Genomic DNA, 57671 nt, shown 5'->3' on the forward strand with positions numbered 1-57671 from the left:
CTGGACCTACTGGACCTACTGGACCTACCGGCCCTTCTGGACTTACAACATCTGGTTTATCCCAGTATGCTTATGTTTTCAATACAGCAGCTCAAGTTGTTGCCTTGGAAGCACCTATCCTTTTTAATTCACACGGTAGAATCACATCCGGTTTTACTCATACTCTTGGAACTTCTCAGATGACAGTTATTAATGCTGGAGATTATAAAATTTCTTTTTCTGTATCAGGAGTTGAACCTAATCAATTTGCCCTCTTTTTAAATGGGGCTCCCGTTACCAACTCCATTTATGGAGCAGGTGCAGGTACTCAACAAAACAATGGGCAAACAATTCTCACTTTAGCAGCAGGTGATATTCTTACCCTTAATAATCATACTTCCGCCGCTGCGGTTACTTTGCAGACTTTGGCAGGTGGAACACAAACAAATGTAAATGCTTCAATTACAATTGAAAAGTTAAATTAATTTAATCATTTATTTCTTGAAACTCTGGCAGTAAATAATCTGGATTGGATTCTTTTTTCAACAAGCAGTTAGCTTTTGCTAACTGCTCTTTTAATTAAAATAACGATTTTGTTGAAAATTTTATTTGTCTCTGTTCTTTAATGACAGGCTCCATAATTCCATGTAAGGCATACAATATTAAAAATTTACTCGTGAAAATCTGATTACGATTTTTTAGATTTTCTATATCTCATGAAACATTCACCTACCTTACTAAGGGTGCATATAAAAATGCACTCTTTTTATTTGTTGTTAAATAAGGATTTTGTTAATATTGAATAAAATTCAAGATTCTAGTAATACTAATTCACAATACAATTTGCTTCTTACCCAGATTGTATCTACTTGCTACTTGAGCAGTTAGTTTCGCTAGCTGCTCTTTTGTATTGGGATAATAATAAATCATTGTTCTTTTTTCTTTTTTACAACATATAATTCTAATCCAGACGTTTCGTTCACTGAGTTACCTCCTTTTCTAAAGAGCACTTGTGCATGGTGCTCTTTTTTAATTATTTTGATTTACAAAATAAAATTTTTATCAGGCTTTTCCCGCATAACATTTTCAATTTTGTTCATACTATAACTGTAACTTTTAAGTTACAAAACATTGTGGTAATGTTTTTGTTGGACAAGGAAGCAGTTAGCTTTTGCTAGCTGCTTTTCTGTGTACATACACTTTTTGTTAGTTAACACATATATTTAATTTGAGATCCTACTTAGTTCATAACCCGTTGAAAAAATTCAGAATTTATTAATGAACGCTCATTAAACTCAATAGGTTGTTCACTCCTCTAAAGGGCACTTGCGAAAGTGCTCTTTTTATGTGGAATAGCATTTTTTTAATATTAATCACATAAATTATTGAAGAACCCTATGATTCCAAGTGCTTAGGGTACTCCCATCAAATTCATTGTGCTAATTGACACCGTTAAAACGGTGTCTTTTTTCAAACACTTTTTAAAAATAAAGCTACAATGCATTTCTTCACCTAGAAATACAGCAGACATATATTATCGTGTAATTCACGCAATATTCTCAAGAGCTGCCACTTAAGTGCGCTTATAAAGCACTCTTTTTGTGTATATTTTCGTTTCAAATAACTATTTTGTTTAAATTTCTTTTACTTCTACTTCGCAATCATCATCTTCACTTATCACCTCGATATTAATAGCATCAAATATTCTCCAATCATCCTTAGAAACACCAATTGGAGGTTTTCCGCTTTCTAAAGGGATGCCATAACCTTCAATGCACTCATGGCCGAACCTAGCTCTATACTGTGCAATCATATCTGCGTGATCTTTAAAATCTTCAATACTGTAAAAGTTATTTTTAAAGTTTTCTAACCAACTTGCATTCATTTTATTTTCATCTAATTCAATAACAAATTTATCTACACGAGTTACTGTACACTCGAATTTTTTCATCACTCATTCCCCTTTACGAATAATCTTTTTTACATTACACATACTATCTACAAGTCACTTCCCATGACTACACTCTTTCAAAACGGAGCTTGTTCCTCCGGATTGTTTAGGCACTCGGCAGGTAACTTAGTCAACTACCTGCTATTTTCTATTCAAATAACGCTTTTGTTTAGTTTTCTGTTGAAGCAATGATACATGGATTTGTAATATTATCTCGCTTTATTACCCATTCGAATGACCTTAAAACACACGTTTCTCCACCTCTATGAATTACTGGTTCGATTGTAGCTACTCGTTGCTCTTCGTCCGGCAATTCATCAATGCTGATATGCATTTTGTCTTGCAAACTAACTTCTCCAACAAAATCTTCTTCAATTTCCTCCCGATCTATGAATTCCTCATAAAAGTTTTTCGCTTCTTCTTCGTTCTTTGCAGCTACCCAATCGTAATCATTCATTTTAAAAACTTTCATCATATCTATTCCCCTCCGTTTTTTATACAAAATTCAAATTTGATTTTTATCAAAATCTTCAATACCATGTAAAGTTTACGTAAAGATTGCTACGACTCGGCCTGTCCACCCCAGAAACGTTATATAATGAATTTGCAAACACCTGGTTTGCGCACAAGTACCTTTCTGTACGACATAACTCTTTTGCTAGGAGAAATCCTAGCCTTTTTTATTTGAGATCTAAAACACAGGATTCTCAGGCTTTATCACCATTTTCGCTCTAAATCGATAACCCTTACTTTTTAAGTAACCAACAAGTGTTAATGCGCTTTTCCCAAACCTTTCTGCAATTGCATCTACCGTGTACCCTTTTTCGAATAGATCTAAACTAATCCGTATTTCATCTTCAGTATAAGATGCCTGACTTTCTACAGGTCTCTCGAAGATCCCAAGCTCTTCCAGTTTTTTCTTTATTGCACTTTCTGTTCGCTGGAGACGTTTCGCGATATACAAATACGTATAACAATTCGCTTTGACCATACTTTTTAGTAATAATTCATCTTGTTTAGTCCAAGGCTCTCTCTCTTTTTTCCTTCTATACACATCCGCGTCACGTTTCTCTTTCATCCATTCTGGTTCAGGTCCTAAAATCCCATATTCAACCTTTGAAAAATCAACTACCTGCTTATGTCGTTTTAACCAACCCCAAAAGTCCTTATAGTAAACTACCTTTATTTTTTGAGTTTTTGCAAATAACTTTAGTCTTATAGGAAATGCGAATCTTTCATACCACGATTCGATTGTTTTATAACTTACTTGTAATACATCTGCTAGTTGGAGCACTGTAAGCCCATTGAAATGTAACCGTGGATCGCTTAACCCTATACGATTTGCTTTTAGTTTTATGGCATTTACAGTGCGATCTAACTTCTTCGCAATACTTTTAATGCTGTATGTCCCCCAGGAATCCTCCAGATACGCTATTTCTTCTTTTGTCCAAAGAATAACTTTCCCCACTATTTCGCCTCCTTTTAATATCCGGATGCCTGACGATCATGATTGATTTTATTTTTTTCGATATATGCGTTGTAAATTTCAATAGCCGAAAATCCAAGCGCTGCACCTAAGTAAGCCAAGTCATTCATCAAGGTCATGTAATGTGCTGCAGTCCATAATTTGTTTTCATATAAATCGTTAAACACATCGATAATTTCTGTTTTTGTATTTCCTTTGTTATTACGCACTACAAAGGCATCGATATATTTATTCCATTCACGTTCTAATCCAATCGATAAAGCAAAGTGAAGTGCATCAACAAATTCGTCTAATAACGGATTGTAGTACACCTTATCTTCTTCCATCATTTGACCCTTGTTACGTACGCCTTTTGTAATCGGCTTGTTATTTTCGCTCCAAAACTTATGACCACGCCACACATGAAGTAACTCACTTAGTTCATCACGAAATGATAATTTCTTTTCTTGAAACAATGGAACGTTTTGTAAACTACGTTTTTCCACAATCTTGTTATCAAGGTCTTTTTGAAGCTGAAATAAATGAGTGATGTTCATTGTTTTGCACGCTCCCCTTTTTTAAACAAATCTATAAAACTTCTCACCATTCTTTCTACACTGGCACCAGTTAAGTAATTAACAAAGGGTGCAGTTTCTGCGAATTTTAAAGAGTCCTTTTCAGGTATTCCTGCACAAATCAACTTTTCTTTTACGGCTTCAATAATTTTTACTCTTTTCTCGTTCTTACTATTGAACTGAGCCTCCACGACCTTTACAGCCTCATCCTTATAGCAATCATGCTTTTCCATGTAGTAATACACTTCTTTCCAGAACTTATTATCATCTTTTAAATTCTTAGTATCGTTTAATTGACGCACTATAACTCCTCCTTTACCCAATCGATATAACAGTTCGGCCTTTCTTCTCTTATAATTTTCATCGCTTGCATTTTGTTATCTGCGGTGACTAAATCTACATATGCTTTGTTACCCACAACAAATTTCACAGCATACAAGATATTCATCCTAGTACTACTAAACTTACGATTGTCGCTGCGATCATATAGGAAACTACGAATGCAATGAATTTCTTTCGTAAACTTTTATTCTTCTCACGTAATTCGTTATTTTCTTTCAATACACGCTTTGCGTAATTATCTTTCACTTTCACTTGTGATTTGTATAAATCAACTGCTAACTGCAAATCACGATTTTCTTGCATCACATCTTTTAACTGTTGCTCCGAATTGTCCAAATACATTACCGCCTTTCGTGGCTCCCCTTTTGCTACTTTCCTTTTTTGCTTAACCATTTCACGTTTTAATCTTTCCATCTTCCTATCACTTTTCCGATTTTCGTACCCCTTTCCTTGCTGTCTACCACCCACAATCGCACATCCTTCCTACAGCTTTTTATTTTCTTAAATGCTCTAAAAATAGTTCATTGAAATTCTCGTTTTCTAGTTCTTCTAATCGCTTTTGTACACGTTCTAAACGTACCGGACCCAAACCTAACACTTCTTTTACTGCACGTAATGCTAATGTTCGGCCATCTTTATACGATAAAAGGGATACTTGCTGCACTTCACCCCTGTGAAAACTTTGCTGCTCCCTTGTTTTCTTTCTCTCACGTTCACTCGCCCGGCGTTGTTGACGGTTCAAGGCGTTCATCGTCTTCCCTCCATTTTTTAAAGCAACTGCTGAATAGTAATTCTGCGTATGGATCTTGTGGTACTGGGTCTAGCACACCAGTCTTTTTATCTTTTCTTAATGAACTTACTACCCAAACCATGTTGTACGGTTCTCCAGCAATGCTTCCTACAATTCTTGCTGGCTTTACACGTGGTAATGCTGTTGCATGACGCTTTGTAAATAACGATTTACGCGGTCCCTCTCCTCTTCCCACATGCTATTCCTCCCTTTGTTTAAGCCAGGACTCAACACTCATTTTCTCGCCCCATCGATAACCTACACTTCCTTCTGCCTCAATTGGAACTGGAAATCCTGGTACTGGAGGTTGCTCCATAACTTGTTTAATTTGTTTTTCTGCTGCCACTACAATCTCCGGATCATCATCTATTTCAAAAATAATTTCATCGTGAATTTGTGCAATCATATCGGCACTGCCATGAGCAAGTACACCTTCTTGTTTACCGATAGATTCATAAATTTCATTTTGCACTTTCTTCATAATGTCAGCTGCACTACCTTGCACTGGCGTATTCGCTGCTTGTCTCTCAGCTGATCCACGATCTCTTCTATTCGCGCTGTTAATACTAGGCAGTAACCTCATATATCCATAAATCGTTTGCACATAACCTTGCTCCCGTGCTTCTAAAACAATCTTGCGCTGATACTCTGGTATGCGTTTGTACGCTGTTTTAACGGCATTCACAATCTGCGCACATTCATCTAATGTTTTACGAATCATGTACTTCGTTTTAAATGTGAACTGAAGAGCGTGTTCCGTTCCACCATAAGAGATTCCAAAGTTTCCTGCCTTTGCATCCGTACGTTCTTTCTTTACAATTTCATCTTCAGGTTTTCCAGTCATTACAGACGCTGTTCTACGATGCATATCCCCGCCTGTATTAAATAGCTCCGTCATGACCTCATCGCCTGATTTCCATGCCATTAAGCGAAGTTCGAACCCTGAGAAGTCAATGAAGAATAATATCTTTCCTGGTTTAGGTACAAAGAAGTTTCTTATCTTAAACTCATCATTATCTGGTCTCGGTACGTTTTGTCCGTTCGGATTAAAGCTGTTTAAGCGTCCTGTTTCTGTGAATGGACTGTACCCTGCATGGATCCGTCCACTCATAAAGTTCAAGTACTTTTCACGCCCTACGATGTGCGAAGAAAGTAATGTCGTGTATTTTTGGATTTTCTTCAGCTGATCGATAACCTCTAACGCTTGTTCCTTATAAGGATGTGGTTCGCGTTTTGCGATACGAATTGCTCCACGCTCTAACTTATCTAAGGTAGGGTCCTTGTCAGGATTGATATTTCCCCAATTTTCAGGTAATGGAATGCTGAGGTACTTTTCCTCATCGATATCGTTTAGCTTATTCTCAAGCATAAATGCCATATCGATAAGTGCCTCTTGATCAAGACTCGCACCTGTTTTTCCGTACTTAGCCACCGGTATTTTTAAGTAATCAAACATTAAGCTTTTCACTTCGTTCGTTTTACCTGATTTACCGGTATTTATATCAACATTGAACGTTTCTTTCGCGATTTGTTTAATACGTTCAGCAGCTTGTTCCTGCATAATTTCAGCCTCTTGTTTCTTTTGCGTTGCAAGGTTTGGATCCCAATTCATTCCCCAATACTCCATAAGACCGATAACACGTGTGAACGGCATTTCAATCTTGTGGAGCCATTCCTCATATTGCGGAATTTGCGAAGCGATTTGAGACCAATATTCATAATGCTGCAGTGCGTAATCCGCATCTTCAGCTGAGTAAAGTAGTCCTTCACCTTTACTCGCATCAATTTCATCAAAGAAATTCACCTTGTATTTCTTTAAAAGAGCTGAAAAGTCGTTCATTGTTACACCAAAAATCTCTTTCGTAGCAGGCTTTAATCCCCATCCGCTTGTAGGCTTTTTCGGATTGTTAATCTTTTGCGGTGCTACAATTTGTAAACACCGTACCCACATAATCAATGGATCTGCTACTTTTCCTAAAATGTATTTACCGTACTTCGCTGCGTATTTCGTTTCAAAAGATAAGTTAACCGCAATCTTTAGTACATTTTCATTTTTGAATAAGTACTCATCGAGTAAATCTAGCACAACTTTTCTAGCTTCACCTCTTTCCATACTTGGCTCAAATACTTGGCCAACTTTATGTGAGATTGGAACAACTCTTGACTCGTGTGCTGCCGCTGACAGCGATACCGTACAAATTTCACCTTTCCACGGATCCAATGGTGTCTTTAAATACGCTTTTTCTAAGCTCTCACTTCGGCTTTCCGCTTCTTTATCATCGATAATCCCTGTAGTACGTGCTTCTTCTATATCTTCAAACGCCTTTTTATAATGCACTCTAATTTCTTTACTTGCTGCAGTCTCCCAGTCGAATCCTACTTTACCTGTTTGTATACAACGTTCTAAGTATTTCTTTAACTCTGAGACTGTAAGAATCGCTTTATAATCTTTCACTTGCTGCGGTTCCACTTTTGGCCAAACAATATTGAATTGTCCCGGCTTTTTCTTTTTTTCCATCTCTACCGCTAACTTTGATTCTTTTACCGGTACCTGTTTTTTACTACTTGCTAATGTTTTAGGTCTTCCAAATAAACTTCCGAGTTTCATATTTTCACTTCCAGTCATATTTGTAGTGCTTGTCCATATAATTAGTAGTACTCATCTTGTATATGGTCAAAGAGTCCTTTCTTCATGCAATACGCAATGTATGCATTAAAGCGTGGCGTTTTTCGATAGCCACCACTTGTTAAAAGGATCATCCTCATTTTCGCTAATTGATTTACGATTGCTTTCGCTTCTTCTTTATCGATAGACAGCATTGCCTCAACATCACCAAGTCGTAAATACTTCTGCTGAGCGAACAGTTTGATAAACTCGTAGAATTTCATTTCGCCTGTTAACGTATCGATTTTCTTAAGATCTGCCGTAAACTTCTGGTATCTTTCTTCTGTCATTTCTTCCTCTTTTATTGCTAAACGAGCATAGTAATTTAAGCCGCAACCTGGAGCATTGTATAAAGCTTTTAAATACTCCCCTATAAACTCAACGTGTCCCGGCCAAACTTGAATTCTTTCACCTGATTCATCAACTGAATGTGTAAGTGCTGCAAGCGCTACTGCTAAACGAGCTACTTTATTCCGCTGATCTGAAGGAGAAACAAGTGGTATGTCATTCGCATTTCCATATACTTTCGCAAGGTCTGTCGCAACTTCCAGTACTTTATCAATCGTACCGTCTGTAAATAGCACGTCCTCTGGCTTACGTGACCAAGCATATAAGATGTTATTTTTCAAAGTATCCTTCTGTATAATCGATGGATACGTAGCAAGCGTTTGGTTGTACAACTCAGGATCCACATCACTCGCTCTCATAAAAACTGCAAAGTCAAAACGACGTATATCCTCGTTATTGAAAATATCTTTTAAACTTTCTGCGCCTTGAGAGTAATCAGCAAGTCGTTTCCCTTTCGGTACGTTCCCTGACATGATGGCACGTACTCTACAAGGTGTTTCAGCTGTTACAGCTCGTTTTACTTCCAGCTTCCCGTCAGAACGAGCAAGCGTCATTTCACCATAATCATCTTTCGTAATACCTGTATCTTCATCGATCCAAATCATTTCTTTATCAGCTAACGGCCACGCACCCCAAACGATGTACCATGCACCTTGAGCACCTGACTGTTCCATCTTGTACGTTAGACCTGTACGAGACGTACTTTCTGCATTCACTCGTGTTCCAAGTCCTGCATATTTCATTACTTTTTCAATGAGGGCGGACTTACCAGTACCTGTATCACCTACTATTTTTAATTCCACCCAACCACGTAACGGATTTAAATCCCACGGTACCTTAAAGCGAAGGACACTATGAAGTGTTAACAATACTGCAAGTAGCGTTTCATCGCGTTCTACGATGTGTGTTACGTTGTACGTTAAATCGTTACAAATAGCTTCTAACTTTTGTTCAATCGATTCTGCTGTATAATCTGCCGGCTGAAATGTTGCTAAATCTTCTTTCACTTGTTCATTTAGCTCAAAACTTTCAACCACATCCTGAAGCGGTACCGCACTCTTTACAAGTAGTGTTGACTCCTGATTCTTTGGATGTGGGTATACATAACCTGTTAATTCGTAGTACTTATTCTCACTTACGTTTAGTCCATTTACGGCGTACACTTTTCGTAGTACATAATTCCCTTTATGCTGCTCTTGCTTTTCGTCATCTTCTTCAGCCATCGGGATTACAAGCAATTCTTCAACGTTCATGTTTTCTAAAATATCGGTATTGTATTTCGGACAATTTGGTATGCCTGATATTTCTCGTAAAATACCTTTTATATTATCGTCACCTACACCTGTCATTTGGATAACTTCCCGATCACTTACGCCCAGGTCTTTGTATCCTGTATGCGTATGGATGTCGTATAGAGGGCAATGTACTTTTTTACAACTTTCCCTGCCCCAGCAATGGTACTCAATGTTTTTTGGAATGATGTAAGGCGTATGCTTTTTCCCTGCAACCATGACACGTGTTTTTACAAGCTTTCCAGTAAGATCCGCATTGCCTGTCTCTGCTAGATGAAGTAACTTTGCAGTTTCTTCTTCCTCAGCGTTCTTCTTAATGCAGTGACACATATCACCGGCACATGCTACTCGTTCATAATCTTTGCTGCCTGGCTTCTTTTCACCATGTAGTGAACGAATAAACGCACAACCAAATTTGTATGTATTATCACCGCTGTATACTGCGTCAACAACACTTCTCGTATTTGCTACACGTTGTTGCTTACCATACTCATTATCCTCAGAAGTGAACTTAAGTACCCACTCCTCTAGTTCTTTCAACGTTTCTTCTCTCGTGTAGCCAGCGTCTTTGAAGTAACATGCAAGCTGTACTGTTGCTTGGTTTCGGTCACCGTCTTTTTTCCAGCCACCATTTAAAATATCGACGACACATGCCGGTGGTTTGTCTTTCTTAAATTGGAATTCTTCTTTCGTATACTTACGAGCACTCGTTGCCGCTGCTTGTTCGTATTCTTCTGTCTTATTTATTAGTAAATACCCCGTACGAGGTCTGTATTTCATTGCCTTTTTACGTTCTTCTGCCGTATAAGGTAGATCGTCAGCGTGTCTTGGCGATTTCGCTAAATCTTTAATTTCTTCCAACTTTAATTTGTTTAATTCATTTACACTAATTTCTGTTTTAAATAGGTTCGTTTTTTGATGCATACTGTTCGGTAAACGAATCATCCGCTTTTCTGTATACACCACAAGGTCTAGTGACGTGAGTCCTAGTCTATGTACTAAGTACCCAGCCATATGTTTGAAGATTTTATGAAGGTCGTTTCTCGGTTCAATACCGAGCGCATCGGAGCTTATTAAGATGTGGAATCCTTTTGATCCAGAAAAGTAAATCCACATGTCCGATTCACGAATGTCCATCTCTTTCGTAAAAAATTCCACCAGCTTTATTGCATCTTTTTGGCTGACTGATGGGTCTTCCGCATGGTCAAGGTCAAAATATAGGGGAGCAATAAATGCCTCCCCCTTTACTTTTGTGTCGTTCGCAAATCGTTGAACTGTAGCAAAGCAATTGAAATTGAATGCCTCTCCCGTTTGGAATTGCTTCACTTCAGAGGAAGGGATTCGTTTCCACGGAATGCTTCTACCGTTCTGATTGCTGTACCATGCGTCTACATATTGATATTCACTTGTTTTATCTTTCTTTTTTGCCATTTGTAGACGCCCTCCTTAATTATTCTGAAGCTTTTTCTGCTTGTTCTGTTTCTTCTACGTTAATTCCGTAATCTTCTGGTTTAAATACACCAACAGGTTGGAAGTCGATACCGATCCATTGGTTACTAGCATTTGTACGACTCTTTCTTTCAGCTGTTACAAGACGTGTAACAATTCTGTTTACCCCAAGTTTTGACGGGATTTCTAAAGCTTTATATTTCCCTGTATACACATTCATCGCAAAACGACCGAAAATAATTGTGTCTGTTGGGCTAAAGCTCATTAAGTAGATACGAGGGAAGTCGTCCGGGCTTAATGTTGATACTGGTACCACTGATGCCATATAACGAAGCTGAATAGCGTCTAACTCGTATCTTTCTTGTGCTTGTGGGTTCTCAGCTAGCCACTGATTTAACACTATCTCTGCTTCTTCTTTTGTTCTCTCAGCTACAATTAATTGTCCAGCCTCCGGTGATTCTTCTAATCCCCATACAGACCAACGTTGCTCACCGTATCCGATTACTACATCAATATTGTCACCATACGATACGTTCTCATCGTCTTTCTCAACAAAATTACCTTTCTTAGTAACTGTTAACCACTCGCCCATACGGACGAAATCCATATCGAGACCGTTATTCGCTTCAACAAACCCCTGCTTTGTTTCTTCTAAAATTGCTGTAATATAATTGCTTCCATCATTTCTTTTCGCCACCGCGTTATTTTGTACCACTACTTCATTTTGATTTGTCTCTTGTGTCATTATTTTTTCCTCCTGCGCCCTTGTAGGCCATGTTTTTTCCAAGCTTTTCGTTTTGCTTGGCTTTTCTTTTTTCGATAGGTTACTTGTCTTCTACGCTTCGCGCGTTTCGTTTCAAGTCGTTGAACCTCTTCTAAAAATGGCTGTGCTTCCCTTGCTGTCGCTATTAACCCCTCACCAATACCTTGAACTACAGTCTTCATAGCATTCCAAACTTTACTAGCCGTATCTACAATTACCTGAAATGCTTTCTCTGCCCGTTCTTTATCTACCGGATCCACTTACTTCACCTCTTTCGCTGAAGCAATCAATTCTGTGATTTCATAAAGCGCACCCACATATTCGTACTTTTCCATCGTTATCACCCCTTTCACCAAGGCATATCATTTAAGAAATCAGCCACTGTATCGCGTTCTGTTTTCGGCTTTCTTGGTACTGTTAACCCGATTCTGCTGTATACTTTCCTACGGCTGTGGTACTGGTCCTTAAATACTCCAACATTGTAGTCAACGTAATCGAACCAGTATGCTTCTTTATCCGGATTGTTTCGATCAGGACGCATAATACGTCCAATTTCTTGCTCTACCGATGAGCCGCTATTGCTCTCCCGTGAATCACCACGTTTCGGCATTACCATGTGACCAACTGCTAAATGCTGCATGTCCAGTCCTTCACGAGCTAACTGAGTAGCAAATAAAATGTCTACTTCTTTTCGGTCGCACGCTTCTAAAATGTCTTTACGTTTTTGCTTTGTTACTTGCCAATCACGGATTTCCTTTTCTGAATACTGTGCAACCTTTACCTGCCAACCGTACTTACCTTGCTTTTTATCTACCGCATGACCACTATCGATAAGCTGCTGTGCATGTTTTTCATTTTTTGCTTTTCTCCAGGTGTAGCGACTAATACCTCCGTGTACTACAGCGGTATTAATCTGTTTCCCGTAATACGTATCTCCGTAACGTTCTTTCAATAATTTTTGTACGAGTTGTTGTAAGACAAAACAGTACCGGACAGATTCCGTAATAACTATCGCAGGTCCTAATGGATAATGTTCTACGATACTTTCAGCAACTAATTTGGCACGCTTCTTATCTGAAATAAGGTGACGAATTAGGTCTGTATAATCGAGATCTTCTCCACCAGCATCTACACTATCAATCTCGTTACGGTTACTTGCCGTCTCGTAATTGAACTCGGTATATACGAATTTCACTGCCGGTTTTATCAGTCTCCCAGCTTCATACATTCCGTTTCTGCTAATCTCGTACACTTTCGGACCTACACCGTTGTACATATAGATTTCCAATCCATCTTTTCGAGAAGGTGTTGCAGTTAGTCCAATCATATTTTCAGCTGTTAACTTCCCAGCCGTTTCAATGAATTGTATTGCCGGAAAATGATGGGCTTCATCCACTACTACCGTCCCAATAAAATCGTTTAGTGCATCAATTAAACGTGGATTTCGCTGCAAAGTTTGCACTGTAGCAACAATTAGTTTACCGTCTCCCCAATCATGTACACCGTCACCGAAAAAGCCGATACGACCGATACCAGACATTGTAGCCTTAGCTCGCTTTGCGGATTGATACATTAAGTCTTTTGTATGCGTAAGCCATAATGCTGCTTTACCCTTTTCGTAAATGTAGCGCATGCCCATTACGGTTTTACCTGAACCAGCCGGTGCTACACCTATTCCGTTTTCTTGCATAAGTGCTTCAACCATCGGTGTCTGGTCCTCTTTTAATACAAACCCGTCATCCCATTCCCCGAAACTAACATCTCGGCCATATGAAATCTGTGAGGTAATAACTTTACTTGGGTCGTAACCTAAGTTTTTCAGTACCTCTTCTAGCTTTGACAAGAAACCTCGAGGCGTAACAATATCGCCTCTGTCATGTACAAACAATTCAAGTTTTGCTTGTACGCCCCATGTAGGTCTACGTTGTTTTTTTGCTTTCAAATACGCTGGATTATCAAATGTTAGCGCCTTAGTAATTGCTGCCTTAAGAGGTGTACTAGCACCTCTTATTCGGATGTTGTGTTTTACAAAGATTTGTAGCAAGTGAGCACCTCCGATAGATCGTAAGAAGGTTCATGGTATGTAAGTCTTGGAAGTGGTAAACAGGGAACCGTCTGACTTTGAAATTCTTCAAGTTTTATATGGTTCACGTTTCTTTTTTTCATATGAATAAGAGCTGTAATAAGTCTGAACGCATAAGCCTCATCAAGCCCTTTGCTATCATTTAGAAAACTGATAAACACTAAACCTAAATTTCTATCAATAATTTGATCAAAATCTCGTAGCCCGAGAATCTGATTCGGTCTCATATAATCTAGTGAAAATCTACGACTCTCTGTACGTTTCATTTCAGCTAATATATTTACTTCAGGTGTTATTACAATCTCGTCACCTGGACGAGTTGCACCTGCACCATCTGCAATTCTCATACGCCATACATTCGGAATTTCTCTCCAGCTTCTTCTGATTTCCGCTTGGAAATCATCCCCACGTTGCTGACGTTCACGCTGTTTATTTCTCATTGCTGTTTGTTTTGGATCCATAGCAACCTCCTATGCCAAAAACTTCAGTAGATTCGCTTGTACATAAGCTTTTGCTTTTACAAGATCCGCTGATTCTTTAGCTGTTTCCCAAGCGTCTTTTGCTGCAGATAGACCAATATCTATCGCATTTAATTCCGCCTCAACCGTAGACAGTTCTTCTCTTTCACTCTTTGAATATTGACGGCGATAAGCATCACGCATTTTATCATTTCCTAAAATAACTTTCTGATTATCAATAATTACATATTGGCTTTTACCTTCATGCTGTATTGCCATAAAAGCTTCAGCTTCTTTTAACTTGACCTGTGTATCAAGTTTAGTTTTTTGTTTTAGTAACTTAATTTTTTCACCATAAGCTTCTTCACGTGCCTTACCTTTTTCAAGAACATCCTGTACTGCAGCATCAATTTGTTGTAAGGATGCTTGTAATTCAAGTGGATTTAAAACTCGAACATAGTCAGTCGGTACTTTCTTACCTAAAATTTTTGTTGCCGCTGCAAGTAGCTTTTCTTTCCCATGCTCCTCTTGTAAACTACGAATTTGATTATTTAATTCAGTCATTTTCTGGTCCCACCTCACATTGAATTTTTGGTAGTTCTACTACTAACTTTTTAAGCGTCACGTGCTCTTTAACAATTGAGTCAATTGTTATGTTCATCGTTTCTACTCGATCATGTTCCTCTTTGTTGTAACCAGCTACGCTTATCATCAGCGGTGAAAACTCTACTACCACAGCATTCCAATCATGTTTATTATTGCTATAGTTAGGGCGTCCAAATGGGTTACCACTTGTGACCTGTACCGCCGTACCTTCGCCTAGTTCGTTCTCATCAAACTGCGGTTTGTTTACAATCATGCTCGTAATCCCTCCTTTGCTTCCGCTATTTTCGTTAACGCTATTTCTACTACATCAGGATTAATACAATCTGTCTTGGCAATGCTTTCAACAATCGTATTAATATCAACTAGCACATCTTCTCCCGTTTCTGTTTGAATTAATGAAGCAAACTCCTCCATTGCGTAGGCACGCTTCTTCTCCGCTTCAATCCGGCTACGATCCAGTACTTCTTCACCAGGTTTTGCACTTTGAAGTGGGATCCGTTCTAAGTCAAAAACTCCTGGTGATTTTACATCAATAAGAAGTACTTGTATCGGTCTATTAATCTCAGCTTCCGAAGCCGATAAACGTGTGATACTACCGATATTCGCAAACACTTTTCCATCCGAACGATTATAAATACCGAAACCTGTATGGTCATGTCCACACAAAACCAAATCCGCATCTGTTTTTACATCTTGTACTTTTGTGTACCGATCAAAAGGTGGATCATGATCAAGTAACATACCGTGAGCTACATGTATTTTAGTTGACTCATAATCTTCAGTAACTTCTGGTGAATAACCATAACCAGCTTTATCAATTTGATCACTGTACGGTGTAAATGTTAACTGGACGTGATTACCGTCTTGGTGAAACATATGAGCTTGCCCAGGATCATTAATGACTGTAAGATGCGGGACGATTAACTCCAGTACTCTAAGGCTTGTTCGTTCATACGTTGCAAGATTGTAGCCGTAAATATCGTGATTACCAGCTGTTGTATAAATTGGAACTGGACTCTCTTTCAATACCTTTGCGAATTCTAGTAACACGCTTGTCGTAACCTCAGGCCTATCAAACGTATCTCCAGGTTGTATAATTGCTGTCACACCTTTGTATTTAGCTAGTGCGAAAATCTCACGGAACTTCGCAATTAAAGCCTCTTTGTAGTTATCCTTACGATTACGAGGGTTTGTACCTCGTATATGTGGATCACCGAAATATAGAAACTTCATACTCTCACCTCTGCTTTTTCGTGCTTCGCGTAACGTTGTATCTAAAGTAATTCCACCTTCAACAATGTGGTGCATCAGTGAAGGTTACTTGATTCTTTTTTCTTGATAACTTGTTTTGTGATTTCACCTGTCTCAGCATCTAACGTCAAATCATCTTTACCGTTAACACCCAATTCAGAATGAATGTCAGCCCATACTGCATCGTGCCATTCCTCTAATCCTTTTGTTGCATTTTCTAATTTCTTTTTATATTTTTCTTTAATTGGTTCAAGTTCAGCCTTTAATTCCTTAGCTACAACTTCCTTAGTAGCTTCCGTTTCTTTACGAATTCTACGTAACTCGCGTACTTGTTCTTCAGTTGCTTTACCTACAACTTCCTCTGTCACTTCTACACCTGCTACCGTTGCAGCTAATTCTTTTACTAAGCACTTAATACACATATCCAAATCTCCCTTTCTATAAAGCAGTTACTATGCTTTTTCCTTGTTTTTGAGTCACACCAAGTGCTACGTCACCTATCTCAGCTAAATGAGTACTGTGCGTAATTAAAATGATTTGACGTTTAAATTTCGTACTATACTCCTTCAAGAAATACGCCACATTTGGTGCGTATTCTTGACTCACGTGCTTTCCAACCTCATCTAAGAATAACGGTCCTCTTACACCACTAATCTCCCCTACGGCCAATCTGAGCGCTAAACTAACTACGTCCGCTACACCACCGCCGCGATCATAATCAGGCGGCTTTAATTGCGTTCTTACATCTTCAGACTGTAACCAGTACTCTGCTACTGGTTGATTACCTTTTACGGCAATTTCAATTTCGAATCTGTAGTCTTTATCGAAAACAACTGTAAGAGCTGACGTAACAATTTCTTCTATACGACGTTTTGCTTGCTGCCTTGCATAATCACTTGTCTTTTGAAGAAGAATCTGTACTAAATCAAACTCCCCAAGTTGCTCCTCAGCTTTTGCTTTTCTTGCTTCTGCGCTTTTTTGTTGCTTAACTAACAAATCTCGTTGACCAATTTTCATTTTCAATTTATCGCTTACCTGACGAATATCCGCTCTCGCTTTTAGAAGCTCGTACATAAAAGCAGCCTCCTTATACCTGTGGGATGAGTCGTTCTACATGCTCCAGGTTTTCTTTAACTGATGTATCAAGCTTATTGATTTCTTCCTGGATCGTTTCAGGCGATACCCCGTACTGCGCCATTTGTTCAGCGATTTCCGTTAATTGCTTTTCAGCTGAAGACTTTTCCGCCTCTGCTTGGATTTTTGCTGTTTCTGCTTTCTTTAAATTTGCTTTTGCAATTTCAATACGTTGTTTTAATTCCATTACTCATTTCCCCCTTCAAGTTGTTTTGATAGTAAATTTTGTAGCTCTGATTCAAGGAACTTTTCTTTATCTTTTAAGTGCCCAATTATGACATAGCGAATAACTGTATCCAGTTCTTTACGATTTACCATATTTAATTTGTGAATACTGTGATAAACATGATGCCTACGAAGATCTATTTCAAATTGACCTTCCCCACTTTCTAGCGCAGCTAACGTTGACCGCACTTCAGAAAGTGCTGTATTTAAACGTCCAACGGTATTAACGTACTCATCAATTTCTTTTGTATTTACCAACACTAATCACTCCTCAATGAGAATGTTCAAAAGACATCGGCGATTCACATAGCGGACAAACTCCACCAGCCTCGTTCCATGTCTCTTCCAATTCCTTTGTGTAATTTTCAATGTGCTTTTCATATAGTTCCAACGTGCTTGTACTATGACGTACTCTTTGATGCCAGATCATATAGTTTCGTAACAACTCTTTTAATTCAGCTAAATGAGTAACATTGTTCTCAGCATTTGCAATCTGTATTACCACTTCTCTCGGAACATTTAAATGTTCCGCACGACTTTTCCAGCTCATATAATAATTTTGTATATTCTGGTATTTTTGTAAGAGCACACTCATTTGACTTAGTTGTGTAATACTTGTTTCGCATTCTTGTAGTTGATCTGACGCATTACCAGGTACAGATAATCTTTCTACATCCTTACTAGTTTTTTCGTAGCGTTGTTTAACCACGCTATGTTGTACATAGAGTTTCTTTAACTCATCCATTTTCTTTACTTCCTCTTCAATCACAGCTACATTAATGTTTTCAATTACAGTTAACCTCTCGACCTGTAATTGAGCTTCTTGTAATACTTGACTATACTTCTTATAGTTTTGTGATAAGATAGAAAGCAAAGAATATATTTCTTCAGATTTAGTAGAATCTTGTAACAAGTTACTTACTTCTACCAATCCATCAAATTGTTTTAATGTTTCAGTCAATGTCTTCTTGGCGGTGGACAGTGACTCGTATCTTTTTTGTAAGTCCAGTAGTGTTTGCAGACGCTGCTGGTCTTTTTCTGTTTCTTCAAGTATTTGAATAAGAACCGGCACTTTTGAAAGTCTCTCATCCTCAACAAACGCTACATGGAATTTTTCAAATGCTATCTGTTGTTGAGTTTGTAGTTGCTGCAGTACATCTTTCTTTTTATGCAATTCCTCCACGTGCTCCATCAGACTTTCAGCTGTTTTTAACTGCTGTACTTTATCATCCACATCCAAGTACTCGAGTAAGTTACCTGCTAATCTCTCAATTTCTTTTTCAGCTAGTAACCTCTCTTGTCTTGCTGCGTATGTATCTTTTGAAACACTTTTTACCGCGAGATCGACAGCTTCAGTTCCTGCTAACTTACCTAGAACTTTCGCACCCGATGATGGTGTTTCACTTATTAAGAACGGCGCTTCAAGCTGGAATGCAAAGTTTAAAGCAGTAACAAAATCCCCAAATGTTTGCTTTGTGATACCGAGTAATTGTTTTACTTCTTCCGGTACCTCTGACTTCTCAAATACACTTCCTGCATCGCCTGAATCCGTTTGGATTCTGTACGATGTTTTTCCTTTTCTACGGTGCTTTGAAATAATAATGCCGTTATCCATGTGAATCGCTACAGTAGCCTGTCCCACTGATTCGTTTACGAAAGCCTCACCTTGAGGTTCGTTAAATGCTACCCAGCGAACTGCTCGTATAATGGATGTTTTACCACTATCTGATGGTCCAGTAATTACATTCAGTCCGTTTCCTAAATTAAAATGGCTATTTGTATGTGACTGGAAACCTTCTACGAAAATCTCGTTAATGTTGGCCAACACGTTCACTCCTTTCCGTTAGCTTTAACATGGTGTTTACCGCTTGTTCTTCTGAGCCATTCTTGAAGTAATTTTTACTTTCGCAACATACAGCTTTTACGTCTTTTGCTTTTACTAATCGAGTCGCATAAGTCACGTACCGTTGCATGTGTATCACCTCCTTTCAATTTTTTAACTTGCCTTTACTTCTGTTTTTTTCTTTCTTGTGACCGTTACTTTAACACCTAAATATTTTTCGTATACTTCTTGAAATAGAACTTCCTTTTTCTCTGTACCGTAGTACTCGTTACCAAGACGTAAGTTTAACTTTTTCACCACACTGCTCAGCCCCCTACAGTTTTATCTACGTATTGAGGATAGTGTTCTAAAAATTTTTCTTTGGAAGGAAACCCCATCTCAAATGATTGTCTAACCTCTTTTTTACTGGCGTTTTGCAAGTAAGTGGGTAAATAAAAATGTTCCATAGGGAACCCAAGTACAATTGCGATTTGCAAGGCTAATTTTCCTCCCGGATCGCGTCTACCAGTCTCTAAATCTGCAATATGTCCAGGAGTCACACCAACCTTATCTGCTAGAGCCACCTGTGACATACGTTTTTTACCACGTAAATCTGCTAGCCAAGTCCTTTTCACATGTCCACCTCCAGACAACTTTTGATGTTTTTTATTATACTGGCGTTTTGCAAGTGAGTAAAGTGGTATTTCAACTTTTTTATAAACCTCCATCCTCTTCTACTTGCAATATGCACGTATTTACCATTGTGTAATTGTGCAATAAAGTGGTATCTTATAAGTATCAAAACACATAAAACAAAAAACGTTTTATATATTTTTATAAAATTTATAAAAATAAAACTAAGAATAAATAAAAAACAAGAATTTAACGGGGGTAAAAAGTATGGATATAGGAACTCAATTAAAATTCTTACGAAATAGACGCGGTTGGACAATGCAAGAAGTAGCAGATCGTATTGGTAAAAATGATTCTACGTATAGTGGATATGAGACAAATAAAAGAAAACCAAACGCTCAGGTTCTTGTACAGTTAGCAGACATATTTGATACTACTACAGACTTCATCTTAGGAAGAACAGAAAATCCAAACGGTCTTAACTTTAATGTAAAAGACTTTTTAGATCAAGGCAGACTTCATTCTGATGGGGTAGAAATTACGGATGAGCAAGCTGAAATCGCTAATGTTCTATTAAGACAACTCCTACAAAGAAAGCAGCAATAAGTAAAAAAGGATTAGCCAGATGCTATTCCTTTTTTTGTTGTAATATAGTTGTAATTTGATTGTACTGCTCTTGTGTAATCTGTCCTTGGTTATAAAGTTCTCCCATCAGATAATTCATATCACAACTTACATTTTCAGCACCGAATAATTCCCCGATTAAACGTTTTGTTTCTTGTTTTGCAGTCTCTTTTTTCACCTTATTTCCTCCCCTTCATCCAATTAATTATTCAAAAATGTTAAAATAAAGAAAATGAATAACCCCTATAACGTACGAAATGCCACTGCACTCGAAAGTGTAGTGGCATTTCTCTTTTAACAGTTAGCCGATTGTCCCCGGATCCATCCTCATTTGTACAGGTTCTTTAACTTTTGCTTTGCTAAGTTCACTTGATACCGGTGATAACGTCAGCGCAAGAGCACAAACAATAACTAAACCAGCTAGAAATTTTTTCATTTTAACTATCCCCTTATTTTAAAATATCAAAAATTTTTATGTAAAATAAATTACCTTCTTTCAAAAATCGATGATACGCTTTCTGACGCAGCTCAGGGTTTTCTATAGCAACAGCTAAGTATAAATCCTGAAAAGCTGTACGATTCTCAATTTTGTACAACATTTTAGCTGCTTCCTCATACTCATTTAAAGAAATTTTCAGCAGCGCTTGCTCAGCTTTATCATGGATATATTCCAATTTTACAGGAAAATTATGAATTATACAACAAAACGAAAATGTATTTTCAACTAATTTCCGCTTCAATAGCGACTTACTGTTTGTTATTTTATCTAATTCCAGTAGTGACTTTTCAAAATATTGAACGGATTTCTCCGCATCTTCGAAAACGTAGCTTTCCCCCAACACACTATATGCTGTAGCTTTTAACAAACGTGGGGCTTCTTGTACCCCCAATACCTCAAACAGCAAACATCTTGCAGTTTCTACTTCATCCTGCATTAAATACGCGTATGCACATATTGCTTTTAATTCGGCATCAATTAACGTTTTTTCTAATCCTTGTGGCATTTCACATATTTTATCTTTAATCACATCATGCATCGTAGTAAATACGTTGTAAGCCCCCATGTCAAAATACCCATAGACACTTAATAAGTTTACTAAAACATTTACATTAACCTTATTTAAATTCACTTTTGCTCGAAGATTGTCTAGGCTCTTAAAAAATTCTTTTGAGCGTAGACTTCCAGATTGACGTTCCAAACCAACTTTTAAAATATCTTTATAGTTCTTTGTTACCGTATGTTTACACTTTCTTTCGAGCAATTCTTTTAATATATCTGTATAGCCCGCTAAATACACGTAGTACATGGCTGTCCTAATGTCCGATTCTTTTTTCGTAGATTCCAAAAACTCTTGAACTGTTTTTATTTTTTCATTCTCGTTTTCCGTACTCACCAAAATTTTCATCAGTTTCGAAAAATTCATAGGCACCTGACCATTCATTGTTTTCCACAAATTTGATTGTGATAAACTTGTGATTTTAGAGAGTTTAGTAGGCGTTATATCTTTTTCTACCACAATGTTACTTAAGTTTGTACAATTCTGCACGACGGGTCCCTCCCTTGAACTTAAGACACCCCTTCTGTTTTTCTCAATAGGAAAACGTACCACCATGCTAACATGGGCTAAGAAGTATGATATACTTGAAGTTGACTCATGGAAAGTTTTCCCTACGTACACTAGGGTAAAACGTTAAAGTAGTGCGGCGGCACTACTTTAACGCCGTGGGTCTTTTTGCTCTTTTATTTTATTATTTTTATCTTATCATAAAATTTAGAACATTCGTTTCACTCTTTTCTCAAACCATATTGAGAAAGTTTTTTCTAAATCTTTCAGAATTCCCACAAGAATATTTTACCAACAACAGAACTAATGTTCTAGTTTTTTTCTGTTTTTTGGTATAAATAATGTCACTAATCATTTTAAATACAAACTATCTGTCAACTATAGTTAAAAAACATGCCTTTATTTATACTAAAGGCATGAACACTTTTGGAGAAAATTTAAAAAAATTTAGAAACAGTCACACGCTAACACAAGCAGAGCTTGGTGATAAGATCCAATTAAGTCGGAGTCAGATTAGTAACTTAGAAAACCACTTTAATGAACCCGACTTAGATTCGTTAGATCGAATCGCATCCTTCTTCAATGTATCTATTGATGCGCTTTTGGGACGAAACATCCCAGAATCTGAAGAACGATTAAAAATCATTCTCGAGGAGATTCAAACGGTTTTCGCAGGCCTGAATGAATCTCAACGAGAACAATTCTGTAAACAACTCCTTTTCTACACACAATTTCTAAATGAGAAAAAAGAGTTGTTATGAATCGATTGTAGTAGAAAACTTTTCCATATTCAACGGTAAAGTTTCCCATTACAACATTGGAAAACGAGGAGGCACATGTCTTCTCGTTTTTATTTTTATCCCCTAATTATACATGGCATTGGCATTGTAAAAGATAAATAGTTCGCCCACTCAGACATATTCGCTTTTCCTAAAACAAATGCCCCTTCTTCTTTCAACCGCTTCACAATTGTTGCGTCTTGATCTGCAATCCAATCTTTTAATACATAAGTTCCTGCACTAGTCGGCATCACTTTTTCCGTCTGTACATTATCTTTTACAACGACAGGAATACCATATAAATTCGACTTTTTGTTTCTACCTCGCTCTTGATCTAACTTCCTTGCTTCTTCCATCGCATTAGGATTTATCTCTGTAACAGAATTTAATGTTGTTCCATTTTGATCATGTTCTTGTATTCTAAAAAGATAAATACTCGTTAATTCTTCATATGACAACTTTCCATCATCAATCATTTTTTGAAGCTCATCTACAGTCGCATTTACGATTTCTTTTTCTTTTATCTTTACATTTTCTATATTGATTCCTTTAAGCTGATTATGTATCGGTTGTAGCACTCTTTCTTTATCATATACAATGCGCTCAGGTCCCTTTGGAAAATAATTTTTATACACGTAATATCCGCCAGCACATGCTAATAAGACAATACCTCCAGCGATAGACAGCGTTACCTTTACCCATTTCTTCATGTTGCTTCCTCCACTCTATAAGATGCTTAGCTATACAAAAAAGAGAGTTACCTTTTACTTAACTCTCTCCAATCAAAATGCTAAATGAAAAAATGAAAGATTTCAATCTAATTACTTCTTTTTTTGCATTTGCTTTGCTAACATTTCTTTCACTTGATTATACGTTAACCCTGAATTTTTATTTAAACGCTTTACTTCCTCAACATCAGTACCTACCACTGTATATTTTTTCTCATCATTCATTTTTCTAATTCCCTTCTCACCGTATTATTTCTTATATTTCTTCCCTAAATCCGCCTAAATTAACACCACTACAAAAAAGGAAGCTGTTTTTAAGCACAGCTTCCTTCTCGTTACATATTGTATTTCTTAATAAAATTTCACTACATCTTCAGTAGGCAAGAACGTTCTTTCTGCTGGTTGTTCATTTGGCTCACCAAATGGCATTTGTCCTACTAAACTCCACTCTGCCGGAATGTTCCAAGTTTCTTTCACTTCAGCATCTACGATTGGATTGTAATGTTGTAATGATGCACCAATTCCTTCAGCCGATAATAACATCCATACAGTATGTTGTAACATTGCATTTCCTTGATGAGACCAGAATGGGAACTGATCTTTATATAATGGTGCATTTTCTTGCATTTTTTCTACTGTTGCTTGATTTTCAAAGAATAACACAGTCCCAACACCTGTATGGAAACCTTTTAATCTTTCTACAGTCGCTTCAAAGTTTTCTGCTGGTACGCGAGCTCTTAGTGTTTCTTTAACAATATCCCAAAACTTTTCATGCTCTCCATCCATTAATACAACCATACGACCACTTTGCATATTGAAAGATGTTGGTGCGTGTAAAGCTGTTTTTAAAACTTCTTCAATTCTTTCTTTCGTAATTGCATCGTTTTTTGTTACTTTACGAATAGAACGACGGTTCACAATTGCTTCTTTTAAGTTTGTTGTAGTTGCTGACATTTTAATTCCTCCAAATATTTGTTTTATAATTTATTTTGTTATTTCATAACAAGCGAATTAACAATATCCATCTGTATTACATTGCATACCTTCAAATGAATTTGTTTTATCCTTTTCAATTTCTTTATCAATGACTCTTTGTAGCGTTTCTTTACTAGCTAGCCCTTGAATGACTTCATCTCCAATCATGACAGTTGGAACAGCCATAATATTCGCTTCATCATATGCGTGCTGAATTGCTTCTTGATGCTTTTCTTTATATTTACGAGTTACTAACGCATCTTTAAATTCAGCTTCAGGAAGACCTACTTCTACCGCTAATTTTGTTAAAACATCAATATCTTCAATGTTTTGCTCTTCTTGGAAAAATGCTGTGAATACGCGGTGATGATACTCATTTCCTAGTCCACGTTCTTTCGCAAATTGACACCCTTCGAAAGCTAAATGTGTATATGGATGCGGAGAAACACGTGGCAAACGCATATCGATTCCTAACTTCTTCGCAGTTGGAAGAATAAAAGCATCCCATGAGCCTAATTTTTCTGGCTCATTCCATGGATCAATTTTTGCATATGGACTTGGACGTAATTCAAATGGCATCCATTCAATTTCTACATCTTTCTCTTTCGCTACTTCATCTAATGGACCTTTTGCTAAAAAACAAAATGGACATATAAAATCTGAGTATACTTTCATTTTTACAGTCATACTTTTACACCTTACCTTTATAGTTGTAATCGAATCAGTTACATTAGTGATAAAAAAATATAAATATTATTTAAGCATTCATTTTTTCTTGCAAAGTTTCAAACAACTGCCCCATCGTAATATTTCTCAAAACTTCTTCCATCGCGGATTGTGCTTGAATTAAAATAATTTCTAGCACCGCTTGAATGTTCGCCCCAATTGGACAATCTGGATTCGGTTGGGCGTGAATATGAAATAGCTTATCTTCTTCGACTACATTCACTGCATGATACACATCTAACAATGTGATTTCATGTAAATCTTTTAGTAATCCCGCGCCACCTGGTCCACGATTTACATAAACAAAGCCAGCTTGTTTCAAATACGACATAATTTTACGAATGACTACTGGATTTGTATTGACACTCTCAGCCATATAGTCTGAAGTGCATAGTGAAGATGGATTGTTTTTTAAAATAGATAAAATATGAACAGCTATAGAAAAGCGGCTACTAATTTTCATCGTAATCACCACCTCGATGTAATCATTATAGTTACAACTAAAAAATAAGTCAATCCTTTTCATAGATTTTTTATAAGCAAATTAAAAAGTGTCCCATTATGATATATGAGACAACCCTTTTTATTCTGCAAATAGCGCTTGAAATTCTTCAATAAATAGCTGCACAGCGATTGAAGAATCCTTTAATGAAGGAACAGCTAAAGCAATTTCTCTCCATACTTGTGGTTCCAATTCTCTCGTTTGCACATTTTTTGGTAAATTCGTTAAAGATAATTCAGCTAATATTGCAATGCCTAATCCTTCTTGAATCATATTTAAAGCTGTAGTAACGGTTGATATTACATACTCAGCCCGAAGTGGTACGTTTGCTTGTTTAAACATATCAATAATAGGTGGTTCGTATCCACCCTTACATAATATGATCGGTTCATTCTCTAAATCACTAATTGTAATAGAGTCCTTCTTACAAAGAGGATGATCATCTCTTAAGATAGCAACCATTTTCCCCTTCGTTAATGGAACAATCTCCATCTCTTTATTAGGCAAAATAACAATTCCTATATCAACAACCCTCGATACTAACCAATCTTCAACTTCTTTAATCGTTCCTTCACAAAGAACTACTTCTAAGTTCGGATACTTCTCCTTAAAAAGGTTTATCATTTTGGGTAAAAAATGTGCAGAAGCGCTCGGAAAACTCCCAATTCGAATCGTCCCAACTTCGTGCCCTTTCTCCATCGCAACTTCTTGTTCAATCTTCGCTACACCGTTCAAAATCTCTCTAATATGTACAAGAATCCTATTTCCTACATCCGTAACGAGTAGCCCTTTTCGTTTATCACGTATAAGAATAGTAACTCCTAACTCTGACTCAATACTTGAAATCGCATGACTAACAGCTGGCTGCGTCATATTTAACACCCGAGCAGCTTTCGTAAAACTACCTAACTCAACGGTTTTTATTAATACTTGCAGTTGTGTAATGGTCATAACTAATCACTTATACTCCTCATAAAAAAGATTCATTTTATTTATTACAGTTGATATCATATCATAGTGAAATGAATAACAACAAGGAGGTCTTTCAGTGACACAGCTTTCTCGAACTAAGACGGCCATAATCCTTACTTTTCTCGTTTTCATGTGGGGAATCAATTGGCCTTTATCAAAGTTTGCCCTGCATTATACACCACCTGTTTTATTTGCAGGCGTTCGAACTTTAATTGGAGGATTCATTTTACTCCTTTTCGCATTACCGAAATACAAAGAGTTACATTTAAAAGAAACGTGGCATTTATACGTTATTTCTTCTTTACTTAACATCATTATATTTTACGGGTTACAAACTGTCGGCCTTCAATATATGCCTGCTGGGTTATTTTCCGCCATTGTATTTCTACAACCAGTTTTACTCGGTATTTTCTCGTGGATATGGCTTGAAGAATCAATGTACGGCTTGAAAATTTTCGGGCTCGTTCTCGGATTTATTGGCGTAGGTGTTATTAGCTCTAGCAGTTTAACTGGACATATTTCTATTATCGGAATCCTTCTCGCGTTAGGATGCGCGATTGGCTGGGCACTTGGCACAGTATTTATTAAGAAGACTGGTCACCGTGTTAATGCCATTTGGATGGTAACACTTCAGCTTATTATTGGTGGACTTTGCTTAATTGGATTTGGTTCAGAGTTTGAAAGCTGGTCTAGTATCGCTTGGAGTATGCCATTTGTTAGCGTACTTCTCTTTATTTCGTTCTTCGTTATTGCAATGGGGTGGCTTGCATACTTCACACTTGTGGGAGCTGGTGAAGCAAGTAAAGTTGGGGCTTATACATTCCTCATTCCACTAATCGCTATTATTGTAAGTTCAATTTTCTTACATGAGGCCATTACAATGAGCTTATTTATTGGGCTATTATTTATTGTTGTGAGCATTTGTTTTGTAAATATAAAACCGAAAGCACTTGCTATAAGGCAGCAAGTTGAAATGAAATAAACGTAAGAAAGAGCCTGCTGTTTGTAGGCTCTTTCTTACGTCTTACTTTTTACGACGTACTACAAAAACACACGCACTTACCGACGATACTATCGCCAAAATAGATAAGACAATTGCTATCAATTGCATATTACTAGTACCTTCATTCTTTTCTACACGAGACACTTCACCATGTTCTCCTGTTAATGACGTACCTTTTGCAATTGTAGTAAGTGAATGTGGTTTTTCAGCTTTTTCATCGCCTGTCCATTCAACAATTTCTCCGTCTTTATATTGTTGATATGCGTCCCAAGCTATTTTTTGCTCTTTATCCGGATTTTTAGCGACGAAAGTAAATCGCTGGAACTGACCTGTTAAAATTCCTTCTCCTGTCGCTTCCCATACTACAGTTTTAACTTTTCCGGCATTATCTTTTTGCTCCTCAACTTTCCATCCTGGCACTGGTTCATACTGTTGGAACTCCACTCCAGACGGTATTTTCAGTGTAACTTTTGTCGTTGCTACATTTTTTTCAACTGGTACTTTTATCGTATAAGTCTCCCAAGAACCAACGTCAGAAGTTGCTGGTTTTACAGTGACGTGCGCACTAACAGGTAACGAAAACATTCCCATTGCAATAATTGTTGCGATCATTGTTGTTCCTAATTTTTTTATACGTTTCATTTTCTATTTACTCCTTTTCATCTATAACATCTGTTTATCCTGCTACTCGCTAGCAGCATGATTGGTAAAATTTTATCTGCCACCTACAATAAATTTAAAATCTGTATCGAAACTATCAAGAGATTTTGTTAATCCATGAACATGTATATTCCAGTTTCCTGTCATATTAATATACATACCTTCTGCTTCATATTCTCCTGGTGAAACTACTGAAACTTTAAATGAACCTTTTCCCATGTTCATATCTAATGATTGAGTCGTCAATATCATTTGTTCCATACCAGTAACAGGCTGTCCCTTTTCGTCCTTTAGTGTAATATGGAATTTATTTTGTCCTACCTTATTCGGACTTACATTTAGCGTAAGTTCATATCCATTATCTAATTGCTTACTCTCTGTAAATGGTCCAGTAGGAGGCATCGGTGGTGTTTGTACGTTTGTCATAAAAGCTACGATTACGAAAATGATAATTCCAATGACAAACTCTACTTTCACCGTAGCTCCTAATCCTTGCTGCGCTCTTATTCTCCCTTTCACATAATGAATAATTCCCAATATCCCCATGAAAATAAATAATAGTATCTTTGCTAATAAAGCCAATCCATACTTCGTATCAAATAACGAGTGGATTGTTGGAATAAAAAATGTACTGTTAAAAAGGCCTGTTATTAAAATCACGATGACAGCACCTGTTGCCCACGGTGAAAAACGCTTAATCATATCCCAATACATATGCCACTTGTTATCCTCTTTACGTAAAAGAAGAATAATAGATGATAAACCACCAACCCATAATGAAGCTGCTAATAAATGTAGAAAATCCATAACGACAGCAATGTTTTTAAACTTTAAACCGTATGCGTGACTATTAAAGGCCTTCATAACAAGTAACCCTATAAACAATAGTATTGGAATACTCCATACTTTAAACGACGAAAACTTCTCATGCTTCACCGCAAAATACGTAACAATTATAAGCGTACTAATGAGAACCATTTGAGTAATCCATACATAACCAAAAACAGAAAGCTGTAATGTTTCTTTTAATAGTAAAGGATTGAATGCTTCTAGCCATGAAACATCAGCATTTATTTTCGCTTGCAGTGGTAGATTGAATAACAAGCTAATTAATATCCCAAATAAAGAGATCCATATTATGTTCTTACTCCTTGATCGAACCGAGGTTGCATTGCCTTTATACATAATAAGATTAAAGAATAGCACTCCTATAAATAGTGAGAAACTTGCATATAAAATTCCACGTTCCATAATCATATCGATTTGTGGGACGTAACCCATCTCTTCCACTTGTATATCGTCTGTTTCCGCTTCCGCTAATCCAACCCGGAACGGGATAACTCCTTGAATTGGATGTCCATCAGCTGAAATCACTTTCCACTGAATAGAGTAAAGACCATTTTTGAGATTGTCTTTTAATCCAGCTTCTAATAGCTTTTTATTTTTTTTATCAATATGAGCATCTTTTAAATCAACCCTTTTACCTGATGTATCTCTCACGTACAATGTATTAAAACTTGAAACTTGTATGTCCTCATCGAATTCGATTTTTACAACAGATGGTGCTTTCTTCAATGTTTCATTTTCAGTAGGGTTTGATTTCACAACGTACGCATGAGCAGATGCACTTTTCGGTATCAATATGATAAGCACACATGCAAGTAATAACCATGTCCCTAATCTTCTCATTACTTTCACACTCATTTCACTTCTCTCTTCCTCATCGCTCTATTTTCATTACTTTAACTTCCAAAGTTTGATTCTCCGTAGAAATATTAACCTGATTAAATATAAATTTCTATAAAGTATAACTCTTTATTTCTATTCCACCTCTAAACTTCCAATATAATAGTAACTATTATGATAGATACAACTTACATTTTTAAAGCCGATTGTTATTATATCATAAAATATATTTATGTAAGTTATCAATGAAGAAAAGTTATCGTGAATCATTTGTGAAGAAAATGTGAAATACATAAATAAAAAGGTGTTACGTAATAACGTAACACCTTTTTAAAAATATCCTTCTTCTATTTCTCTTCCGGATAATCACAATACTCGATAATCGTTCCTTCTGTATCCGCTGGGTTAAGATATATTAATCTTCTACCGTGCTTATTAATCCGAAGTGTATGCTCTAATGTCCGAATACCTTGTTCTTTTAACTCTTCTAGAGCCACATCTAAATCATCGACACGATACGCAACGTGATGAACACCTTTACCTTTTTGTTTAATAAAACGGGCAATTGGAGATGTCGTATTATTCGTCGGTGCAAGTAATTCAATTCTATCTCCATCCACTTCAAGAATGGCTACTTCGCTTTCCACACCAGGAGCTTCACTTACGTAACGATCTATTAAAGTTCCTAGTAACACATTTTCATAAAAACGTATCGTACTATCTATATCTCGAACTGCGATGCCGATATGATCAATTGTTTTTTTCATTTTATTTCCCCTACTACTTTATTTTTTCTATCCTTATCAATAGTAACAAAAAAAGTTATAGAAACAAGTTCTATAACTTTTTTATTTAACCTATTTTCTTATTCGCACTAGCTGGTTGAACTTGATTTTTTGCTTTTACAACGCTAATGCCATATCCGATAAATCCACCGATAATCGCTGGGAAGATCCAGCCTAATCCTACTTCCTGCATCGGAAGGAATTTAGTGAACACTTGGCTTACTACTTCAATGTTAACTCCAGCTGCACTTAATCCATCGAATAAGCTGATGATAAATGTTACGATTAAGCTCACTTGATAAACTTCAGCTCTTCCTTTGAATAATGAATGGAAGAATGTTAAGAAAATCAATACGATTGCTAGTGGATAAATTGCTGTTAATACTGGAACAGAAACTGCGATTAACTGTGTTAATCCTACGTTTGCAACAATTGCACTAAATACACATAGTGTGATTGCAATTGCTTTGTAAGGAACATTTGGGAATAACTTATGGAAGAATGAAGAACATGCTGATACAAGTCCCACACTAGTTGTTAAACAAGCTACTGTAATCATTAATCCTAATAATACTCCGCCATATGATCCGAAATAGTAGTTAGAAACTTTCGCTAATACTTCTCCGCCGTTCTCTAAATGTCCAAGCTTTGCAACACTTGAAGCACCCATATAAGAAAGAGCTGTATAGATAATTGCTAAAATAGATGCTGCAATTATTGTCGCTTTTGCACAAACGACCATAATTTGTGTTTTCGTTTTCGCACCTTTTTCTTTAATAGCATTGATGATGATAATCCCGAATACGAATGATGCGAGCGTATCCATCGTTAAGTATCCTTCTTGGAATCCTTTAAAGAATGCATGTGATGTATAAGCTTCCACTGGTGCTTGCATATCTCCAATCGGATGTATAAAAGCAACGATTACTAAAATACCGATGAAAGTCAACTTAATTGGCGTTAAAATTTTTCCAACAATATCGACAATTTTCGCGGGATTTAGCGAAAAAAAACAAGTGATGCTAAAGAATATAATTGTGAAAAGAATTAAAGGTGTAGAACCTACTCCCTCTGGCATAAACGGCTTAAGACCAATTTCATAAGATACATTTCCTGTTCTCGGTATTGCAAATAACGGACCGATCGCTAAGTATAAAACTGTTGTAAATACAATCCCGAACACTGGGTGAGCACGATTTGCTAATGACTGTAAATCATCTTTACCTGAAAAACCAAATGCTAGTACACCTAGTAATGGTAATCCAACACCAGTTACTAAAAATCCAGCGTTAGCAATCCATACATTCTCTCCTGCTGATTGACCAAGCATCGCTGGGAAAATTAAATTTCCTGCTCCAAAAAATAGTGCAAATAACATTAATCCAATAACTACTATGAACGAAAACGGTACTTTATTCGCCATATTATAACCCCCATTCAAATTTCCTTATCTCATTTTCCAATTTTAACTAATTGAATTTTCTGAATATTTAATTTAAGTATCAACTATTCTTGAACTCATTATAGTTTGCTATATAATATTTTGCAATACTATTTTCGAACTTTTCTTTTATTTTATAAACATACATTTTTTAACATGAAAAACAGACTAAAAAACCAACACGGTCATCCATGTTGGTTTTTCCATTTACTATCATAAATTAAAATTTCGCTGCTACTTTTTTAACGTTTTCTAGACCTTCTTCAACAATTTGTTGTGAACGATCTGGATATTGATTGTGCCCTTCAATTACAACTGTCTCTGGATTTGTAATTCCCCAGAATCCAAGTACAGTTGTTACGTAATTAACTGCCATTTCCATAGGAGCCATTTGCTCTGAAGAGTAATCTGAACCACGAGCACCTAACACAACTACTTTTTTACCACCAACTAAACCTTCTGGGCCATTTGCTGTATATTTAAACGTTTTTCCAGCTTGAGATAAGTATGAAATATATGTGATTAATGGTGCTGGTACTGTAAAGTTCCATAATGGGAATGCAAATACAACCTTATCAGCTTCTAAAAACTGATTTAAATATTGATCTACTGTAGCAACTGCCTTCTCTTCTTCAGCTGTTAACTCCATGCCTTGGCTACGTTTATATCCACCTGAAATCGCGATATTTCCGTAATAAGGAAGATCTAATGCAAATAAATCTAATTCCGTAATTTCTGTATTTGGATTTGCTTCTTTATAAGTACTTACAAATGTTTCATACATTTTTGAACTAACTGCTTGCTCCGCTGGACGATCGTTTGCTTTTACAAATAATACTTTTGACATTTTTTTATTCCCCTCTACATTCGTATTTTCTTCTTTTTTACCAAATAATGAGCTAAATAGTCCCATTTTCTTCACCTAATCTTTCTTTTCATATTCATTATTCATCATCATAAAAATTCTTATTCTAAGAAAAAGTTTCAATAGATACCTTAAGTTAAGCTATCAAAACTTTTTGTTATTTAATTACCTTATGTAAGTGATTTTAATATAGTTACTTACTTTATTCAAGTAACTTTTAATAAAAAACAAAATCTCAATTTAAAAATATTAACTAAAATACAATTGAACACCAAATACATCTTTATTACTTGTATAATAAACTTAGAGAGGAAAATTCATATATAGAAAGGATTTATTCATGAGCACTATAGAAAAAATTCAAACTTTTATTATTCTTTTTGCTGTTACATGCGGCATCGTACTCGGACAATTTAATTTGATACATATGTATTCAGAACAATTTATTGTCCCCTTCTTATTTTTTATGCTATATGGATTATTCCTCAGCATCCCATTAAAAGAAATAAAAAACGGATTTCGCAATTTAAAATTTGCTGGAACAAGTCTTACTATTAACTTCTTATGGACCCCTTTACTCGCTTGGGGATTAGGAGCACTATTTCTTTCAGATCATCCAGCACTTTGGGTTGGATTTATAATGTTAATGGTTACTCCATGCACAGATTGGTACTTAATCTTTACTGAAATAGCGAAAGGAAATGTAGCACTTTCTACTGCAATTTTACCTGTAAATTTAATTTTGCAAGTACTACTCCTTCCAATTTATTTATTTTTATTTGCTGGTGTCATGAAAACTGTAGCGGTTTCTGTTTTAGTAGAAAGTATTGTTATCGTAATCGTCTTACCATTTATACTTGCACACGCTACAAAATTCATTATGAATAAACTGAAAAAAGCTGAAACACTCGAGAATAATCTCATTCCGTTTTTCAGCTCTGCTCAAATTGTATTTTTAAGTTTAGCAATATTAGCGATGTTTGCCTCACAAGGTAAGTACTTATTACAAAATATGAATGTTGTTTTATTGTTACTTATACCAGTATTACTGTTCTTCATGATTAACTTTATACTAGGACAGTTTGTAGGACGTATGATGCATTTATCCTATGAAGACACTGTAAGCCTAAGCTTAACAACATTAGCGAGAAATTCGCCTGTTGCACTCGCAATTGCTGTGACTGCTTTTCCAGATGAACCTCTTATTGCACTTGCACTCGTTATTGGACCGTTGATTGAGTTACCGGTACTAGCTTGTGTTTCACAAGTTTTGTTGCTTATTAAGAAAAAACGGCAATACGCATAATAAAAAACGTCCCATTTTGGGACGTTTTTTATTATGGAAAGATTACATACAACACTTATTTCTTATTTCTTATTTCTTATTTATCAATACAAATGAAATTACCGAAACTACAAACGTAATAATACCAATTGTAATAAAGTGAAACTTTAATCATTGGAGGTTTTGTTCATCCCCCAATGATTATTAGCCCTCACCACTCCCGCATTAACAGATCCTTTCTAATTAAAAATGATAGGAAACGTAAATATAACGAAAGCTGCCCAAAGTCCGTATATTGGCAAATACTTCGTAACGGCATCTTGGATAGCTTTTGGTCCTGATTTATTTTGCAAGAAACGCATATAGGCAAACATAATCCAAATGAGATTTGCCCAAATCAGTATGTTTACTCCTAAAACAGCAAGTCTATTAGGTGTAATCCCGTAAGAAGAAAGTCTAAATACTATGGCTGACAATGCGACAGTGTCAATAATAAGCGCCAGAACAATTAAGGAAAAATTTATATAATCTGAAATATTCTTTTTCTCGTCCGAGTCACTTTCAACGATAGAAAATATGGTAACAGCCAATACACCAAGGAGGATTCCGTTGAAGGCCATTAGGAAATTGCGATCCAAGAATGGATTTTTCCCGACCCAAATTACCGTTATAAGATAGATAAGCAACGTGATCAGGACGAGAGGACTAAAAATTTTAGATATGTATGGTGTAATATTTTTAGCAAGCTTAAGATTCATTGATACTAAGTATGCAGCCACAATAGCGAGAGCCGCTGCTCCAAATAAAACAACATTACTAAAATAGAATTCTCCTATATCTAAGTCAACAAAGCTAAATAAACGCATGGTGAATACTGCTAGTATCATTCCGCTCACTGCCATGCTGGCGTAGAGAAGACAATATTCTAAATTAAATTTTATATAGGCTAATCTTGTACTGCCTTTTGAATATTCATTTCCTGTAAACGCAAGCCCTACTAAGACCCATAAAAATATAGGAAGATGTAAATAAGCAAGAATGGTACTGTCTTTATAATTTAATGGCAACGTATTAAGATACATCCCGGAAATAAGGAACAACGCTGCAAGGGAATAAATAATACTTTTTTTGGGAGTATTATTGTAAACAAAATAAGCAGCAATAAAGGGAATTACACCAAAAGCCAAGTTAATTGGAGCAATTGCTTCCTGCTCAACAAAGTGGAAAATGATCCTGGTGCTTATGCCGGCCAGAATAGCTAAAAGGCCCATGAATAAGAAACCTTTTTGAAACAAAGATGTTTTTTCTTTATTTACTTTCTCCTTGAAATGCAACCTTTCATACCAAGCACCTAGAACCTGGGAATCAGGGTTTTGGTCCCATGCTTGTGAGAATGCTTTTTTAAAAGCTTTCGGATCTTTTCTATACATCTTCTCCAACTCATGGGGGTTATCCATATTTTTAACAATCAAATTGTTAATGTTCATAGTTATACCTCCTCTAATTTTAAAAATAAGGTTGTTACCTTTTAACAAAAGCACCTCACTCATTTATTATGATTTTGATTTTAATACAAAATTTATCGTTTTACAATAAAAAATTATTATTTAAAGGATTTTTTTTATCGTTAAATTTTAAATAAAAGAAAAACAAAAGAGCATGACAGTTTTATGTCATGCTCTTTTAACAAATTAATTCTCAAATACAAAATTAATCTTATTATCTTTCCACTCTAATTTCGCATCAAACGTTTGCTCGCCCTTTTTAAAACCTTTAATTAAATCAGTCTTTTCACCTTTTAAGAGCTTTGTCATATTCTTTTGCGAAATTGTTTTACTTAATATCTTCTTTGAAATGGTGAAATCACATTGCGTTGTATTATAGTTAGAACAACCGTAAAACGTTGACTTATCAATTACATCACCATCACATTTTTTACAGCTACCAACCTTTTTACCCGTTGTAAATTTCGATCCTTTCCGTTCAATCGATTCAACATGTAGTCCCGTGAAATCCCACTTCTCAGACATTTCCACTGCGTCTTCAATAATTTTAGCTGATAGCTTTTTCGTCTGTTCCATAAATGTAGCTGGTGAAGCTGTACCTTCACCAATTTCCGCAAGACGTTGTTCCCATTTCGCAGTCATTTCCGGTGAAGCTAGTATTTTATCACCAATTGCGGTAATTAACACTTTTCCTTTATCAGTCGCATACACTTGGTTTTTCTTTACATCTATATACTTACGGTCTTTCAGCATCGTAATAATACCTGCGCGAGTCGCTTCCGTACCTAAACCTTCTGTTTTCTTTAATACTTTCTCCAGCTCTTCATTCTCTAAATACTTACCAGCTGTTTTCATTAACGTAATAAGTTGTCCTTCTGTATAGCGCTTCGGTGGCTGTGTTTTTCCTTCTTTCACTTTCACCTTTACAACTTTTCCTTCTTCGCCTTCAGCTACAATTGGAAGAATGGTTTCGTCATCTTTATCGTCTTGGAAAATAACTTTACGCCAACCTTCTTGAATTTGCTGTTTTCCTTTTGAAATGAATTCAGCACGTTCATCTACAAGCGTTACAATCGTTGTATAGTCAAAGATTGCAACTTCATAATGAGCTGCAATAAGCCTTCTTACGATCATATCGTATATTTTCTTTTCATCACCTGATAGTCTGCTTGGGTTTGTAACTTGCTCTGTCGGAATAATTGCGTAGTGATCTGTTACTTTCTTTTCATTTACATAACGCTTGTTATTCATAATGGATTCAACCGGAGCCGGTAATAAGCCTTTATATTCATCAAACTGACTTAACTTCTGTAAAATATCAGGGAACGTCGCTGCTTCTCCTTGTGTAACATAGTTAGAATCTGAACGTGGATAAGAAACAATCCCTTTTTGATAGAGTGCTTGCGTTATATCAAGCGTCTTTTTCGGTGAAAACTTAAAGGCTTTATTTGCCGTTGCTTGCAGTGATGATAAGTTAAATAAAAGCGGCGGCTGAAACTCTTTACGCTCCGTTTTCATTTCCTTCACAACAGCCGGTTTCCCTTGGCAAAATGCCGCAATTTTATTCGCCATATCAGGGTCTTTTAAGCGGGATTCATTATCCTTTTCCCATTTTCCGTCATATTTCTTTCCTTCTATATTAAAGGTTGCAAACACTTCCCAGAAAGGCTCTGACTTAAAGTTTTCAATTTCTTTCTCTCGCTTTACAATCAATGCTAACGTTGGTGTTTGGACACGACCAGCAGAAAATACATCATTCATTCCTTTTTTCTTTAACAAAATACTAAAGACACGTGATGCATTCATACCAACAACCCAGTCAGCGCAAGATCTTGTGTATGCTTCGTAATACGTATTAATTGTATCTGATTCATCAAGTAGATTTTTAAATCCTTGGTAAATAGCTTGCTTCGTTAAAGATGAAATCCATAGACGTTTCATCGGCTTTTGCACGTTACAAAGATTAATAATATTTCGTACAATCAGTTCCCCTTCACGCCCAGCATCGCCCGCGTGAATAATTTCTGTTACCTGAGGATTATGTAACAGCTGTTTCACTACGTTAAATTGCTTATACTTTGACTTTGTTACTTCAAATTGAAAACGTTCTGGAATCATCGGTAATGTATTAAGTGACCATTTTTTCCACTCTGCGTGATAATGCTCTGGATTACATAACTGCGTCAAATGACCAATTGCCCATGTACAGTACGCTCCATTTGGAAATAACTCATTCGCTTCTACCTCTAAATATCCATCTTTCCGGCGATATTTAAACTGTGAAACAAGAGCCAACCCTTGATCTGGTTTCTCGGCAATAATTAATTTCATTTTATAACTCCCTATCTGTATTCCAGTGTTACTTTCATTGTCTATATGTTTAGAAGCGATGATAAAACAACAATCTTATTTATCATTCGCGGTTTGTCTCGCAAATGGGAGACCTATAATATTATACGCTTATTCTTTATGCCTTCACAATAGAAACTCATAATATAACAATTTCTTTCACATGCTTATAATTAAAAAAGACGCCCTAAAAAATCAAGCGTTCCTTTGCTTACATCTATGAAATTGTGCAGATAATATGCAGATATTAATAAGCATAAGTACCCTCCATATAAACATATGATGAAATGAACGATAGGACAAGGAGGTATCATAATGTTTGCTTATACGTTAACTACCTTAACACTTTGCTGTACCTCGATTCTTATTACATCCTATATTTCTAAACGTAAGGGTACCCTAATGGAGTATATGGTATTTATTATGTCTTTTAGTATGAGTATCGGTTTAAGTATTGGTTTTTACTTAGGCATTCTCTTTAAGGGGGAATTACTATATTCTACTTTGCTTGCTATTTTAATTAGTGGTTTTATCGGTTTCTTAATCGGTCTACGTTTTCACCTATATACTGCTTTAGAAGGAATGTTCTCTGGATTAATGGCAAGTATGATGGGAGCAATGATTACAGAAATGTTAAACGCTCAACAAGCTCATAGTATATTGTTCATTAGCCTTTTACTTACTATAACGATTACTATGTCCTGTGTGATTCAATTATTATCGGAGAACTTTTCTACTTTTATCCAACAGCGTTTTTTGTTATTACTTTCAATTAGTGTAGTAATTATCGTTGCCGTATTCGCGACATTTCCAAATCATGCTCCTTCACCTGGGCATAATCAACATATACATTAGTACTTGCAACAAAAATGAATAAGCAGCTATCCATAGGATAACTGCTTCCTATTATTCTGGCTTATTAGGAATGTTTTGGTTTGGAACATAGTCAGATTTATAATCTGTATAGTTCACTTCCGTTACCATCCCTGCTGAAGCATGGTGTAAATCGTGACAGTGGAACATCCACTCACCCGGATTGTCTGCTACAAAGGCTACTTCATATTCTTCACCCGGTTTTAAGTTCAATGTATCTTTTACAATTGGAGAACCTTCTATCGGTTTTCCATCTTTACTCAACAACTGGAAAAAGTGTCCGTGTAAATGCATTGGGTGATCATCCATTTTAGAACGATTTACCAATCTCACTTTTACTAAATCACCCTTTTTCACTTGAATTGGGTCAATATCCGGAAATACCTTTCCGTTAATTGTATATACCATTTCATTTCCATTCATTTGCGTATTTAAGTCCATATTATATGTGGCAGTATACTCTTGATTTAACGTGAAACTACCTAATTTTTTAGTACCATATTTCATTATATCTACTTTCGGTAATTTTTCTTTTTCGTCTGTTTTATCTTTCATCTCTTTGCTGCCATCATACTCAATAACAGCTTTCATTCCTTTTGCACCTTTATTTTTTGAATGGTCTTCAACATACCATTTCCCAGGATTATTAGCAGTAAATTCAATATCATAACGTTCACCCGGTGCGATTGAAATTACTTTATCCTTTATAACTTTTGGATCGTTTATTGGTTGACCATCTGTCGCAATTACTTTTATATCATGACCGTGAACATGTATATCATGTGATAGATAACCAGCATTAACGAGTCGAAGACGAACTTTATCTCCCTTATTCACTTTCAATGGCACTACTAAATCACCGCTTTTTCCATTGATTGTGAATAAATCATACATACTCATATCATGACCTTCCATCTTCATATTTCCATGGTCCATTCCTGTCATATTGCCAGAGTCTTTTTGATCACTGCCCATGTCCATACCGGAATGATCCATGCCGTTCTTATCGTCATTCTTTTTCGTATTTTCATCACCTTTAGATTTATTACCTATTTGCCCTTTTGTCATTTCTTTTAACTGCTTTTTAATTTCTTCTTTATCTGTAACCCATTCATCCAACATTAATGTGTAATCTTTATCATATTTTTCCTTTGTATCTTCTACAATGAGCGCTCCATACAAACCTCTATCTAATTGATTTACAGAATCTTGATGCGAGTGATACCAGTACGTTCCTTGTACGTTCGCTTCAAATTCGTAAGTGAAACTTTTTCCTGGTTCAACCGCATCTTGTGTCACGCCTGGAATTCCATCCATGTTATTTGGGACAGGATATCCATGCCAATGAATAGATACTGGTGCAGATAATTCATTTTTTAATGTCACTTTCACCTTTTCACCTTTTTTCACCCGAATTTCTGGACCAGGAGATGAGCCATTAAATGTCCAGACTGGAACAATAACACCGTTACTTAATTTTTGCTTTTCTTCTTTCGCAATTAAAGTAACTTCTGGTCCTTTTTCAACCTTCAATGGTGTTGTAGCTGTTTCAGTCTGTAGTGTTTTTTTATCATTCATATTTTTATGATCATTTGTTGTATTTGTCGTCACAGAACAGGCAGCAATTAAAAATATTACAGAGACTGTAACGGCTGCTAATACAAATCGCTTCATGGAAAATCCCTCCTTTTTCTTTTTCAAAATCATTATAGAAGTTGATTTTCAAGAAAATAAGGAGATGTAATTAGATCTTACGTAAGCTAATTGGAAGATTACTAAAAGCGGAGACATTACAAGAGGCGAATATTTTAGAAATACAAAATATTTTCCTTGTAGCGACTATACTAGCCGTTCTCGTATTTGTTTTGACGTTATTTCTTAAGAAACAATAACACTGCTATTATTAAATAAGAAAAATGTAGCTAAAATGCTCTTCACAAAAGAACTTACATTTTTGTATAATAAGAACTAATGTTCCTTACAAGAAGACAATAGACTCAAATTACACAAATATATCAAATAGAAGAGGATTGATATACGATGAAAATTGATAGACCAAAAATTTCACCAGAGTTATCTTCAAAGAATTTTCAAGATATTTTTTATGAAGAAGATCCAACATTAGAAGTGTGTGAAATTATAGACTCCACTTTCGAAAATGAATCTGTAGATAGAGTGCGATTGTATGATGCAGTGATAAAGAATTGTAAATTCACTAATACAGACTTTAGCAATATTGATATTACAGATGTTTGTTTTGAAAACTGCGATTTATCAAATGTTAATTTAAGCAATTCTTCTGTTCATAGAGTCGAATTTAAAAACAGTAAATTAATCGGGGTTAATTTTGCAGAATCTAGCTTAGGAAATGTTAAATTTGAGAATTCAATTTTGAATTTAGCAGCATTTGGGAATTCTAAACTAGAAAAAATTATATTTAATGAAACTTCATTAAATAATGCAGATTTTTTTGACTGTAAACTTAAAAAAGTTGAATTCCAATTATGTAGTCTTGATGAAGCTAATTTTGATCAGACATCACTGAAGGGGATAGATATTAGTTCTTCTACCTTTGATACACTTACAGTTTCAGTGAACGATTTAAGAGGATGTAAAGTATCAACATATCAAGCTGTTCAGTTTGCAACTTTATTAGGATTAATAATTAAAGATTAGTATTTCGAAGATAAAAAGAACCCTATCCCGAATCCTGGATTTTTTAATTGTCCACGATTCGAGATAAAGTTCAAATAAATTAGTGATGACTTTTTTATTATTTAACTACAGCTTGGTTTCCTTTTACATGTTCATTATTTACACTCATAAATTCTTCAATTTCTTCAACTTCTCTAATGATATCTTTTGATAAGTTTTCATACCCGTCTTTCGTTACAAGAATATCATCTTCTATTCGAATACCGATCGACTCTTCCTCAATATAAAGACCAGGTTCAATTGTTATAACCATACCTTCTTCTAACACTCTATCTTTATATGTTCCTACATCATGTGTATCTAAACCAAGGAAATGGCTGACACCATGATAATAGTATTTTGATAACTCTTCATCTTCTTGAATTAAACCAATTGCTTTACACTCTTCTGCCAGCACCTTTTTTGTATGCTCATTTAATGCAGCGAACTTTAATCCTGGCTTAATAATCTCTGTTGTTTCTTTTAATGCCTTTAATACAATATTATAAATTTGTTTTTGACGACTAGAGAATGTTCCATTTGCCGGGAATGTATAACTAATATCAGCGTTATAGTAGTCTTTTTGAGCACCTAAATCTAGCAATACTAAATCACCATTTTGAATTTGTGCATCATTATCTTCATAATGAAGAACTGTAGCATTTTTACCACTTGCCAAAATTGTATTGAACGCATGGTGCTTAATGCCAGATGATTTCAGTGTAAAATCAAATTGAGCTTCTAATTCATACTCCATCATACCTGCTTTTGCATGCTTAAGTACGTTGTAAATACCGTCTTGCGTTATAGCAATCGCTTCTTTAATAATTTCAATTTCTTCCTCTGTTTTAAATACTCGTAATTCACAAATGTTCGGATATACATTACCAATTGTTACGTGTGGGTATTGTTCTCTTACATGTTTAGCAAATGCTAATGTTTTTGTCTCCGTACCATTCCACTCACGACGTTCTATATCTAAATATAGATGCTTCGCATTTTCTGTAAAAAGTATATTTGACATTGTCTTTTCAAAGCTATCTAAATATACAACTTTCTTTATACCTGAAATTCCCTCTGCTTCTTCGCTAGAAACTGTTTTCCCAACCCATTTTTCCATTACTGGATCTGATTTTTCAATAAAAAGTGTCTCTTCTACACTATTCCCAAACTTTTTTAGCATAAAAATAACATTTGGTTCATCGATTCCCGTTAAGTAGTAAAAATTACGATTCGGTACAAATTTATAATGTGCATCAGCTGACATATGCGGTGCTTGTCCCGCAAATAAAATCGTAACGGATTCATCAGGTAATGTTTTCGTTAGTCTTTCTCTATTTTGAGCGAAAAATGTTGATTTCATAATAATCCCCCTAGCGTTTTATGTATAATTGTGAAACTAATTATTCAATACACTTTATTCTATTATTGTTATAATTTTTCGTCAATTTTTAACTTATTTTTAGATAGTATTGACACAAACAACTAAACAAGTTACAATAACTATAAATTAGTAAGTTACTAATTTAATTTAAAACAAGAGGTGAACAAAATGCAAAATATTTTATTCCGTATTAATGAATTATCAAAAAAAGAAAGAACATCTGGATTAACAGTTGATGAAAAACAAGAACAACAAATGTTGCGTCAAAACTATACACAAACATTTCGTGGAAGCTTAGATTCCATTTTATTAAACACAAAAATTGTTGATCAAAATGGTCTTAACGTTACACCAGCCGCATTACAAGATGCTCAAATACGTTTAAAATTAAGCAAATGAGTTCCACGCTAAAGAATTCTAATAAAACATAAACAGAGCTGGATTTCCTATATAGAAATTCCAGCTCTGTTTATTGTCTTTTTTAATTTAGTAAACGAGCGATACATCGCAATTCTCCACGACACAATCATCGCAAATGCAAGTAAGAAAAACATTCCGCTTAACTCTGCCAAATCAATTGATTGGCTTAAATATGACTTTAATGCCACGCGTACAGCTAATAAGCCTACTAAAATAAATATGAATGCTTTTGACGGTTTCATAAATATATGTTCGCCTTTTATTTCGAACTTAGTTGTTTTAATAAGAAAAATAGAAAAGATAAGCCCTATACTAATTGCCTCAACTATTTCTAACGATGTTAATCGAAACTCTGGTAAAAAGTACATCATTGCGCCTGTACTCATAAAAATTGGCGGCAATATAATTTTCTTTTTCGTTACCGGCTTTTTCGCTGCTTTAAAACGTAGAAACATTACCCCAACAGCCATACAAACTGCTACGACACTTGATAAAAGTACTATCATACTTTCCACTCCTATCTATTTAAATGACTTTTTTAGCAAAATCATAAACCAAACGAGCCCGATACTTATAATAACATGACCTAATCCAGCCATATGGCTTAAACCGTAAAAGTCAGTTCCATTTACTTGTAGAAGACCTCTCCATAGCATTGTAACAATAGTAAAGATTACTCCTACATTATAAACAACAAACCATGCACAAAAGCTCTTTGTTTCTTGTACATGAAACACTTTACATAAAGCTAAAGCAATTAAAAAGAATACAAAACCGAGCACTAATACATGTGTATGCACTAATTGCAACATTGTGGATCCTTTAATTCCTTGTGCTTTCGAATATTCTCTTGCAAATACACCTGATAATAAACCAATAATTAAGTAAATAAATGTCGCATTATATAATTTCTTCATTTTATTCCTCCTGTTGTAAACTTTCTATATTCGCTACAATCATTTTACGGAAAGTTTATGAACGGAATATGAATAAAATATTACATCCTATTTTCAAATAAAAAGCCATTTTGTTTATATTGGTTTACCCATTTCAAAATTACGGTGTCTCTTATACCAATAGCTTTACTAATTTCTCGGTAACTTTCATTTCCGTTCAAATAACGTTGAACGATGTATATTTTTTCATCAGTTGTGAATTTAACCATAGAAAAACTGCACCTCCAATTGTTAGACTGTGTCTAACAATTGGGGTGCAGTTCAGTTTTTAATGGTGGGATGCTCTTTTATAATTTATTCATTATTGATTATTTTCCATCCTGTAAGTTTCTAGCTTAATTTAAACCATTGCTTCAGTTTCTATAATTACTAAAATTACCCTTTTCTCATAACCGTCTAATATTCCTAGAATTTCCGGGATTTTTGAGTTCATGCGGTTAAGCCCTCTCAATTATTTTAGAACTTAACTAATCTTAGTTTGTAACTCCATTCCAAACATCGACATCATTATCATCTAAAATGGCTTTGATTTTATCTTTCTCAAAAACTACCAGATATTCATAAGGTAAGGCTAAAACTTGAATAATTGAAGGTCTAATTTTTAGTAGCTGATATGCGTAATATGCTTCTAATTCACCGTCAGTTTCTTCTGTTTCATCGACAGGACCGATATACCAACCAGAATCACCTTTGTCACAATCCCTAGCTCTTTGTAAATAAACCTCATCTAGTTGTAACACATTTTTTGAAGTCACTATTTTATCGCTAAACTTTATTGTTTCACCGTCAATATTTAACTGACGTAAACAATGTACTTGTTCTAATTGCACCCATAAAGCAATTGTTAGATCATCTGTAGTATCCTTAAATGGATTTTTTGTATAATCTGGGGCAATAATATGATACCCATCTTCACGTTTGGATAGAACAAAAATAGACCAACCAACTTGCATAGAAAATCTATCAACTAATTTGTTATCTTCTACTTTAGTTAGCAAATACAATAACTTTTCTATCTGGGGGCCTAAATGTTCTTCTGCTGTAGCTATTATCTTTTTACCACCTATATTTTTAACTATTGTTTTCAATGGATTGTAACCTCTCTTTTATTGATTTTTTCAAAGCTTCTCTAGCCACTGCTTCACGTTCTAACATTTCTAGTCTTATAATTTCCGGAACCTTACCGTATTTAGGGTGCCCCGGCCATGTACTCCAATCTTTTGCATTCTTAGAAGCATTTGTTGGTTTTCCAAGTCCAACAAAGTTTACATCCATATTAAGCACTTCTATTTGTTGTTCTCTCGGTAATAGGTCAAAACCTTCCATGTCCGTTATTTCTTTCATTGAAACAATGTGGTCAGCTTCAAGTTTTTCCACTTCATAACCATATACAGGATCAATTTTGGGTACGTCTGTATTTACGCTTTTTCTTATCCTATTATTGGGTGTTCTCTTCCTTAAATCTTTATATTCCTCTTTTGAAACCGCAAATTGATTTAATAAGTCTTTCGCTTCTTGGTATGCCCCACCAAGTTCATATTTTATAGAACTTTCTCCAACATCAGCATAAGCCAAACGGTTTCCAGTGTTCAACTTAAAATCAGTTAATACATTTCTATATGCAGCAGAATTAGTCATAAACGACTTTCCTTTTGCTAGGTTGCCAGCGATTGCTAACTTCCCTGCTTGTCCTGCTTTACTAAGACCTTTATCACCAATAAAACCTGTTAATAATGATGCTACACCATAGGCAGCATAGTGCTCTCTACTTTCCATATCTCCGTTCCAGAAATCATTAATAAATGAATCTGATAAAGTATTCCATGCAGCAGGAAGTGTTTCTTTATAATTAATAATTGCATCTCGCATGTTTAACCACGTTTCTTTATCGCCTAAAGCTACGAATCCTTCCCATGCATCTACAGCACCATCTACAAAACCTGTAGAAATACCAGTCCATGCATCACTTAGATCCTTTTTCTCTCTTTCCCAAGCCTTCTCGAAGTCAGATTTAGGCGAAATTTTACCGCACATTGCACCTTCTTCAATTGAATTATCAGCCTGACGATTCCTATCTTCTGTAATCGCCTGGATAGAAGTCGTCCACTCCATATTCAATCCTTGTATACTAAATGTACCACTTGCAGGACTAAAACCTTTTCCACTTTGTACTTCTGCAAGACCTGTAGCAATACTATTAGCTAATTGAATTGCTGTAGCATAGTTATTGCTAGACGTTTGATTAAATTCATGTAGATGGTCTAACTTTTCTTGAAGTTTTTTCCTCATGACAGTAAAAAGATTTGCCATAGCGTCTATACCTGGTATTGGCATAGTTTGAGTGATGGCTTCCATACTTGCTTTCATTCGGTCAATCTCTCGAATTTGTTCTAATATTTCTTGTTCAATTACATCTGCCTGAGCTACTTGTGATTGAAATTGACTTGGAAATGCATCGTTCTGACGTATTAATTCTTCACATAAGTATATGATTCCTTGTGCTAAAGGGCGAAAGGTTTCTGCGAAAAATGCTTTTGCACTATCGTAAGTTTGCCCTTGTAGAACGGTATCACTTGTAAAAGCATCAATCGATTGAATGGCTTGTTCCATACCTTGAATGGTAGCTGTACATACAGCATTCATGCTTTGAGTTTGGCTTTGTACTTCTCCCAAATACATATTTAAACTCATGCATTGACCTCCCTTGCTAATTGTTGTTGCTGGTAGGATAGGTCGTTTTCTGAATCACTAAGGTCTCGTCTTTCTTTAAGTAATGTTTCTTTTTGATTTTCTAATTCAAATGTAAGTTTTCGCTCAATGTGTTGTGCTTCTTGACGGATATTTATAAAGAAATGAGATAACTCTTTATCGTTGTGCCAAGTTTCTAAAATACGGTTAAATAAGCGGTTGCTTCGATTTTTCAATTCGTGAAAATCAGCTTCCGCTTGTTCCTGAGTTCGAAGCGCAGATTGATTTCGGTCCTGTTCTTCAAATACACTTCGTAATTTTTGATTTAACTGTTTAATTTGTTTTTTGATATCTCGATCCATTTTTTTCCTCCTAAAGTTTTATCTTTACGAAGGTGGTCATATTAGCGGAAAGTATTGTGAAGCTCGTGATCCATTCTCTCAAACTCTTTGGCTACCGAATGAATATTATCGACCGCTTGTTGAAAGGCGGTGGAAAATTGTTTCGTCAAATCTAAAACTTGTTGGTTCGCTTCTTGTGCTTTTGAATTAACTGAAAGCGTAGTACGTGTCGCCTTTTTTATAGAACGATTTGTTGCGCTTTGGATTGTATCTGAAGCTGCCCTCATTTGCGTTGCGATTTGTGTAGCGCTTTGAAAATTACTTTGAAATTGTCCCATCGTATAAACCCCTTCTATACTTAATAGAGCATGAAAATTATACCATATTAGTATAGATTTTTATATTGATAGAGAACCTTTGTTGGTAGGGCGTTTTTTAGAGTACGAAAGGTAATTCAATTATAAAAATAGCCTATCATCTTTTAATATTAATTGGGAATTTATAATGTACTTACACTACATTAATATTTAATATTTATTTTTTAAAATTTCACATGTGGTAAAATAATAAATTGATGAAAAAGGGGACGAAATATCAGTAAATAATTCACCGCAATATAAAGTAAAAAACTGCACCTCCAATTGTTATTCGTGTCTAACAACTGGAGGTGCAGTTCACTTTTCAACTTATTTTAGATTTTCTATTGTGAAAGCACCCGGAAGTAACTGCTCAACAGTCACTTCTTTTTCATCACCTTTTACATTCGTTAATAATACAGGCATTTTCGGGTCACAGAATTCAGCAATTACTTGTCTACACGCACCACATGGTGAAATCGGTCCATCAGTTTCTCCTGTAACAACTAAGTAACTAAAATCGCGCTCACCTTCTGATACTGCTTTAAATATTGCTGTTCTTTCTGCACAGTTACATAAACCGTAAGAAGCATTTTCTATATTACAACCAGTATAGATTTTCCCTTCTTTCGTAACTAACGCTGCGCCAACAGGAAATTTAGAATACGGAATATACGCTTTCGATAACATCTTGTTTGCTTCTTCAATATATTTTTTCTTATCCATATTATTTCCCCCTCAAAGTAAATGAAATAATGATTAGTCAGTAATAACTGTATGAACTAATTTAGGAGCCACTGCTGTTTCAGCGATAGAGATGTTCTCATAAATTTTTGCTTTTACATCTTCTACATTTTCACGATTTGCGTAGATTGTTACGAACGGCTCGCCTTCTTTTACTGCATCGCCAACTTTTTTGCGTAACATTAAACCTACTGCTAAATCAATTTCATCTTCTTTTGTTGCGCGGCCAGCACCAAGTAACATAGCTGCGATACCGATTTCATCTGCAACAATGTTAGAAATAACACCTGAAGTTTTTGCAGGTACATCAATTACATACTTCGCTTGTGGCATTTTTTCTGGATTGTCTACAATTGAGCTATCTCCGCCTTGATTGCTTAAGAACTCTTTAAATTTCTCAGTTGCTTTTCCGTTTTTCATCACTTCAATTAGCATTTCACGAGCTTCTTCTAACGTATTTGCTTTTTTCGCAAGTACGACCATTTGACTTCCTAATACAAGTACTAATTCTGTTAAATCTTCTGGACCTTCACCTTTTAACGTATCAATTGCTTCTTTCACTTCTAGAGCATTACCAATCGCAAACCCAAGAGGTTGTGACATATCTGAAATAACTGCCATTGTTTGACGTCCTACGTTATTTCCGATACGTACCATTGCATGTGCTAATTCTTTTGCATCTTCTTCTGTTTTCATAAATGCACCAGCACCTGTTTTTACATCAAGTACGATTGCGTCAGCACCAGCTGCAATTTTTTTACTCATAATTGAACTTGCGATTAAAGGAATTGAGTTAACAGTTCCTGTTACGTCACGTAATGCATAAATCTTTTTATCTGCAGGCGTTAAGTTTCCTGTTTGTCCAATAACAGCTACTTTGTCACGGTTTACAATATCGATGAACTGCTCTTTCGTAATTTCAACGTGGAATCCTTCTACCGCTTCTAATTTATCAATTGTTCCGCCAGTATGTCCTAAACCACGACCAGACATTTTTGCTACTGGTACGTCTAAAGCAGCAACTAATGGTCCTAATACTAAAGTTGTTGTATCACCAACACCGCCAGTTGAATGTTTGTCTACTTTAATTCCTTCAATTGCTGATAAGTCGATCGTTTCTCCAGACTCAACCATCGCCATCGTTAAATCTGCACGTTCGCGATCTGTCATATCTTTAAAGAAGATTGCCATTGCAAGTGCACTCACTTGATAATCAGGAATACTTCCGTCTGTATATCCATTAATAAAGAATTTGATTTCTTCAGTCGTTAATTCTTTGCCGTCACGTTTTTTCGCGATAATATCTACCATTCTCATTACAATCACCATTCCTTTTTATATTATATAAATCTATTAAAATAATAAACCAACGATTGTTGCTGATAAGAAACTTACTAATGTTGCACCGAATAGTAATTTCAAACCAAATCTTGCGACTACATTCCCTTGCTTTTCATTTAAGCTCTTAACTGCTCCTGCAATAATCCCAATTGAAGAGAAGTTTGCAAATGAAACTAAGAATACAGAGATAATCGCTGTCGTTCTATCTGAGAAATTAAAGTTTCCTTGTGCTAAATCTGTCATAGCGACAAATTCATTTGATACTAATTTTGTTGCCATAATATTTCCGGCATTAACTGCTTCATGCCAAGGTACACCCATAATAAATGCAAATGGTGCAAATGCATACCCAAGAATTTCTTGGAATGAAATACCGATTACACCTTTAAATACTGCATTAATGAATGCGATAAGAGCTACGAAACCAATTAACATAGCTGCTACTGTAATCGCAACTTTAAATCCATCAATAATGTATTCCCCTAATACTTCAAAGAAAGTCTTTTTCTCTTCTTCTTGTACTTCTAACATATCTTCTTCCTCAGTAACTTCATACGGGTTAATGATAGAAGCAATGATGAAGCCACCGAATAAGTTAAGCACTAAAGCGGTTACAACATATTGTGGTTTTAATAAAACCATATATGATCCAACGATAGACATAGAAACTGTAGACATTGCTGATGCACATAATGTATACATTCTTTTCTCTGGCAATAACCCTAGTTGTTTCTTAACCGAAATAAATACTTCCGATTGTCCTAAAATCGCCGATGCCACAGCGTTATATGATTCTAGTTTCCCCATTCCATTTACTTTACTTAATGCTAGACCAATAGATTTCACAATAATAGGTAATACTTTAATATGTTGCAAAATACCTATTAAGGCTGATATAAATACGATTGGCATTAATACACTTAAAAAGAACGAAAACTCTTTTTGATTTGCTAATCCACCAAATACGAAATTCACACCGTCAGCGGCATATTTTAATAGCTCTCCAAAACCATCTGCTATTCCGCTAATTAATATATTCCCTACACTTGTATTTAATAATAGAAACCCCAAAATGAATTGTAATATAACCATCGTTATGATTGGACGATATTTGACTTTCTTTCTATCATTACTAGCAAGCCAAGCGATACCTAAAATCAATACGAGGCCAAAAACACCGATTAAGTATTTCATAAGCCGTTTCCTCCCATTCGTATCCGCTTACATTTTTTTCAATTATTAAAGCAATAGATATACTTTAAACGTATATCTATTGCTTTAAGCTTTTATCGATTAGTAGTTATCTGTAGCACCTTTTGCATCATTTAATACGATTGCAACACTAGCACTTGCTCCAACGCGAGAAGCTCCAGCAGCTACCATTTTGTCTGCATCTTCACGTGTACGAACACCGCCAGATGCTTTTACACCAACGTTTGGTCCTACTGTTTTACGCATTAATGCGATATCTTCAGCAGTCGCTCCGCCAGTTGAGAATCCAGTTGAAGTTTTTACGAAATCAGCACCAGCTTTTACTGATAATTCACAAGCACGTACTTTCTCTTCATCTGTTAATAGGCAAGTTTCAATGATTACTTTTACAAGAGCTTTTCCTTTTGCTGCTTGTACTACTTCATAAATGTCTTTTTCAACAAATTCGTTATCGCCATCTTTTAAAGCGCCTACGTTGATTACCATATCAACTTCAGTTGCACCTTTTGCGATAGCATCTTTTGTTTCAAATGCTTTTGTTTCAGTAGTGCTTGCTCCTAATGGGAAACCGATTACAGTACAAACGTCTACATCATGTCCAGCTAGTTCATCAGCCGCTAATTTTACCCATGTTGGGTTAATACAAACAGAAGCGAATTTATATTCCTTTGCTTCTTCGATTACTTTCATAACATCTTCTTTAGTAGTATTAGCTTTTAAAATTGTATGGTCAATTAACTTTGCAATGTTCATTATCTTCACTCCTCATATCTTTTAACAACTTCATTCTAACTCTTAGTTGAACAAATGTAAATACACTTTTGAAATTTTGTTCATTCTTTTTTAAAAGGCATTTTCTTGTAGTAAATAAAGTGCATTCTAACAAAGAACACTTCATATATAATCAAATTTTCTATGTTAACAATGGTAGTATGTATCTCCATATCCATAATTATTTTTAAAAAGGCAATTTGTGTTCAAAAAAGACTCCTATCATTCATACATAACAAAATAAAAGGAGTTCTCAAAATTAACATTTTGAGAACTCCTTTTATTTCTAACCTTTTTCATAATGTAACAGTTCTTTTGCTGTATGCTGATCGATAATTAATACATTTGCATACCCGCCACGTAACGCACCATCAATTGCTTTTATTTTTCTATTACCACCTGCAACTAAAATAGAGCGTTTCTTTAATTTCAGTTCCTCTAACTCAATTCCAATTGTACGCTGATTAATCTCTTCGCTACTAATATTTCCGTCTCCATCAAAGAAACGTGAACAAATGTCACCGACTGATTGTTTTTTGAGTAAACTTGTTTCATCCTTATCGAAATAACCTAATCGGAATAACAGCGCTTCGTCTCGCACTGTTCCTACAGTGAAAACTGCAATATTCGCTTGTTTCCCCATTTCGATAATGTGATGAATATGTCGATCCTGCTCTACTAATTCTTTTGTCACTGCATTATCAAATATAACTGGAAGAGGTAGATTTCTTGGCGTCGTTTGAAAAGCATCTGCAAATAAAGCTATCGTCTCATTCGCATATGTATTTACACTCGAATGACTAATGCCACCTTTTAGCTGGACAACCTCTACCCCTTTTACATGTTGCGGTACGATTTTTCTAGCAATTTCATACATCGTCATTCCCCAGCTTACACCAACAATATCACCGTTTTTAACCGTCTTTTCCATATACTCAGCAGCATATTTACTTATATACTTTGTAATCGTTGCATATTCCGGTACTGGAGAAAACACAACATGTGCCTCTAACAAGTTGTACTTTTCTTTCAGTAAATTCCCGACGTTATCTAAATCCGCAAATGGATCGGCGATGCTAATTTGAACAAACCCTTTTTCTTTCGCGTACTTTAACAATCTAGAAATCGTCGGTCTTGAAATATTTAATTTGTTAGCAATTTCTTGCTGACTATAATCTGATTGATAATATAATCTTGCAACTTCAACGCTTAATTGTTGTTTATCTTTTTCCATAGTAACTCATTACAAATCCCTTCCTGTATTTCCCTTTCGTTACAAGCATTATACAGCTTTATGCAAAAAAATTCGACTACCGAATTTTATTTAACTGAACTTCTATTACGCTTATTATATATAATGAAATCGTTCAATAAGAAACATGAAACATCATCTAAAGACTACCTTTGCTAAAATCTATTCAAATACCCCTCATAAACAAAAGATACTGTCCATAAGGGGTATGTATTCAATTTAACTTTATAAAAATTGGATGGAAACACTGCAAGTTCTCACTTATTTAGAATAAGAGAAAAGATGATGTTTTATTTGTTCAATAAAATAATGGTGGTGTATATTATCGTTAGATACGCGACTTGCCATAATAGCTCCCTCCATTGAAGATGCAAGAAAAGAAGCGAGCGATATAATATCTATATCTTCTTTAAGTTCTTGTTTCTCTATTCCTTCTTTTATGAGAGAAGCCATTAACATTACTGTATCATCATAACCTTTTGCTGCTGCTTTTTGTAATTCTGGAAATACTCCAGTACTTTCAATTGCGCTATTAAGTAATGGACAGCCTCCAGCAATAGGAGGATTATTAGCTGCATCTTGATATACAAGGAAAATTGCAAGGACTTTATCGATTGCTGTCTTTTTATTTTCCATTGCTTTATGAAAATGACTCCACATAATCTCACCACTTTTGTCGTAGGCAGCAAGGACAATTTCTTCTTTACTTTTGAATCTACGATAAATAGATCCCTTAGGTAGTTCAGTAGCTGTCATTATATCCTGTATGGATGTGCGAGTTATCCCATTAGTATTAAATAAATATAAAGATGTTTCAATAATTTTTTCTTTAATCTTATCAACTTTAGTCATACTTTGTAATCCTCCTAATAAAAACGAGCTTAATATTCCAGGTGATATTTACCATCTATTTTCTTGAATTTTTTTGTAAGTATAAATAAGTTTGGAACAAAAATATATTATCCATCCCTATATTATGTGAACCTCAAACAATACAGTTTGAAAAGAGGTAATCAAATTGTATTATCTATATCATTCAAATGAATTTTCTGTCAAAATTAACATGTCCAATTATTTAATTCAGTCCTGTTATACAACTAATTTCACCTACAATCGTAGAAGGTGTAAAAATATATAGTTAATTTTAACGTATAGACTATGATTATTATATATAATTTTTATTAATATGTTTAGCTAAAGTGTTTGAACTACCCCCACTTTCACTTCATTCTATAAAAGATTAACCATTAATGATTACTGGAATTAAATTGTAACAAAGCAACTGAAATATAAATATATTTGCTTTTTACCATTTTGATTTTGTTAAAAGGGTTTAAAAAACTAGAAACTTGTAGTATCATTAGATTTCGATTCAGACCGAACCGTCCGGTTTGTAATATAAATATATTTAGAAGGAGAACGTTATGCAGAAAGAAAAATCAAAGATTATAGGTAATTTAATTACGGGGGCAATAAAGTGAACTTTATAAGAATGAATAAAAAAGAAATTATTATGCTAATAGTTTATACAATGTTTGCACTACTTCAAATTGGCTTGTTCATATTATTTGGCCTATCACTTTTAACTAACAGCAATTTAGTTGAATCAGAATTTGCTCTTAGTGCCATCGGTTTGACTGTACCTGCTATTGTAGGAATAATTTTCTTTAGGAAAGAAATTATTGAAAGTTTTACTTATTTTAAAGAGAAAACAATTTTGAAAATAGTAAGTATTCCTATGGTGGTTTTATTTACGGTAATTGTGGAACAGTCTGTTATGCATTTTCTAGCAACTGATCAGCCAGAGAACCAAGAACAGCTCCTTGAAACAGGTACGGGGATACCTCTTATTTTCACATTGCTAGTATTTGGTATTCTAGGACCATTGCTTGAAGAAATTGTGTTTCGTCATATAATATTAAATCGTTTTTCACATTATATTGGTACTGCTATTGCATCTATCATTTCGATTATAATTTTTACAGTTCTTCATACGAACCAGCTTTCGGATATTGCTATTTATTTACCTGGCTCGGTGATACTTACTGTGGCTTATCTTATTTCTAACAGATCCATTGCATATGTTATGGCGATACATATGTTAAATAATTCTATCACTTTTATTCAATTACATATGTCATAACAAGACATATGTAATTGAAGGTTTTGATGCAAAAATACTCTATGTTTCTATCGAGTATTTTTTGGCACCAGAACCACTTTTCTAAGGCATAAGAAATCTTATCAAAACTATAACTTATTAGGAGAGTGTCAGTCATGATTGTAACAACAACTTCTGGAATTCAAGGTAAAGAAATTATTGAGTATATTGATATTGTAAATGGTGAAGCTATTATGGGTGCAAACATTGTCCGCGATTTATTCGCTTCAGTTCGTGATGTTGTCGGTGGCCGTGCTGGTGCTTATGAAAGTAAGCTAAAAGACGCTCGTGATATTGCGATGGACGAAATGAAAGAACTTGCAAAACAAAAAGGTGCGAACGCTATCGTCGGCATTGACGTAGATTACGAAGTTGTTCGTGATGGAATGTTAATGGTTGCTGTAAGTGGTACAGCTGTACGTATATAAATAAAAAAACGGTTCCCCTTGGAATTTATACTTTGAGGGGAAATCCTGGTTCTGTTGCAGATTTTAAAGAATAACAAGAGATGTTGATAAATCATTGTACGTCGAAAAAACACAGTTTGAGTGTAAACTGTGTTTTTTTATATAGAGGCACCATCCCATCACTATCAAGCTAAAATTTTGTGTTAACTTGTACAAAATGTCCATTTTTTCGCTTTGGGGTAATTTTGAATCCTTAAGTTTATGGGCATGTGGCGTTACCCTAATACTGTACAACTTTTTTATAAATGGTTGTAAGGTTCTACGTTTTTGACCATTCTGTACAACGATAACTTTGGTTTATTGATTTCACCTGTAATCTGGTAGCCTATCCTCTGATACAATTTAATGGCAAGTTGGTTCTCTTTCTTTACCGTCAGAGAGCATTTGGCAAAGCCTTGCAGCGAAGCTTGTTCCTCAGCAAACTCAATTAGTCTGGTACCTATCCCTAGTCCTCGACTTTCGGGCAGTAAGGCAATTGTTCCGATGTGAAACTCGTCATCTTCTCCCTCCTTCAAGGTAAACATGGAATAAAGCATTTTGATATTCAGAATGTTATAAACAACAAAACCCAGCTTTCGGAACGAAAGCAGCTGTTTAAAAGTGGGCCAGGCAAGACGATTTAAAACGGGTATGGGATAGCAAGTAATCATCCCTAAAGTTTTCCCGTCCATTTGAGCTTCATAGGCGTATTGATGACTAAAACGGTTGTTCTCCTGCCGCCATAGCTTACAAAATGTCCAATCGACTGTGTTCTTCTCCTCAGACCCTGCAAGTGGAAACGCCATGTATTCCAATGCCATTACATTTAGCTGGGCGCCGACCATGGATTGATGAACAGCCTTTACAATAGAGATTTGATTCATTTCCTATTGCTCCTTTTCACTTTCTATATTATTAATATTAATTATCATGGATTTGAATCAGTTCACTTCCCTCTCAATTCATCCTTAGCTTTGAAACCATAATAAAATGTATTTAAAACAAGCTCTGCAGCAGATTTTTTAGCCACATTTCCTTCATGTACCTGTTCCCAGGTATGGAAAAGCAGAGCATAAAGCGTATTCAAAATCCATTCGCTGCTAACTGTTTGCTGAAAGTAACCTCTTTGTTGTAGCAATTCAATAACGCGTCTTAAGGGTTCCCTCAGCTTCTCTTCTGCTTCACCTAATTCTTTGTTGTTAAATACAGATGCATCATGACCTAGAAAATAGATTTTGTCACCTAAAGGGATTAACGCTTCAATGAGTTCCGGGATATAGTTTTCGCTTCTTTCCTCATCCAGTGGAATCTGGTTTACAGTATCACTTACCAGTTGTATAGCCCGATGGCCCAAGAACAGCATCAATTTCTCCCTGCTTTCGACGTAGCGATGGAGTGTAGCAATTCCAATTCCCGCATATTCCGCAATTTCATTCATCGAAGCAGTAGGATTTTCAACAAGCAATATAGTAGCTGAATCAAGAATTGCATTAAATCTCGCTTCCTTCAACGCTGACAAGTCTTTCTTCATCGTCAATCTCTCCCTTTTTCTGTATAAAGTCGTCATTTTTGATAGATAAATATATCATTTGATATTATAATAAACAATCTCAAATAAAGTGTCCAGCTGCTGAATGTAGCTTTTCAAAAAGAATTTATTCCTGAAACTGATAGTACTTTGAATGTTTCATTTTTAGCATTTCATTATTTAGATAACGATGAAGAAATTAAATTCTTTAATGTAATAAATA

The 57671-nt window shown here is 35.5% G+C and carries 66 protein-coding genes and 3 pseudogenes; 10 read left to right on the forward strand and 59 right to left on the reverse strand.

The window, feature by feature from the left end:
* Positions 1 to 464, forward strand: a pseudogene (locus C4S65_RS21965) (collagen-like protein); the annotation flags it as partial.
* A gap of 1148 nt (positions 465 to 1612) precedes the next feature.
* Here the strand turns inward: C4S65_RS21965 and C4S65_RS21970 are convergent.
* The 26 genes from C4S65_RS21970 to C4S65_RS22080 all read right to left on the reverse strand — a co-directional run bounded on the left by C4S65_RS21970 (position 1613) and on the right by C4S65_RS22080 (position 19833).
* Positions 1613 to 1930, reverse strand: a complete 318-nt coding sequence (locus C4S65_RS21970; RefSeq protein ID WP_078204469.1) for a hypothetical protein — start codon at positions 1928 to 1930, stop codon at positions 1613 to 1615.
* 169 nt (positions 1931 to 2099) lie between these two features.
* On the reverse strand, positions 2100 to 2405 hold the full coding sequence (locus C4S65_RS21975; RefSeq protein WP_103945431.1) for a hypothetical protein: 306 nt from the start codon (positions 2403 to 2405) through the stop codon (positions 2100 to 2102).
* 216 nt (positions 2406 to 2621) lie between these two features.
* Positions 2622 to 3398, reverse strand: a complete 777-nt coding sequence (locus C4S65_RS21980) for a hypothetical protein (protein WP_103945432.1) — start codon at positions 3396 to 3398, stop codon at positions 2622 to 2624.
* 14 nt (positions 3399 to 3412) lie between these two features.
* Complete coding sequence (locus C4S65_RS21985; RefSeq protein WP_103945433.1) at positions 3413 to 3952, reverse strand: dUTP diphosphatase; 540 nt, start codon at positions 3950 to 3952, stop codon at positions 3413 to 3415.
* Entirely contained in the window at positions 3949 to 4272 is a 324-nt protein-coding gene (locus C4S65_RS21990) for a hypothetical protein (protein WP_142391567.1), read from the reverse strand. Before C4S65_RS21990 ends, C4S65_RS21985 begins: the two co-directional genes overlap by 4 nt.
* On the reverse strand, positions 4272 to 4409 hold the full coding sequence (locus C4S65_RS34560; protein ID WP_219814119.1) for a hypothetical protein: 138 nt from the start codon (positions 4407 to 4409) through the stop codon (positions 4272 to 4274). Before C4S65_RS34560 ends, C4S65_RS21990 begins: the two co-directional genes overlap by 1 nt.
* Positions 4410 to 4414: 5 nt before the next feature.
* Positions 4415 to 4780, reverse strand: a complete 366-nt coding sequence (locus tag C4S65_RS21995; RefSeq protein WP_142391568.1) for a hypothetical protein — start codon at positions 4778 to 4780, stop codon at positions 4415 to 4417.
* 25 nt (positions 4781 to 4805) lie between these two features.
* Complete coding sequence (locus C4S65_RS22000) at positions 4806 to 5063, reverse strand: hypothetical protein (protein ID WP_103945434.1); 258 nt, start codon at positions 5061 to 5063, stop codon at positions 4806 to 4808.
* Positions 5026 to 5298: a hypothetical protein gene (locus C4S65_RS22005; protein WP_000532406.1), complete on the reverse strand. Its 273-nt coding sequence runs from the start codon at positions 5296 to 5298 to the stop codon at positions 5026 to 5028. Before C4S65_RS22005 ends, C4S65_RS22000 begins: the two co-directional genes overlap by 38 nt.
* 3 nt (positions 5299 to 5301) lie before the next feature.
* Positions 5302 to 7728 (reverse strand): bifunctional 3'-5' exonuclease/DNA polymerase, encoded by a 2427-nt coding sequence (locus tag C4S65_RS22010; RefSeq protein ID WP_142391569.1) that lies wholly within the window; start codon positions 7726 to 7728, stop codon positions 5302 to 5304.
* A gap of 23 nt (positions 7729 to 7751) precedes the next feature.
* Positions 7752 to 10838, reverse strand: a complete 3087-nt coding sequence (locus C4S65_RS22015) for a DNA primase small subunit domain-containing protein (protein WP_103945436.1) — start codon at positions 10836 to 10838, stop codon at positions 7752 to 7754.
* 19 nt (positions 10839 to 10857) lie between these two features.
* The gene (locus C4S65_RS22020; protein WP_063675333.1) at positions 10858 to 11601 is read right to left on the reverse strand and encodes a hypothetical protein; all 744 of its coding nucleotides are present in this window, start codon (positions 11599 to 11601) and stop codon (positions 10858 to 10860) included.
* The gene (locus C4S65_RS22025) at positions 11601 to 11879 is read right to left on the reverse strand and encodes a hypothetical protein (RefSeq protein ID WP_103945438.1); all 279 of its coding nucleotides are present in this window, start codon (positions 11877 to 11879) and stop codon (positions 11601 to 11603) included. The genes C4S65_RS22020 and C4S65_RS22025 overlap by 1 nt, the downstream gene beginning before the upstream one ends.
* An 89-nt stretch (positions 11880 to 11968) precedes the next feature.
* Positions 11969 to 13561: a DEAD/DEAH box helicase family protein gene (locus tag C4S65_RS22030; protein WP_142391573.1), complete on the reverse strand. Its 1593-nt coding sequence runs from the start codon at positions 13559 to 13561 to the stop codon at positions 11969 to 11971.
* Between the two features lie 83 nt (positions 13562 to 13644).
* Entirely contained in the window at positions 13645 to 14163 is a 519-nt protein-coding gene (locus C4S65_RS22035) for a hypothetical protein (protein WP_000371313.1), read from the reverse strand.
* A 9-nt stretch (positions 14164 to 14172) separates the two neighbouring features.
* Positions 14173 to 14724, reverse strand: a complete 552-nt coding sequence (locus C4S65_RS22040; protein WP_061684585.1) for a hypothetical protein — start codon at positions 14722 to 14724, stop codon at positions 14173 to 14175.
* Complete coding sequence (locus C4S65_RS22045) at positions 14717 to 15019, reverse strand: hypothetical protein (RefSeq protein WP_042597771.1); 303 nt, start codon at positions 15017 to 15019, stop codon at positions 14717 to 14719. Before C4S65_RS22045 ends, C4S65_RS22040 begins: the two co-directional genes overlap by 8 nt.
* A complete protein-coding gene (locus C4S65_RS22050; RefSeq protein ID WP_142391570.1) occupies positions 15016 to 16074 on the reverse strand; it encodes a metallophosphoesterase in 1059 nt (352 codons plus the stop codon). The genes C4S65_RS22045 and C4S65_RS22050 overlap by 4 nt, the downstream gene beginning before the upstream one ends.
* On the reverse strand, positions 16074 to 16439 hold the full coding sequence (locus C4S65_RS22055) for a hypothetical protein (RefSeq protein WP_103945440.1): 366 nt from the start codon (positions 16437 to 16439) through the stop codon (positions 16074 to 16076). The genes C4S65_RS22050 and C4S65_RS22055 overlap by 1 nt, the downstream gene beginning before the upstream one ends.
* A 16-nt stretch (positions 16440 to 16455) precedes the next feature.
* Positions 16456 to 17091, reverse strand: coding sequence for a chromosome partitioning protein ParA (locus C4S65_RS22060; protein ID WP_079245389.1), 636 nt, complete (start codon positions 17089 to 17091; stop codon positions 16456 to 16458).
* Between the two features lie 13 nt (positions 17092 to 17104).
* Positions 17105 to 17338, reverse strand: coding sequence for a hypothetical protein (locus C4S65_RS22065; protein WP_098564221.1), 234 nt, complete (start codon positions 17336 to 17338; stop codon positions 17105 to 17107).
* On the reverse strand, positions 17338 to 17634 hold the full coding sequence (locus C4S65_RS22070; protein WP_071714771.1) for a hypothetical protein: 297 nt from the start codon (positions 17632 to 17634) through the stop codon (positions 17338 to 17340). The genes C4S65_RS22065 and C4S65_RS22070 overlap by 1 nt, the downstream gene beginning before the upstream one ends.
* Positions 17635 to 17647: 13 nt before the next feature.
* Positions 17648 to 19204, reverse strand: a complete 1557-nt coding sequence (locus C4S65_RS22075; RefSeq protein ID WP_103945441.1) for an AAA family ATPase — start codon at positions 19202 to 19204, stop codon at positions 17648 to 17650.
* Entirely contained in the window at positions 19188 to 19349 is a 162-nt protein-coding gene (locus C4S65_RS34565; protein ID WP_001190219.1) for a hypothetical protein, read from the reverse strand. Before C4S65_RS34565 ends, C4S65_RS22075 begins: the two co-directional genes overlap by 17 nt.
* Positions 19350 to 19372: 23 nt before the next feature.
* Positions 19373 to 19519: a hypothetical protein gene (locus tag C4S65_RS34570; protein WP_000239434.1), complete on the reverse strand. Its 147-nt coding sequence runs from the start codon at positions 19517 to 19519 to the stop codon at positions 19373 to 19375.
* 5 nt (positions 19520 to 19524) lie between these two features.
* The gene (locus C4S65_RS22080) at positions 19525 to 19833 is read right to left on the reverse strand and encodes a helix-turn-helix transcriptional regulator (protein ID WP_258043878.1); all 309 of its coding nucleotides are present in this window, start codon (positions 19831 to 19833) and stop codon (positions 19525 to 19527) included.
* A 265-nt stretch (positions 19834 to 20098) separates the two neighbouring features.
* Between C4S65_RS22080 and C4S65_RS22085 the strand changes: the two genes are divergently transcribed.
* Positions 20099 to 20437, forward strand: coding sequence for a helix-turn-helix transcriptional regulator (locus C4S65_RS22085; protein ID WP_103945442.1), 339 nt, complete (start codon positions 20099 to 20101; stop codon positions 20435 to 20437).
* Between the two features lie 22 nt (positions 20438 to 20459).
* On the opposite strand, the gene C4S65_RS34575 is transcribed toward C4S65_RS22085, so the two are convergent.
* The 3 genes from C4S65_RS34575 to C4S65_RS22095 form a co-directional block, all read right to left on the reverse strand.
* A complete protein-coding gene (locus C4S65_RS34575) occupies positions 20460 to 20633 on the reverse strand; it encodes a hypothetical protein (RefSeq protein WP_103945443.1) in 174 nt (57 codons plus the stop codon).
* A 123-nt stretch (positions 20634 to 20756) separates the two neighbouring features.
* Positions 20757 to 20891 (reverse strand): hypothetical protein, encoded by a 135-nt coding sequence (locus C4S65_RS35315; protein ID WP_000713858.1) that lies wholly within the window; start codon positions 20889 to 20891, stop codon positions 20757 to 20759.
* A gap of 13 nt (positions 20892 to 20904) precedes the next feature.
* A complete protein-coding gene (locus C4S65_RS22095; RefSeq protein WP_103945444.1) occupies positions 20905 to 22002 on the reverse strand; it encodes an AimR family lysis-lysogeny pheromone receptor in 1098 nt (365 codons plus the stop codon).
* Positions 22003 to 22436: 434 nt separating this feature from the next.
* On the opposite strand from C4S65_RS22095, the gene C4S65_RS22100 reads away from it, so the two are divergent.
* Positions 22437 to 22781 (forward strand): helix-turn-helix transcriptional regulator, encoded by a 345-nt coding sequence (locus C4S65_RS22100; RefSeq protein ID WP_001091281.1) that lies wholly within the window; start codon positions 22437 to 22439, stop codon positions 22779 to 22781.
* A 119-nt stretch (positions 22782 to 22900) separates the two neighbouring features.
* On the opposite strand, the pseudogene C4S65_RS22105 reads toward C4S65_RS22100, so the two are convergent.
* From C4S65_RS22105 to C4S65_RS22130, 6 genes and pseudogenes are all read right to left on the reverse strand, one after another.
* Positions 22901 to 23509: pseudogene (locus C4S65_RS22105) on the reverse strand (amidase family protein); the annotation flags it as partial.
* 111 nt (positions 23510 to 23620) lie between these two features.
* A complete protein-coding gene (locus C4S65_RS35320) occupies positions 23621 to 23752 on the reverse strand; it encodes a hypothetical protein (protein WP_000997344.1) in 132 nt (43 codons plus the stop codon).
* Positions 23753 to 23878: 126 nt separating this feature from the next.
* Positions 23879 to 24481: a nitroreductase family protein gene (locus C4S65_RS22115; protein ID WP_001277031.1), complete on the reverse strand. Its 603-nt coding sequence runs from the start codon at positions 24479 to 24481 to the stop codon at positions 23879 to 23881.
* A 57-nt stretch (positions 24482 to 24538) separates the two neighbouring features.
* Positions 24539 to 25189, reverse strand: coding sequence for a DsbA family oxidoreductase (locus C4S65_RS22120; RefSeq protein WP_000216656.1), 651 nt, complete (start codon positions 25187 to 25189; stop codon positions 24539 to 24541).
* Positions 25190 to 25259: 70 nt separating this feature from the next.
* Complete coding sequence (locus tag C4S65_RS22125; RefSeq protein ID WP_071714426.1) at positions 25260 to 25691, reverse strand: Rrf2 family transcriptional regulator; 432 nt, start codon at positions 25689 to 25691, stop codon at positions 25260 to 25262.
* 120 nt (positions 25692 to 25811) lie between these two features.
* Complete coding sequence (locus C4S65_RS22130) at positions 25812 to 26681, reverse strand: LysR family transcriptional regulator (protein WP_061667428.1); 870 nt, start codon at positions 26679 to 26681, stop codon at positions 25812 to 25814.
* A gap of 97 nt (positions 26682 to 26778) precedes the next feature.
* Between C4S65_RS22130 and C4S65_RS22135 the strand changes: the two genes are divergently transcribed.
* Positions 26779 to 27684 (forward strand): DMT family transporter, encoded by a 906-nt coding sequence (locus C4S65_RS22135; RefSeq protein WP_000192807.1) that lies wholly within the window; start codon positions 26779 to 26781, stop codon positions 27682 to 27684.
* Positions 27685 to 27726: 42 nt separating this feature from the next.
* On the opposite strand, the gene C4S65_RS22140 is transcribed toward C4S65_RS22135, so the two are convergent.
* From C4S65_RS22140 to C4S65_RS22165, 5 genes are all read right to left on the reverse strand, one after another.
* Positions 27727 to 28347 carry a DUF1775 domain-containing protein gene (locus C4S65_RS22140; protein ID WP_086407328.1) on the reverse strand — a complete coding sequence of 207 codons (621 nt, stop codon included), beginning with the start codon at positions 28345 to 28347 and terminating at the stop codon, positions 27727 to 27729.
* Positions 28348 to 28419: 72 nt separating this feature from the next.
* Positions 28420 to 30069, reverse strand: a complete 1650-nt coding sequence (locus C4S65_RS22145) for a copper resistance CopC/CopD family protein (protein ID WP_103945446.1) — start codon at positions 30067 to 30069, stop codon at positions 28420 to 28422.
* Positions 30070 to 30398: 329 nt separating this feature from the next.
* Positions 30399 to 30818: a VOC family protein gene (locus tag C4S65_RS22155; RefSeq protein WP_000750850.1), complete on the reverse strand. Its 420-nt coding sequence runs from the start codon at positions 30816 to 30818 to the stop codon at positions 30399 to 30401.
* Between the two features lie 85 nt (positions 30819 to 30903).
* Positions 30904 to 32259 carry a branched-chain amino acid transport system II carrier protein gene (gene brnQ, locus C4S65_RS22160; RefSeq protein ID WP_098838335.1) on the reverse strand — a complete coding sequence of 452 codons (1356 nt, stop codon included), beginning with the start codon at positions 32257 to 32259 and terminating at the stop codon, positions 30904 to 30906.
* Between the two features lie 238 nt (positions 32260 to 32497).
* Positions 32498 to 33190, reverse strand: coding sequence for an FMN-dependent NADH-azoreductase (locus C4S65_RS22165; protein ID WP_000522528.1), 693 nt, complete (start codon positions 33188 to 33190; stop codon positions 32498 to 32500).
* A gap of 292 nt (positions 33191 to 33482) precedes the next feature.
* Between C4S65_RS22165 and C4S65_RS22170 the strand changes: the two genes are divergently transcribed.
* Complete coding sequence (locus C4S65_RS22170; RefSeq protein WP_098838334.1) at positions 33483 to 34448, forward strand: bile acid:sodium symporter; 966 nt, start codon at positions 33483 to 33485, stop codon at positions 34446 to 34448.
* Positions 34449 to 34666: 218 nt separating this feature from the next.
* On the opposite strand, the gene C4S65_RS22175 is transcribed toward C4S65_RS22170, so the two are convergent.
* Positions 34667 to 35914, reverse strand: coding sequence for a DUF4153 domain-containing protein (locus C4S65_RS22175; protein WP_001024718.1), 1248 nt, complete (start codon positions 35912 to 35914; stop codon positions 34667 to 34669).
* 204 nt (positions 35915 to 36118) lie between these two features.
* Positions 36119 to 38263 (reverse strand): DNA topoisomerase III, encoded by a 2145-nt coding sequence (gene topB, locus C4S65_RS22180; RefSeq protein ID WP_098285430.1) that lies wholly within the window; start codon positions 38261 to 38263, stop codon positions 36119 to 36121.
* Positions 38264 to 38596: 333 nt separating this feature from the next.
* Here topB and C4S65_RS22190 point away from each other — a divergent pair, with 333 nt between their 5' ends.
* The gene (locus C4S65_RS22190) at positions 38597 to 39136 is read left to right on the forward strand and encodes a hypothetical protein (protein ID WP_098285431.1); all 540 of its coding nucleotides are present in this window, start codon (positions 38597 to 38599) and stop codon (positions 39134 to 39136) included.
* Positions 39137 to 39187: 51 nt separating this feature from the next.
* Here C4S65_RS22190 and C4S65_RS22195 read toward each other — a convergent pair whose 3' ends face one another.
* Positions 39188 to 40828 (reverse strand): multicopper oxidase family protein, encoded by a 1641-nt coding sequence (locus C4S65_RS22195; RefSeq protein WP_098517115.1) that lies wholly within the window; start codon positions 40826 to 40828, stop codon positions 39188 to 39190.
* 366 nt (positions 40829 to 41194) lie between these two features.
* Here C4S65_RS22195 and C4S65_RS22200 point away from each other — a divergent pair, with 366 nt between their 5' ends.
* A complete protein-coding gene (locus C4S65_RS22200) occupies positions 41195 to 41830 on the forward strand; it encodes a pentapeptide repeat-containing protein (protein ID WP_000687268.1) in 636 nt (211 codons plus the stop codon).
* A 97-nt stretch (positions 41831 to 41927) separates the two neighbouring features.
* On the opposite strand, the gene C4S65_RS22205 is transcribed toward C4S65_RS22200, so the two are convergent.
* A complete protein-coding gene (locus tag C4S65_RS22205; RefSeq protein WP_097960251.1) occupies positions 41928 to 43211 on the reverse strand; it encodes an aminopeptidase P family protein in 1284 nt (427 codons plus the stop codon).
* 189 nt (positions 43212 to 43400) lie between these two features.
* Here C4S65_RS22205 and C4S65_RS22210 point away from each other — a divergent pair, with 189 nt between their 5' ends.
* Entirely contained in the window at positions 43401 to 43631 is a 231-nt protein-coding gene (locus tag C4S65_RS22210; RefSeq protein ID WP_001179621.1) for a DUF896 domain-containing protein, read from the forward strand.
* 47 nt (positions 43632 to 43678) lie between these two features.
* Here C4S65_RS22210 and C4S65_RS22215 read toward each other — a convergent pair whose 3' ends face one another.
* The 13 genes and pseudogenes from C4S65_RS22215 to C4S65_RS22280 form a co-directional block, all read right to left on the reverse strand.
* Complete coding sequence (locus C4S65_RS22215) at positions 43679 to 44158, reverse strand: cytochrome c biogenesis protein CcdC (RefSeq protein WP_098838332.1); 480 nt, start codon at positions 44156 to 44158, stop codon at positions 43679 to 43681.
* Between the two features lie 15 nt (positions 44159 to 44173).
* Positions 44174 to 44569, reverse strand: coding sequence for a DUF2871 domain-containing protein (locus C4S65_RS22220; RefSeq protein WP_029442003.1), 396 nt, complete (start codon positions 44567 to 44569; stop codon positions 44174 to 44176).
* Positions 44570 to 44673: 104 nt separating this feature from the next.
* Positions 44674 to 44817 (reverse strand): annotated as a pseudogene (locus C4S65_RS22225) (transposase); the annotation flags it as partial.
* Positions 44818 to 45081: 264 nt separating this feature from the next.
* Complete coding sequence (locus tag C4S65_RS22235; RefSeq protein ID WP_000849724.1) at positions 45082 to 45696, reverse strand: hypothetical protein; 615 nt, start codon at positions 45694 to 45696, stop codon at positions 45082 to 45084.
* Entirely contained in the window at positions 45680 to 47299 is a 1620-nt protein-coding gene (locus tag C4S65_RS22240) for a T7SS effector LXG polymorphic toxin (RefSeq protein ID WP_029442002.1), read from the reverse strand. Before C4S65_RS22240 ends, C4S65_RS22235 begins: the two co-directional genes overlap by 17 nt.
* A complete protein-coding gene (locus C4S65_RS22245; protein WP_000373354.1) occupies positions 47296 to 47658 on the reverse strand; it encodes a DUF3958 family protein in 363 nt (120 codons plus the stop codon). Before C4S65_RS22245 ends, C4S65_RS22240 begins: the two co-directional genes overlap by 4 nt.
* Before the next feature lie 41 nt (positions 47659 to 47699).
* Positions 47700 to 47975, reverse strand: coding sequence for a TIGR04197 family type VII secretion effector (locus tag C4S65_RS22250; protein ID WP_000529649.1), 276 nt, complete (start codon positions 47973 to 47975; stop codon positions 47700 to 47702).
* Between the two features lie 348 nt (positions 47976 to 48323).
* Positions 48324 to 48719 (reverse strand): cytidine deaminase, encoded by a 396-nt coding sequence (locus tag C4S65_RS22255; protein WP_098838331.1) that lies wholly within the window; start codon positions 48717 to 48719, stop codon positions 48324 to 48326.
* Between the two features lie 33 nt (positions 48720 to 48752).
* A complete protein-coding gene (locus tag C4S65_RS22260; RefSeq protein WP_001983022.1) occupies positions 48753 to 50054 on the reverse strand; it encodes a pyrimidine-nucleoside phosphorylase in 1302 nt (433 codons plus the stop codon).
* Positions 50055 to 50090: 36 nt separating this feature from the next.
* On the reverse strand, positions 50091 to 51272 hold the full coding sequence (locus C4S65_RS22265) for a NupC/NupG family nucleoside CNT transporter (protein WP_086407305.1): 1182 nt from the start codon (positions 51270 to 51272) through the stop codon (positions 50091 to 50093).
* 99 nt (positions 51273 to 51371) lie between these two features.
* The gene (deoC, locus tag C4S65_RS22270) at positions 51372 to 52043 is read right to left on the reverse strand and encodes a deoxyribose-phosphate aldolase (protein ID WP_001017440.1); all 672 of its coding nucleotides are present in this window, start codon (positions 52041 to 52043) and stop codon (positions 51372 to 51374) included.
* Positions 52044 to 52347: 304 nt separating this feature from the next.
* Entirely contained in the window at positions 52348 to 53295 is a 948-nt protein-coding gene (locus C4S65_RS22275) for a sugar-binding transcriptional regulator (RefSeq protein WP_086407304.1), read from the reverse strand.
* A gap of 279 nt (positions 53296 to 53574) precedes the next feature.
* Entirely contained in the window at positions 53575 to 54165 is a 591-nt protein-coding gene (locus C4S65_RS22280; protein ID WP_065228640.1) for a TetR/AcrR family transcriptional regulator, read from the reverse strand.
* A 625-nt stretch (positions 54166 to 54790) separates the two neighbouring features.
* Here C4S65_RS22280 and C4S65_RS22285 point away from each other — a divergent pair.
* Both C4S65_RS22285 and C4S65_RS22290 read left to right on the forward strand, forming a co-directional pair.
* Positions 54791 to 55456, forward strand: coding sequence for a type II CAAX endopeptidase family protein (locus C4S65_RS22285; protein ID WP_086407303.1), 666 nt, complete (start codon positions 54791 to 54793; stop codon positions 55454 to 55456).
* A gap of 134 nt (positions 55457 to 55590) precedes the next feature.
* Positions 55591 to 55902: a heavy metal-binding domain-containing protein gene (locus C4S65_RS22290; protein WP_000637505.1), complete on the forward strand. Its 312-nt coding sequence runs from the start codon at positions 55591 to 55593 to the stop codon at positions 55900 to 55902.
* 278 nt (positions 55903 to 56180) lie between these two features.
* Here C4S65_RS22290 and C4S65_RS22300 read toward each other — a convergent pair whose 3' ends face one another.
* Both C4S65_RS22300 and C4S65_RS22305 read right to left on the reverse strand, forming a co-directional pair.
* On the reverse strand, positions 56181 to 56804 hold the full coding sequence (locus C4S65_RS22300) for an N-acetyltransferase (protein WP_001071935.1): 624 nt from the start codon (positions 56802 to 56804) through the stop codon (positions 56181 to 56183).
* 62 nt (positions 56805 to 56866) lie between these two features.
* The gene (locus tag C4S65_RS22305) at positions 56867 to 57451 is read right to left on the reverse strand and encodes a TetR/AcrR family transcriptional regulator (protein ID WP_000710981.1); all 585 of its coding nucleotides are present in this window, start codon (positions 57449 to 57451) and stop codon (positions 56867 to 56869) included.
* Positions 57452 to 57671 lie beyond the last annotated feature (220 nt).

This window comes from Bacillus sp. ok061 (assembly GCF_900108285.1).
GTDB classification, from domain to species: domain Bacteria; phylum Bacillota; class Bacilli; order Bacillales; family Bacillaceae_G; genus Bacillus_A; species Bacillus_A thuringiensis_S.

Excerpts from the sequence above, each read along its gene's own strand:
- C4S65_RS21970 (WP_078204469.1), bottom strand. The coding sequence starts at position 1,930 with ATGAAAAAATTCGAGTGTACAGTAACTCGTGTAGATAAATTTGTTATT.
- C4S65_RS21975 (WP_103945431.1), bottom strand. The coding sequence starts at position 2,405 with ATGATGAAAGTTTTTAAAATGAATGATTACGATTGGGTAGCTGCAAAG.
- C4S65_RS21985 (WP_103945433.1), bottom strand. The coding sequence starts at position 3,952 with ATGAACATCACTCATTTATTTCAGCTTCAAAAAGACCTTGATAACAAG.
- C4S65_RS22000 (WP_103945434.1), bottom strand. The coding sequence starts at position 5,063 with ATGAACGCCTTGAACCGTCAACAACGCCGGGCGAGTGAACGTGAGAGA.
- C4S65_RS22010 (WP_142391569.1), bottom strand. The coding sequence starts at position 7,728 with ATGACTGGAAGTGAAAATATGAAACTCGGAAGTTTATTTGGAAGACCT.
- C4S65_RS22015 (WP_103945436.1), bottom strand. The coding sequence starts at position 10,838 with ATGGCAAAAAAGAAAGATAAAACAAGTGAATATCAATATGTAGACGCA.
- C4S65_RS22020 (WP_063675333.1), bottom strand. The coding sequence starts at position 11,601 with ATGACACAAGAGACAAATCAAAATGAAGTAGTGGTACAAAATAACGCG.
- C4S65_RS22035 (WP_000371313.1), bottom strand. The coding sequence starts at position 14,163 with ATGGATCCAAAACAAACAGCAATGAGAAATAAACAGCGTGAACGTCAG.
- C4S65_RS22040 (WP_061684585.1), bottom strand. The coding sequence starts at position 14,724 with ATGACTGAATTAAATAATCAAATTCGTAGTTTACAAGAGGAGCATGGG.
- C4S65_RS22045 (WP_042597771.1), bottom strand. The coding sequence starts at position 15,019 with ATGATTGTAAACAAACCGCAGTTTGATGAGAACGAACTAGGCGAAGGT.
- C4S65_RS22050 (WP_142391570.1), bottom strand. The coding sequence starts at position 16,074 with ATGCACCACATTGTTGAAGGTGGAATTACTTTAGATACAACGTTACGC.
- C4S65_RS22055 (WP_103945440.1), bottom strand. The coding sequence starts at position 16,439 with ATGTGTATTAAGTGCTTAGTAAAAGAATTAGCTGCAACGGTAGCAGGT.
- C4S65_RS22060 (WP_079245389.1), bottom strand. The coding sequence starts at position 17,091 with ATGTACGAGCTTCTAAAAGCGAGAGCGGATATTCGTCAGGTAAGCGAT.
- C4S65_RS22065 (WP_098564221.1), bottom strand. The coding sequence starts at position 17,338 with ATGGAATTAAAACAACGTATTGAAATTGCAAAAGCAAATTTAAAGAAA.
- C4S65_RS34565 (WP_001190219.1), bottom strand. The coding sequence starts at position 19,349 with ATGCAACGGTACGTGACTTATGCGACTCGATTAGTAAAAGCAAAAGAC.
- C4S65_RS22085 (WP_103945442.1), top strand. The coding sequence starts at position 20,099 with ATGGATATAGGAACTCAATTAAAATTCTTACGAAATAGACGCGGTTGG.
- C4S65_RS35315 (WP_000713858.1), bottom strand. The coding sequence starts at position 20,891 with ATGAAAAAATTTCTAGCTGGTTTAGTTATTGTTTGTGCTCTTGCGCTG.
- C4S65_RS22100 (WP_001091281.1), top strand. The coding sequence starts at position 22,437 with ATGAACACTTTTGGAGAAAATTTAAAAAAATTTAGAAACAGTCACACG.
- C4S65_RS35320 (WP_000997344.1), bottom strand. The coding sequence starts at position 23,752 with ATGAATGATGAGAAAAAATATACAGTGGTAGGTACTGATGTTGAGGAA.
- C4S65_RS22115 (WP_001277031.1), bottom strand. The coding sequence starts at position 24,481 with ATGTCAGCAACTACAACAAACTTAAAAGAAGCAATTGTGAACCGTCGT.
- C4S65_RS22120 (WP_000216656.1), bottom strand. The coding sequence starts at position 25,189 with ATGACTGTAAAAATGAAAGTATACTCAGATTTTATATGTCCATTTTGT.
- C4S65_RS22125 (WP_071714426.1), bottom strand. The coding sequence starts at position 25,691 with ATGAAAATTAGTAGCCGCTTTTCTATAGCTGTTCATATTTTATCTATT.
- C4S65_RS22130 (WP_061667428.1), bottom strand. The coding sequence starts at position 26,681 with ATGACCATTACACAACTGCAAGTATTAATAAAAACCGTTGAGTTAGGT.
- C4S65_RS22140 (WP_086407328.1), bottom strand. The coding sequence starts at position 28,347 with ATGAAACGTATAAAAAAATTAGGAACAACAATGATCGCAACAATTATT.
- C4S65_RS22145 (WP_103945446.1), bottom strand. The coding sequence starts at position 30,069 with ATGAGTGTGAAAGTAATGAGAAGATTAGGGACATGGTTATTACTTGCA.
- C4S65_RS22155 (WP_000750850.1), bottom strand. The coding sequence starts at position 30,818 with ATGAAAAAAACAATTGATCATATCGGCATCGCAGTTCGAGATATAGAT.
- brnQ (WP_098838335.1), bottom strand. The coding sequence starts at position 32,259 with ATGGCGAATAAAGTACCGTTTTCGTTCATAGTAGTTATTGGATTAATG.
- C4S65_RS22165 (WP_000522528.1), bottom strand. The coding sequence starts at position 33,190 with ATGGGACTATTTAGCTCATTATTTGGTAAAAAAGAAGAAAATACGAAT.
- C4S65_RS22170 (WP_098838334.1), top strand. The coding sequence starts at position 33,483 with ATGAGCACTATAGAAAAAATTCAAACTTTTATTATTCTTTTTGCTGTT.
- C4S65_RS22175 (WP_001024718.1), bottom strand. The coding sequence starts at position 35,914 with ATGAACATTAACAATTTGATTGTTAAAAATATGGATAACCCCCATGAG.
- topB (WP_098285430.1), bottom strand. The coding sequence starts at position 38,263 with ATGAAATTAATTATTGCCGAGAAACCAGATCAAGGGTTGGCTCTTGTT.
- C4S65_RS22190 (WP_098285431.1), top strand. The coding sequence starts at position 38,597 with ATGTTTGCTTATACGTTAACTACCTTAACACTTTGCTGTACCTCGATT.
- C4S65_RS22195 (WP_098517115.1), bottom strand. The coding sequence starts at position 40,828 with ATGAAGCGATTTGTATTAGCAGCCGTTACAGTCTCTGTAATATTTTTA.
- C4S65_RS22200 (WP_000687268.1), top strand. The coding sequence starts at position 41,195 with ATGAAAATTGATAGACCAAAAATTTCACCAGAGTTATCTTCAAAGAAT.
- C4S65_RS22205 (WP_097960251.1), bottom strand. The coding sequence starts at position 43,211 with ATGAAATCAACATTTTTCGCTCAAAATAGAGAAAGACTAACGAAAACA.
- C4S65_RS22210 (WP_001179621.1), top strand. The coding sequence starts at position 43,401 with ATGCAAAATATTTTATTCCGTATTAATGAATTATCAAAAAAAGAAAGA.
- C4S65_RS22215 (WP_098838332.1), bottom strand. The coding sequence starts at position 44,158 with ATGATAGTACTTTTATCAAGTGTCGTAGCAGTTTGTATGGCTGTTGGG.
- C4S65_RS22220 (WP_029442003.1), bottom strand. The coding sequence starts at position 44,569 with ATGAAGAAATTATATAATGCGACATTTATTTACTTAATTATTGGTTTA.
- C4S65_RS22240 (WP_029442002.1), bottom strand. The coding sequence starts at position 47,299 with ATGAGTTTAAATATGTATTTGGGAGAAGTACAAAGCCAAACTCAAAGC.
- C4S65_RS22245 (WP_000373354.1), bottom strand. The coding sequence starts at position 47,658 with ATGGATCGAGATATCAAAAAACAAATTAAACAGTTAAATCAAAAATTA.
- C4S65_RS22250 (WP_000529649.1), bottom strand. The coding sequence starts at position 47,975 with ATGGGACAATTTCAAAGTAATTTTCAAAGCGCTACACAAATCGCAACG.
- C4S65_RS22255 (WP_098838331.1), bottom strand. The coding sequence starts at position 48,719 with ATGGATAAGAAAAAATATATTGAAGAAGCAAACAAGATGTTATCGAAA.
- C4S65_RS22260 (WP_001983022.1), bottom strand. The coding sequence starts at position 50,054 with ATGAGAATGGTAGATATTATCGCGAAAAAACGTGACGGCAAAGAATTA.
- C4S65_RS22265 (WP_086407305.1), bottom strand. The coding sequence starts at position 51,272 with ATGAAATACTTAATCGGTGTTTTTGGCCTCGTATTGATTTTAGGTATC.
- deoC (WP_001017440.1), bottom strand. The coding sequence starts at position 52,043 with ATGAACATTGCAAAGTTAATTGACCATACAATTTTAAAAGCTAATACT.
- C4S65_RS22275 (WP_086407304.1), bottom strand. The coding sequence starts at position 53,295 with ATGGAAAAAGATAAACAACAATTAAGCGTTGAAGTTGCAAGATTATAT.
- C4S65_RS22280 (WP_065228640.1), bottom strand. The coding sequence starts at position 54,165 with ATGACTAAAGTTGATAAGATTAAAGAAAAAATTATTGAAACATCTTTA.
- C4S65_RS22290 (WP_000637505.1), top strand. The coding sequence starts at position 55,591 with ATGATTGTAACAACAACTTCTGGAATTCAAGGTAAAGAAATTATTGAG.
- C4S65_RS22300 (WP_001071935.1), bottom strand. The coding sequence starts at position 56,804 with ATGAATCAAATCTCTATTGTAAAGGCTGTTCATCAATCCATGGTCGGC.
- C4S65_RS22305 (WP_000710981.1), bottom strand. The coding sequence starts at position 57,451 with ATGAAGAAAGACTTGTCAGCGTTGAAGGAAGCGAGATTTAATGCAATT.